Genomic DNA, 57,671 nt, shown 5'->3' on the forward strand with positions numbered 1-57,671 from the left:
TTACGTCAAGGTGCGCTATCGCGGTTTGGCGAAGAACACCGCACAGGTGCTGACGCTGTTTGCACTGTCGAATCTGTGGCTGACGCGCAAAGCGTTAATGCCTGCTGCGGGGAAGCTGTGCCTGTAACCCAGGCAACACCCCGCAAACGGCCGAAACCGGCAAAAAATCGGCGATTTGAGCGCCCTCAGCGCGGCGGATGCGGTTGCTTCGTTTTCCGGTCGCGTTGATCAGACCATCCTTTCACCTGCACGGCATCCTCACCCTCACACCCTGCAGGTAGACGCGGCACCAACACGTGCACACCGCGTTCCTCGCCGCGCACCTCCAGCCATGGCGTGGCCTCATCGCAGGCGATGGGTTCTTCCCAAAACAGCACGTTGGCGTCGCGCGCAAAGCGCGACATCAGGTGTTGCGGGCGTTGATAGACAAAACTCCAGCGCAGATGCGACAGACACAACAGCGTGGGCCGTGCCGGATCGAACTGTGGCGTGCTGTCGGATGGAACGGCGCGGCGGGTCTTGCCGATCGCGTATTGGAACTCACCAGCCCAACTCATGGAATATCCTTGCAATAAAAGACGGGCCGCGCATCACGCGCGGGAGAGACTGTCGGCAACCACGAGCGTGCGTGCCGGTTCGCTGCGACGGCGTGTATCCGGGCTCGGCAACAGCCGGCGCGCCGGTGCGAGCAGTTCGCGCGCAATCTCGCGCTCGGGTGCGGCTGCCGGGGTGCGCTGGCGTGGCAAACGCGAGTCGGCATAGCCTTCCGGATGCATCGACTGCCAGCGCCAGGTATCGCGGCACATGCGGTCCAGGTCGTATTCGGCCTTCCAGCCCAGCACCCGGTTGGCCAGCGCGGTGCTGGCGAAATACACCGCCACATCGCCATCGCGGCGCGGCGCGATGCTCAGTGGGATGCGTCGGCCGCTGGCGCGTGCAAATGCGGCCGCCACCTCGCGCACGCTGTAGCCGCGCCCGGTGCCCAGATTGACCACCAAGCCCTTGCGTTCGCGCTGCAGGTAATCGATGGCGTCCACATGCGCACGCGCCAGATCCATCACATGCAGATAGTCGCGCACCCCGGTACCGTCGTCGGTGGGGTAGTCGTCGCCGAAGACTTGCAGCGCATCGCGGCGCCCCACTGCAACCTGTGCAATGTACGGCATCAGGTTGTTCGGCACGCCACGCGGATCTTCGCCCAGATACCCACTGGGGTGCGCGCCCACCGGGTTGAAGTAGCGCAGCAATGCGGCGTTGAATTCTGGCCATGCGGCGCTGAGGTCGCCGATCATTTCTTCCATCATCAACTTGGTGCGCCCGTACGGATTAATCGCCTTCAACGGCGCGTTCTCTTCGATCGGGCTGCGGTTGGCGTCGCCATACACAGTGGCCGACGAACTGAACACCAGCTTGCAGACTTTGGCGGTACGCATCGCGCGCAGCAACGCCAGCGTGCCGGTGACATTGTTGTTGAAGTACAGCAGCGGCTCGCGGACCGATTCGCCCACTGCTTTGAGCGCGGCAAAATGCAGTACTGCGTCGATACGCTTGGTGATCATTAAGTCGGCAAGCTCAGGCGCACGGACATCCATGCAATGAAACTCCGGGCGGTACCCCATCAGGTGCTGCAGATGGTCGAGCACGCGCTCGGACGAATTGCTCAAATTATCGACAATGCACATCTCATGCCCACGCCGCGCCAGTTCCACGCAGGTGTGTGAGCCGATATAGCCGGTACCGCCGGTGACCAAAATTCTCATGGTTTTTCTGTCTTATAGAGGCGCTGCTGCGCTGGCCTGCCAATGGCGCGGATGCACCACTTCGCATGCGTCGATGCGTGTCGGGTGATGTCGTCGTGCCAGCAGTGCGTTCGCAGCCGCGCCACGGATGCGTGGTGAGCAGCACTGTTGCGAAGAGGGTCGTGCATCACGCTCCAACGCCACCTACGGTAGGTGGCGGACCGTGAGAGCAACCGCAGGAGTAGGTGTGTGCCACGCGAGCACAACGTTGACCGGAAACTCACCTGCGCTATGCGTTTTTGCGCCGCGTTTCAGCGCGCCCGCGTCGCCGCACAGACAAGCGAACGCGGCGCGCGTTGCGCTTGTGATCGCGGAGATCGCGCAGATGCGCAAAGAGATTGACGCAATAAAAAAGCCCGCGTCGCTCAACAAGCGACGCGGGCCTGGGTGACAGCGCGAGGGCGTTACAGCGTGACCGCACCACCAGAGATCGTCAGCAAGGTGCCCGAGGTGTAACTGGCCGTATCAGCCGCCAGCATGACGTAAGCCGATGCCAGCTCGACCGGCTGACCGGGCCGCCCCATCGGCGTCTGCGCACCGAAGTTTTCCACCGATTCTTCGTCCATGCCAGAGGGAATAAATGGTGTCCAGATCGGCCCCGGTAGCACGGCATTGACGCGGATGTTCTTCTCTGCCAACACACCAGCCAGTCCGATGGTGAGGTTGGCCAGTGCGCCCTTGGTCGCTGCATAGGGCAGGATGTTCGGCGTGGGTTTCTTCGACTGTACCGAGGCGGTGTTGATGATGGCGCCGCCGTCGGTCATCAACGGCACCGACAGGCGCACCAGGTTGAAGACCGCATGCACGTTGGTGTCGAAGGTCTTGCGCCACTCGTCCAGGGTTATGTCGTCGAAGCTTTCGAAGTATTTCTGGTAGCCGGCGTTATTGACCAAAATATCCAGCCCGCCCAAAGTGCTGTTGACCTTGTCGATCAACGCCGCTGCCTGGCTGGGGTCGCTGATGTCGCACCCAACCAGCAGCGCCTTGACGCCGGCCTTTTCGATCAATGCGCCAATGCGTGCCGCGTCTTCCTGCTCGTCGGGAAGAAAGGCAATCGCGACATCGGCGCCTTCGCGTGCATAGGCAATGGCTACCGCAGCGCCAATGCCGCTGTCGCCGCCGGTGATCAACGCGCGCTTGCCTTTCAGTTGGCCGTGGCCCACGTAGCTGTCTTCGCCATGGTCCGGGCGCGGATCCATCTTTTCGGTGCGGCCGGGAAAGCTCTGCTGCTGCTGCTTGAACGGCGGGCGCGGATAATTGGGTACAGGCATGGTCGTCTCCTGACGGTAGGGATCGTTGGTTGACTGCAAGTCTGGTCACTCAGGCGTAAACATCCGGGCTAAGTGATGTCGGCGTTGTGTGTGTTGCCTAGCGCGCCATACCCACTGCATTCACCTCATCGACGATGTCGTCGCACATAGAACAGGTCGGCTACACGCAAACTTCATGCGCTTTTGCCGAGGACGCTCGATACTGCGCGCTTGGTCAGGAGGTCATCCATGTTCTTGCGTCGTAATGGGCTGTCGTTGTGTCTGCTTGCGTTGACCGTGTTGTTTATTGGGTGTCAGATTTATGCCGGATTGCACGCGTACAACGACGAGTTGCGCGAGCAGGGGCAACCGACGCTGCTGCTGTCTGCGTATCTGCACAGCCCGCATTTCATCTCTGCCCTGTTCGAGAATTGGGAGAGCGAATTCCTGCAGATGGGCATGTACGTGTTGCTCACCGTGAAGTTGCGTCAGGTGGGCTCAGCCGAATCGCGTCCGCTTGATCCCGCTGAAGAGACGACTGAGATCAAGCCGGGAATCACCCCTTGGCCGGTGCGCGCGGGTGGAATATGGCGGCGTCTGTACGACCACTCGCTGGCGATCGCGTTCGGGGCGTTGTTCCTGATGAGCTTCGTGCTGCACCTGGTTGGGAGCTGGCGGCTGGAACTGCTGGAACGTGCGCAGAAAGGTTTGCCACCTATCACGATTTTCGAGCATTTTACCAGCGCATCGTTCTGGTTCGAATCGATGCAAAACTGGCAGAGCGAATTCCTGGCGGTGTTCTCGTTGGTGGTGTTGACCATCTGGTTGCGGCAAAAGGATTCGCCGCAGTCCAAGCCGGTAGAAGCGCCGCATTCGCAAACGGGCGGGTAGAGGGGCGATCAAGCCAACTGCGCAGCCGCGAAGCGGATGCGGCCGGGCATCCGCTCTTCAACGTAGGCCGACCATCAACACCTATGTTCACGCCATCACCCGGCTTCGTTCACCATGTTGCAATGCAGGCCTGACTAGCGTTGTGTCACCACGAATATGCAGGAGACGAGCATGGGCAACGAACCGAAAAAGCCCTGGGGCCCTGAAGACGACCAGAAGAAGCCGTTTACCCCGCAGGAGCGTCGCAATGAGGATGTCGAATGGAAGGTGCACGACATGCCTGACGAAGACCGTGACGTGAACAAGGCCGATCCCGAGCACGATTATGAGCGGCCGGATGGCTCGGAAAAACGCTGAAGCCCATGAGCAGCATTACTAGAGCGCCCGCAGATGCGGGCGCTGTCCGTTTGCATCACTGTATCTACAGGCGCATCGTATCGCGCACGCGTTTTGATATGGGCACCATCGCTTAGTGGTGATGGTGATAACCGACGTCGGCCGCGATCTTGCCGCGGAACACACGGTACGACCACACCGTATAGCCGAGCACCAGCGGCAGCAGCACCACCAGACCGACCATCGGGAAGATTTGCGACGACGGCGGCGATGCGGCCTGCCAGATGGTGTAGCTCGGCGGCACCAAATATGGCCACATGCCCAGCACCAAGCCGATAAAGCCCAGCACGAAGATCGCCAGGGTCAGCAGGAACGGCGAGGCGTCGCTGCGCGAGCTGTCGCTGCTACGCCACAGCGCGAGCGCGACGACCGCGGTGATCAGCGGAATCGGCGACAGCCACCAGAAATTGCCGTGCTCGAACCAGCGCGCCATTACATGCGAACTCAAGAACGGCAGCCACGCGCTTACCAGCACCACGAAGGTCACCACCACACCCACCAGCGGCTTGGTCAGTTGCCGCGCCAACGTGTGGGTGCGGCCTTCGGTTTTGAGAATGAGCCAGGTGCTGCCGAGCAACGCATAGCCGAACACCAGCGCAGCACCGGTAAGCATGGTGAACGGACTGAACCAGCCGAACACACCGCCGATGTAGCGCCCGTTTTCCAGTGGCATGCCTTCCACCAGCGCGCCCAGGATGATGCCTTGTGCGAAAGCGGTCAGGATGGAGCCGGCAATAAACGACAATGTCCATAGCCGACGCGAGCGCTGCGCCTTGAAGCGGAATTCGAAGGCCACGCCGCGGAACACCAGCGCCATCACCATCAACAGCACCGGTAGATACAGGCCAGACAGAATCACCGCATATGCCGTCGGAAAGGCAGCGAACAGACCAGCGCCGCCAAGCACCAGCCAGGTCTCGTTGCCGTCCCAGATGGGCGCAGCGGTATTCATCATCAAATCCACCTCCTGCTCGTCGCGCGCAAACGGTGCCAGCATGCCCAGCCCGAGCACGAAGCCGTCCAGCACCACGTACATCAGTACGCCGAAGCCGATCACGCCGAACCACACCACCGGCAACCAGTAACTCAGTTCCATGGCGTGTTCTCCTGTTCCAGTGATGTATCTGCCGCAGACAGGGGACGTGCCGGCGTGTGTTCGCCACCTGCCACATCCGGACCATCGCGGCTGGCTTGCGGCCCGGCGCGTACCAGCTTGGTCAGATAAAAGATGCCGAAGCCGAACACGAAGGCATAGCCCAAGACGTACATCAGCAGCGACACCGCCACCGTCACCGGCGACTGCGGGCCAACCGCATCGGCGGTGCGCAGCAGCCCGTACACCACCCATGGCTGGCGCCCGATCTCGGTGACGAACCAACCGGCCACCAATGCGATGAATCCGGCGGGCAGCATGACGTTCCAGGCCAGGATCAGCGGTTTGGCGTGCAGGCGCCCACGCCACCAGGCAATGGCCGAGATCCAGGCCAGTAACAGCATCGCCATGCCCAGGCCCACCATGATGCGGAAGGCGAAGAACACCGGCGCCACCGGCGGCCGTTGATCGCGCGGTACCGAGGTCAGCGGTGTGATGTCGCCATCGGCGCTATGGGTCAGGATCAGGCTGCCCAGGCGCGGGATGGCCACCTCGTAGTCGTTGCGCTCGGCCTCGGCGTTGGGCAATGCAAACACCACCAACGGCACGCCGGCGCCCTTGCTCTCGCTATGCCAGTGCGCCTCCATCGCAGCGACCTTGAGCGGCTGATGTTCCAGCGTGTTAAGCCCGTGCTGGTCGCCCACCAATATCTGGATCGGCAGCACGATGGCGGCAAATGCCACCGACAAGCGCAACATGCGTGCGCCGGCATCCCGGTGAAGCCCTTTGCGTAGGTAATACGCGCCGACGCCGCCAACTACGAAGCAGGTGGTGATGAACGAGCCCAGCGCCATGTGCACCAGACGATACGGAAACGACGGGTTGAAGATGATCTGCATCCAGCTGACCGGCTGCACGATGCCGTTGAAGATCGCGTAGCCGCGCGGGGTGTGCAGCCAGCTGTTGGACGAGAGGATCCAGAACGTGGACACCAGCGTACCGATTGCCACCATGCAGGTCGCGAAAAAATGTAAGCGCTCCGACACGCGGCCCCAGCCAAACAGCATCACGCCCAAGAAGCTGGCTTCCAGAAAGAACGCAGTGAGCACCTCATAGCTCAGCAGCGGGCCGATCACGCTGCCGGCGATGCGGCTCAGCTCGGGCCAGTTGGCACCGAACTGAAACGCCATCACGATGCCGCTGACCACGCCCATGCCGAACGACACCGCAAAGATCCGCAACCAGAAAAAGTACAGCCGCTTCCAGGCTTGGTCGTGGGTGCGCAGCCAGCGCCATTCCAAAAAGCCCAGCAGATTCGCCAGACCAATGGTGAAGGCCGGAAACAGCACATGGAAGGAAATGACGAAGGCGAACTGGATACGGGATAGCAGCAGCGCTTCCACAGGTCTCTCCTAACGCCTGGCGGTGTGCGGCCGTGCCAGCACAGCGTCTGCGGCATGGGCGCCAGCCGGGCGACGACAAGCGCAACTGGCGACAGTAGCGTGTGCGAGCAGGCGCAATTGGCAGCGAATGCTGTTCATCGCCTTGTGGCGCACACAGCAGGTGGCGACAAGCATCACGCGCGGAAAAGAGTGATCGAGCGCACCGTGCGCACCAGGCACATCCGGCAGTCGACGTAAGCGTGCACTGCGCTGATCAAGCGAACACAACCGCGGTTGGCATCACGCTCCGCGTAAATGGCGCAGGCAGCGCGGCGCCAGCCAATCTGCGAGCACGGCATTCATCGAACCCGGCGTGAGGCATAAAGCGTCGCGCACTGCCTTGATCGCTTCTGCGTCGCTCAAGTGGGGACGTGCGTTATACGCCGCGCAAACCGCGCGGATCGTGCCTTCCGGAATACCGTCGAAGGCGTGATAGCCAAGCTGACCACGGCGGTGCTCGCCGCGCCAGTAGTCCAGCTCCGTTTGCGCATCGGCCTGCACGGGCGCGGAGACTGCGTGCATAAGACACCTCGTTTCGCTGTAAGCGGCGAGTGTTGGTGGCAACGCCGGAGAAGTGCGTGAGCGTGCTTTGCACGCTCTCTCCACAATCAGTGCGTAGGCTGTGGGTAACCCAGCGGACCCGACGCGGTTTTCTGACGGGTTCATGCGGCGCCACGGCGGAGTCGGCTTACGTCAGCTCCGGCTGATATCCTGGCACCGATGCACACCCGCAAGCGAGCTGAACCAGCGCTTGACCAACACAGCACCTGCCCTCGGACTGGTGTGAGTGCCGCTGCAAACCTTGCACTCTTTGGCGTTTCGGCATTCTCGAGACGGCGACCGACCGCGACCATGACGCTTGGCACTAGCGCAATCGAGCGCTTCCATGCGTACTTCGCCCCCAGCCGTCACGGCGGGCTCGACTTGGGGAAAGGGCGCCACACCATCCACAGACCGTGACAGCAGCATGCAAATCCGACGTGGTGTGTCAGCGCATTTCGCGCAGCCGTCACAATTCTCAACTGAACATGTACCAGTCATTGCGGACAGAAGCGCTCATGGACCGTCTTTCCTGCGCCATCATCGACGACGACGTGGAGTTCTGCGATCAGGTGGTTGAACTCGCCACCGATAGCGGCTTCCGCGCCAAGGGCATCCACACCCTTGGCGAAGCCAGCCGCTGGCTGGACAGCAACTTTCCAGACCTGTTGGTGGTGGATGTTGGCCTGCCAGACGGCAGCGGTTTCGATCTGATCGAACGGCTCGACCCGGATCACACCCCCCAGATCGTCGTGGTATCGGGCGATTACGCGCGCGAAACCCAGGGCCGTGCGCAGCAGTTCGGCGTCAGCGAATTCCTGACCAAGCCGTTCGCGCCGGAACGTCTGGAGCGTGTGCTCGGCGGGCTGCGCGAAGCGCAACAAGGCAACCTGGGCATCGTCGGCAATAGCGACAGCATCGTGATGCTGCGTAAGGAAATCGTGCGTGTGGCGCCGACCGATTTGAATGTGCTGGTGACCGGCGAAACCGGCACCGGCAAGGATCTGGTCGCGCGCGCCATCCACCGCGTGTCCGGCCGCAGCGGCCGCTTCGTGCCCGTCAACTGCGGCGCCATCCCGGAAGAGTTACTGGCCAGCCAGTTGTTCGGCCATGAACGCGGCAGCTTCACCGGCGCCGACCGTCGGCACGCCGGGTTTCTGGAGCAGGCCGCAGGCGGCACGCTATTCCTGGACGAAATTGGCGAAATGCCCAAGCGGCTGCAGGTCTATCTGCTGCGGGCGATCGAATCGCGCAGTTTCATGCGCGTGGGCGGCAACGAAGAAATCGCGCTGGACGCGCGCGTGGTGGCAGCCACCCATCAGCACGTGCAGCGCGAGCAGGCGGTGCTGCGCGAAGACCTGTTCTACCGTCTCAATGAATACCCGATCCAGGTGCCGCCACTGCGCGAGCGCCGCGGCGACGCGCGCCTGCTGGGGCTGCGCGTGATCGACGAGCTCAACGTCAAGTACGGCAAACGCAAATTGCCGACCAAGTCGCTGCTGCGCTATCTGGCGTACCACACCTGGCCGGGCAACGTGCGCGAGCTGCGCTCGTTTATCCATTATCTGTATCTGCGTTCCGATGGCGATCTGGTGAGCGCCCCGGATGTGGAGCAGGCGGTACCGCAGGCCGACGAAGACGGCTTGCTGATTCCTGCCGGCTGGACCATGCGTCAGGCCGAAGACGCCATGATCGAATCCGCACTGGCGCGCACGCGCTTCAACAAGAAGGCCGCGGCGCGCGAACTGGGCATTAGCGTGCGTACCTTGCACAACCGGCTCAGCGACAAGGATGCGTAGTGACTGACGCACCGCGTGGGCAGCGGCGCGAGCTGCTGCACCAGTTGCGCAACCGTCTCAACGTAATGGGCTTTGCGTTGTACGCCTTGCGCACCGAAACATCCAAGCCATTGGAAACGCTGCGCACCGCGCATCAGTCTGCAGTCGAGCTGCTCAATCAGCTTGGCGAAGAAGAGCGCTCCCTGCAGCAGGCCAGCGAGCGTCCCGGTGATACTGCGCCTGGCGCAAACACCGATCAGTGATTGGCCGGCTAGGTCTGGTGATTGAGCAAGGTGGTGATCGTGCGCGGGTTATAGGGTTTCATGCAGTACGACAGATGTGCAAAGCGCGGCGGCAAGGTATACCGGTCGTAGCCGGAGCAGAACGAAAAGGGCACGCCGCGCTCCATCAACGCATCGGCGACCGGAAACACCGCCTGGCCGCGCAAATTGACGTCCAGTAACGCGCCATCGATGGCCTGACCGGATGCCACTAGCGAGAGCGCATCGGGCACATTGCCCACCGGGCCGACGACGCTGACGCCGGCTTCCAGCAGCAAGTCGTTGAGCGATTCGGCCAGCAGGTAATCGTCCTCGACCACAAGAATGCGGCGGCCGGTGAGTGCAGTGTCGTGCATGACAGGCTCCAGAGCGGTGGCGCATCCGACGACGCGCGTGCGCATGGTGCGCGCAACGCAAGTTAACGCGGCGCGTAAGCAGACGCTTCCAAGACCGGTCTCTGCAATTCTGCCGGCATTGCGCAGCTGCTGCATGACAGTGCGCAGTGCTTTGCGCGATCATCACCGATTGCGCTTGAACCCAGCGCTGCGACGATAGTCCCGCCATGACCGACGACGAAACTTCCACCAACGACATCGCCACGGATGCGAACACGCAGCCGCCCTTATTCGTGCTTGGCGTGGGCGCCGCCGGCATGGACGCGGATCGCCTTGCAGAATTGCTCGATGCGGTTGCCGGCGCTTCGAATCTGGCCATCATGCTGCTGCTGCGCGACCGACAATTATTGGACCAGGCGCGTTTGCGCGAACTGCTTGGCAGGCAGGCCACCCTGCTCTCGGTGCCCAATGATGGTGACCGGCTGCAACCGGGGCGCTTCTATCTGCCGCCGGCCGATACGGTCGTTACGTTGGAAGAAGGGCGCATCCGTCTGCGCGCCTTGCCGGGGGGCGAGAGCGACCACGGGCTGATCGACAGCTTCTTCGTCTCGATGGCACACGACCAGGACGGCAATGTGATCGGCCTGATCATGGGCCGCTTCGATGGCGACGGCACGCTGGGGACCGCGGCGATCCGCGAGTGCGGCGGTCTGGCGCTGGCCGTGGACGATGCCGCACTGCACGGGCTGGACCTGCGCAGCGCCAGCAACCCGGCCGCCATCACCGACGACATCCTGCCGCTGCCACAAGTGGCTGCGCGTATCGCCGCGCACATGCAACGCCATCATGGCTTCGGTCATCCGGAGCCAAAGGGGGTGCGCAATGGCAACGAGAGCGACAAGCTCAGCCAGATCGCCGCCATCCTGCGCAACGCCACCGGCCACGATTTTCATGGCTACAAGCGCGCCACCTTTCTGCGCCGCGTGCAACGGCGCATGCAGGTGGCGCAAGTGGGAATGCTGGAGCAGTATCTGGAAGTATTGCGCAATCGTTTCGACGAGCCGTTGCAGCTGTTCAACGACCTGCTGATCGGCGTGACCAAGTTCTTTCGCGACCGCCGCGAGTTCGAATTCCTCGAGCAACAGGTGATTCCGCGGCTGTTCCAGGGCAAACACACCGGCGACAGCCTGCGCATCTGGGTGCTGGGCTGCTCCACGGGCGAAGAGGCCTATTCGCTGGCGATGCTGCTGCGCGAACACGCCGAAACCCTGGACACCGCGCCACGCATCCAGATCTTCGCCAGCGATATCGACGGGCGCGCACTGGCCACTGCGCGGGTGGGGCGCTATGCATCCAGCATCGTCGGTGAAGTTGCGCCAGAGCGCTTGCGGCGCTGGTTCGTCAAGGAAGGCGACACCTATGTGGTGAGCAAGGAGCTGCGCGAGCTGTGCGTGTTTACCCAGCACAGCATCGTCAAGGACCCGCCGTTTTCGCGGCTGGATCTGGTGTCGTGCCGCAATCTGCTGATTTATCTGGATGCCGAATTGCAGAATCGGGTGATCCCGATCTTTCATTTCGCCATCCGTCCGGGCGGTTATCTGTTCCTGGGCAATGCAGAAAACGTCTCGCGGCACGCGCAATTGTTCACCCCGGTTGAGCGAAGCTTTCGGGTCTTCCAACGCATTGATGCCGACAGCAACGTGCACGCGACCTTTCCGACCATGCAACTTGTGGTTGCTGGCAGGGCGACTGCCTCACCGATACGCCAGCGTAGCCCCAGCAGCGCATTGGTGCGCGTTGGCGAGCGCATCGCCGACCGTTACGCGCCAGCGTATGCGGTGCTGGACGAGCAATTCGAGGTGCTGCATTTCTCGTCGCATGCGGGGCGCTTCATCCGCCCTGGCGGCGGTACCCCCAGCCTCAACCTGCTCAACCTGATCCATCGCGATTTGCGCCTGGACTTGCGCAGCGCGCTCAGCCGCGCCGAACGCGACCGCTCACCGGTGCACGTCAAGGGCATCCAGGTGCACGAAGATGCGGCGACCTGGGCGGTGAACCTGTTCGTCGAGCCGACCGCCGACTCTGAGGTGCCGCGCGGCTACGTAGTGCTGTTCCAGGAAGTGGAAGCGCGCGAACCGGTGGAGCTGCCCGCGCCACACGACAGCGTGCACGACGATGGTCATGTGCAAGTGCTGGAAAACGAACTGCGCATCACCCGCGATCGCCTGCAATCGATGATCGAAGAGTTGGAAAGCACCAACGAAGAGCTCAAGTCCTCCAACGAAGAATACCAGTCGCTCAACGAAGAACTGCAGAGCGCCAATGAAGAGCTGGAAACCTCCAAGGAAGAGCTGCAATCGGTCAACGAGGAAGTGACCACCGTCAACGGCGAACTGGCCCATCGCGTGCAGGAGTTGGCGCATGCCAATAGCGATTTGAAAAACCTGCTGGAAAGCACCCAGATCGCCACCATCTTCCTCGACAACGAATTGCGCGTCACCAACTTCACCCCGGCCGTTACCGACATCCTGCCGCTGGTGGAAAGCGACATCCAGCGCCCGATCAGCCATATCAAGCTGCATGTGGATTACGACGAACTGCAAGACGATGCGCGCCGGGTGATTCGCACCCTGGCCGTGCTCAATCGCGAGGTCGAAAACCCCACCACGCATGCGCGCTACATGGTGCGCGTACTGCCGTATCGCACCGTGGACAATTTCATCGGTGGTGCGGTGCTGACCTTCATGGACGTCACCCCGCTCACGCGCGCCGAGCGTGCGCTACGCAGCAGCGAGCAACGCCTGCGCACCTTGATGGAAGGTATCCCGCAGTTGGTGTGGCGCTCGCTCGATGGCGGCCGCTGGACCTGGTCCAGCCCGCAATGGTCCAGCTACACCGGCCAAAGCGATGCTGAGAGTCTGGAACTGGGCTGGTTGCAGGCGGTGCATCCGGACGATCGCGCATTGACCATGAACGCATGGCTGGAGAGTGGTTCCAGTGCCGGTTTGGATATCGAACATCGCCTGTTCAATACGGCTGAACATGGCTACCGCTGGTTTCATACACGCAGCGCAGCGGTGCACGATGAACGCGGCCAGGTGCTGGAGTGGTTGGGCACCTCCACCGAATCGGACAACCTGCGCCGCCTGCAGGAAGAACAGGGCGTGCTGGTGGCTGAGCTGCAGCACCGCACGCGCAATCTGATCACCGTGGTGCAATCGGTGGCCAAGCAGACCGTGCAGACCAGCCAGAACATGTCCGAGTTCGCGGTCAAGTTCGACGACAGGCTCGCGGCGTTGTCGCGCGTGCAAGGGCTGCTGTCGCAATCGGACAACATGCCCACCACCATCGGTGCATTGCTGCGCATGGAACTGGACGCGCTGGGAGCAGAGCCGGACCAAGAACGTATTGTGGTGGAAGGCCCGAACGTGGCGCTGCGCAAGTCTACTGTGCAGACGTTGGCATTGGCGCTGCATGAACTGGCCACCAATGCACTCAAGCATGGCGCATTGGCGGTGGACACCGGCACCTTGTCGATCCGTTGGGAGGTAGTGTCCGGCAGCGACACACCGGCGCGGCTGGTGTTGTTGTGGATCGAAGAAGGTGCCAGCCAGCAGCTGCGCAACGACCGCGACGAAGCCAGCGGCTTCGGCCGTCGCCTGATCGAAAAAGCCTTGCCATACAGCCACGGCGCGCAGACGCGTTACGAGCTCAGCGACACGCGGCTGGAATGCGAGATCCAGCTGCCGCTCAATCCGGTAAACGGTTGAATCAGCGCGCATGACGTTGAGTGAGCGGCGTGCGCGCGATGTGCTGAAGCAACGGCGCGGATGCATGAGTGCGTTGCGGCACTGTTGCGATGCACATCATCGATAGGATGCAAACCGCTTTGCGCGATAAAGGCGTACGCGACTATCAAAGTAAAACATCGAGCAGCGTAGCGCCGCCTGAAACACGTGAACGATGCAGCGTTTGCGTATTGCAGCAGCCTCTGCTGCATGTGCATAGGCTGCACGTCACTGCACACGCGCAGCTCACGGAAAATACTGCGCGACGGTGCAGATCCTGCGACCTAATCGGCGCTCCCAATGCCTGCGCCACAACCGACGCCGCGTGAAACGCTTGCAGCGCCAACCTTTACAAAAGTCAAAAACTTGGCGCGTATTGTGCGTAACCATTGGAGTCATTGAGATGCACACAGTGGAGTAATCATGATTACGCGCATTCTTCAGTTGTCCGCCCGCGTGGCGAGCAATGCATGGGTCGAGGTCGGCGTAGGTGCCGATGCCGATATTTTCGTCGCCGACCGTGGTGGCAAACGCGAGGAGCGCGCCACGTTCGGTCGGCGCGCACCGGGGCAGCAGCGCTCGATCCATCTGCAGGAACCGAGTTGGCTAGGTGGCGTGGACTTGGCCATCTGGGAAACCCAGCGCTGCGCGATTCCGCTGTGCGGCTTTGTCTGTACTGCATCAGCGGACGGCACCACTGCTGCCACATGGTTGAGCCAAGACGGCAGCGCAGTGTATGCAGCTGGGCTGCGCAACGTAATGGATATCGGCGGACGCTTGCAGATGGGGTTTTCACTGCTGGTCGCCTCGTCGGCGAGCATGCCCACACATCGGCCGCTGTGTATTGATGCCGATCTGAGCAAGTGGCTACACATGGGCGGCGCCGAAGCGATGCGCCATCTCACGCCTTGGCGACTGGAGCGCTGCGCTGCGGCTGCAGGCGTACGACCGGAGTGGGCAAACGAAGCGCCCTCAGCGCGGGTCGCGCGCGCCTGAGCACGCTTGCTATGCAACAAGGAGAAGGGGCCCATAGGCCCCTTTGTCGTTTCAGCGATGTCGCTTGATTTTGATTGCTAGGTGATGGCCAGCAGCATCACGCACAAGCAAGCTTAGCTCGCAGACACAAGGCACGTGATCGTGCCCGTGCCTAGTGATTTTCTGTTTCATCAGTGTTGTCATCCAGAGCGCGTTGCTGCGCTTCGATGTGCTGCTGCTTGCCGTACGTACCACTCTGGCCAAAGTTGGGCTGCGTGCTGCCATCGCGCTCCGGGTGGCCGTCGGGCTCGCCTTCGCCCAAGCTACCGCCATGGCCATGACCGCGTTGATTAAACGCTTCCGGCGTGCCGTCGCGCGGTGGCTGTGCGTCGCCGGTCTGTACAGCCGATGGGTCGTTGCGGCCTTGGCCATCGACGGACGCGTCGCTGCCGTTGCCGCGATAAGCGGATTGACGTTCGTCGTGCGTGTCGAGTCTGGATTTGTCGTTCATACCAACTCCTGTGCAAAGCAATAAAAAAGCCCGGAGCGTGCTCGCCCCGGGCTGGGGATGGGTGCGAGAACACCCATCGGGTTCAGGACGGCTAACAAAACGACGCGCAGCTGCGCAGTAGTGTTATTGGCTACTCCTAGCGCTGGATATCGCCGGTGGTAGAGCCAGCACCCGGGCCTGCACCCAGGTCTGCGCCGGTGACGCGATCCAGCTCGGGATTGGAGAGCAGGCGCTCGGACATGGCATCCAGTGCCGCAGTCTGGGTGGCATCCAGTGCCACCGTGGCCGAACCATCGCCCCCATCCACAGCGGCCTGTAATTCACGGTCTGCTACCACTTCCCACTGCTCGCCGGCATTCCACGGGCCGACCATGTCGCCTTCGCCCTGCGAGGTGTTGTAGTACTTGTCAGTGAAGCGCGGGTCGCCTGGCAGCTTGCCCGGCGGGAAGTTTGGCTCGATCGAATACAAGGCCTTTTCGAACGACTTCTGATGCGCCACTTCGCGCGTCATCAGGAAGCGCAATGCATCCACGATGCCCGGATCATCGGTGACGTTGATCAAGCGCTCATAGACCAGCTTGGCACGCGCTTCGGCAGCGATGTTGGAGCGCATGTCGGCGGTCGGGCAGCCGATGCTGTCGACATACGCAGCCGTCCACGGCACGCCGCTGGAATTCACCAGCGCCGGACCACCGCCATACAGAATCTGCTGGGTGTGGCTGGTGCTGTTCTGGGTCATGTTGCGCATCTCCATGGCTTCTTCCATGCCCTCGGAGAGCACTGCCTTGGGCCCCTTGTTGAGCATGGCGATGATCGAGCCGATGATTTCCAGATGGCTGATCTCTTCGGTGGCAACGTCGAACAGCAGATCCTTACGGCCCGGATCGTCTTCACCTAATGCTTGAGTGAAATAACGCATTGCAGCGGCAAGTTCGCCCTGGGGTCCGCCGAACTGTTCCAGCATCAACGTGGCCAGGTCCGGATTGGGCTGGGCAACGCGGACGGTGTACATCAAACGCTTGTTATGCATGAACATGGGTGGTGCTCCATGGCTGGCGCCCGGCAACTACGACCACTCAGGGAGCGGGCAGAAACGTGGGGCATTGGCTTTTGGGGGATTGCCCGCAGAGATTTGCAAGCAACGCAGGGCGGCGGGCCGCCCTGCGCGGTAACTCAGGCCGCCTTGCTGGCCTTGGATGCTTTTTCGTTGCCGCCTTGCTCGGCGAGCAGGGTCAGCTTTTCGTCGGTCGCTTTTTCTTCTTCCAGCGTGGCCAGCAGCAGCGGTAATGCATCGGCATAACCGAGTTGTTTGGCCATCGCAGCGATGGTGCCGTACGAGGCAATTTCGTAATGCTCCACCTTCTGTGCACCACCGATCAGCGCGGCATCGCGCACCGGGCCGGCTTCGATTTCGTCGATGACCTCGCGGCTTTCCTCCACCAGGCCTTCCATCGCCGCGCACTTGATGCGCTTGAGCTTGATGCCCAGCACGTCGACAACCTGGTCGATCCGTTCGATCTGGCCCTGGGTTTCTTCCAGGTGAGTTTCGAAGGCCTGCTTCAGTTTCGGCTCGGTGGCCGCACGCGCGAGACGTGGCAGTGACTTGGTCAGCTGCTTCTCGGCGCTGTAGATGTCCGACAGTTCGTGGATGAAGAGTTCTTCGACAGTCTTAATCGCCATGTGTGGCTCCTTTGGGGTGGTCAGAGGTGGGTTGCTGCGGTCCGCCATGTTGATGGCGAGGCCTTGATGCGTTCGCGTGACACAAGCGTGCCGTTACACACCGACGATGACTTCGCAAACGCCAAGACGCGTATCACTCCGCTGCAGAGCAGTAGTGCAAGCACATCACCTGGCCTTGTCCGAAATGCACCGCCGTCGTCGCTTGAATCTCCAGGCAGTACCGCGTGGTCGCTACGCTAGCCCTGCGAGTGTTAGCAGGATTGGTGGAAACGGTGATCCCAATGCGATGGCGACCTGTGCCGTAGCGCAGGCAGCACTCGCTGCGTTTGCATTGAAGGCAAGGCGGCGCGTTCGCCGACAACAGCGATCGCGGCTGTATGACTGCGGTGTTGTTGCTTGCGCATCGCTGCACGTCCTGCACCGGTCCCCGCCGATGGGTTACAACAGTGATCGAACTTTCTGGGAGACTCGTGCGATGACGCCGCTGGAAAAACCGTTACGTCGCGAACTGCAGATCGGCGAGCAGGCATACACCTTGATCATCGATCCGCAAGGTTTGAAGTTGGTCGAGAAGGGCAAGCGCAAAGGCGTGACCTTGCGCTGGGACGCACTGGTCAGCGGCGATGCCGCACTAGCCAGTGCATTGCAGGCGTCGCTGGAAGATCATTAGCGTGGCGATGCAGCGCGCCATTTAGAGCGCTAACAGAACGAATGCACGCACCGCCGGGCGGGTGCGGCTGGTGCGCAGTGCAGCATGTACTCCGCGCGCACTGCGGTTCGCTTGCGCCGTGCACAGGTGTTATAGCTGCGCTTAGGTGTATCGATGTTCCGACGATCAGCGCAGGCGCAGTGGTCGGCCCGGCCTGAGCATCTGAAGAGGTCGCGTCTGGCAGACGCCACTGCACATCACGGCAAGCAATCACAGCCTTCTGCAATCCGCACCCAGGCCATCAACGCGTGCACACCGCTCAACTTGTGGCGAACAGCTTCGCCAGCTCGCGCACCGCCGCTTCCGATGCTGCGCGATCCGGCGTGCCGTCGGCATTATTGAAGTCGTGTGCGCCTTGCGCTTGCACCAGCAGGCCGTCGCGCCGCGGCACCACGTTGAGATTGTGGCCGCGCCAGACCAGCCCATAGGTGACTTCTGGTTGCGGAATCAAGCGCGCTGTCTGTCCGCGCACCGGAATCACACTCTCATCGCCCAGCAAGGCGCGCGCACCGTAACCGGTGGCGTTGATCAGAATCTTCTCGCGCAGGTCGCCGAATTGGCGCGGGTGCGCGAACTCGCGCGTGTAGAGCTCGCCGCCTGCCTGCAGAAAGTCCTCCATCAACAGCCGCGCATACGCGCTGAGGTTGAAAGTGAGCTGGCTGTAGCGGCGCACGAACGGCACCGGAAACGGATGACTACCGGCCGCCATCGGTTGCGAGGCCGGCCCAAGATCATCGATCAGTTCGCGCTCCAGTGGCGGATAGTCCGGCTCATGCGCTTCGGCCGCAGCGACAGGTTGATCGAACGGCACATCCGAAAGCACGTAGCCATCGCGCCATTCGATCGGCTCGCCGGGCAGGCCCAGCAAGGTTTGATAACGGCGAAACGATGTGCGCGCCATCTCTTCCCAGCGCGTCCTGAAATCGGCAGTGGCGTATTCGCTGGTGCACACGCGCGAATCCGGCGACCACACGCCGGTGGCGTAGAACGAGCGCACATCCGGCAGACGTTCGCGCGCGTAGATACGCACACGCAAGCCGGCGCGCTGCGCCGCCAGGGCGGTGGTCAGGCCGATCGCACCACAGCCGATCACCGCCAACTCGCGCGCAGCGGGGTCGGCCGCACGCACCAGCCGCAGCGCTTGTTCGGCTGCGCCCCAGGATAGCGACCACCCGCTGCCGCCATGCCCGTAGTTGTGCACCACGGTCTTGCGGCCGATGCGCTCGGCTTCGATGCGCGGCCCCTGCGCACGGAACGGGCGCGTGCACCCGTTGATGGCGATGATGCGATCGACCGAAGCGCGCATCGGCGCCAATGGCGGCATCGCCGCGAACGGTGCAGGCGATGCACCCGGCGGCGTCACCGGCAGCGCGGTGCGCGGAATGGCGAGCGCTTTGTCGGTTGCTGCCCAGCTCGCGGTGGAAGCGGCCGCTAGCGCAACACCGGCGCTGCGTAGAAAATGACGACGGTGCATGCAACTCCCTTAGCTGCTGTGATGGGTGAGGTGTGCTCGCCACGTTGCGGCGAGCCATGCCTGGGTGACCGCACGCTATTGCCTTCGCGCCACGTACGATCCACCGCGGCCGGCCCCCGCACGCTGTGTGCGCAGTACCGGCAAGCGCCAGCATAGCGCGCGCATCTTCCGCTGCCTGCGCCGCAGCGCCACGGTTTCGTACCGCGATCCTGGCGCTTGATGCCACGTTGGCGGCCATTCGTCCCCCGGGGCTTCCGTCGTGGCGCGCGCCGGCTATGCTCGCCGCGTCCCATCTCAACGAGCTGCCATCCGTGTCCGCCAGCGTCTTCCTGATCGTGCGTATCGTGTTCGCCTGGGCCGCCGCGTTGGTGGTGGCAGGGATCATGTGGGCGCAGTTGTTCGGCTCCATCGGCCCGATCTTCGCTTTGGCCTGCATGGTCTTGCTGACGCTGGCATTGATGAGTTCGATCACCCATGTGCGGCGGGTTCGCCTGATCGCCGATCGGCTGGATCACACCACCTTGTCCACCCGTCAGCGCCGTCAGATCGAAGTGCCATTGGATGTGCAGGCGAGCTTTGCGGTGATGGATGAGGCGGTGCGTGCGCTGCCGCGTGTGCAGGACATCGAATGCGCGCCGGGCAGCCTGCTGATCCGCGCCAAGGTGCGCCGCATCGACCCGTATGAGGGACGCCAGCCGTCGCGCTGGAATGTGTTCGCGCGCTTTGCCATCACCCACAACCAGATCCTGGCGACGATCGCGCCGGGGCAGGGCACCAGCAGCGTCACTGTGTTGTGCGAGCCCGACGCTGGCGCCTGGGTGGATCTGTTTGCGGTAGACGAAGGCAGCAATTACGAAAACGCTGAAGCGATCAATCGTGCGGTAGTGCGCCGGGTCGGCGAGCAGCGTCGCGACGAGCAAGCCGCCGCCGAGCAATCGGTGATGGAAAAGGAACTGGCCGTGGCGCGGCTGAATCTGCTGCATGCGCAGGTCGAGCCGCACTTTCTCTACAACACGCTGGCCAGCGCACAGGTGCTGGCGCGCACCGACCCGCCGCGCGCCGACATCATGATCGGCCATTTGATCCAGTACCTGCGCAGCTCGCTGCCCAGCGCCGACGGTGCCATCGCCACCCTGGGCGAAGAACTCGAACGCACCCAGGCCTACCTGGAGATCCTGCGCATCCGCATGGGCACGCGGCTCGCCTTGCAGGTGGAAGTGCCCTACGAACTGCGTTCGCTGCCGCTGCCGTCGATGATGTTGCAGACGCTGGTGGAAAACGCGATCAAGCACGGGCTGGAAGCCAAGCCCGGCGGCGGCAGCGTATGGATTCTGGCGCGTCGCCATGACGACCACGCCACGCTCACTGTTGCCGACGATGGCCAGGGCTTCAACACGCACAGCCGGGGCACCGGCATCGGCCTGAAGAACCTGCGCGAGCGGTTGAAGTTGATCTATGCCGACAAGGCGAGCTTTGCCATCGTGTCCAACTTCCCCAGCGGCGTGGCGGCCACGATCAGTCTGCCGCTGCCGGCGCAGTTGGTTGCTGCACCCTCACCGCCGCCGGTACCCACCGCGGCCGCGCACGCCCCACAGGTGCAGGCATGAGCGCGCTGCGCGCCGTGGTTGCCGAAGACGAGGCATTGCTGCGGCAGTCGCTGCTGACGTTGCTGGCCGAGGTGTGCCCGCAGCTGCAGATCGTGGGCGACTGCGAAGACGGTGCCAGTGCGCTGGAGACCATCGCCGCGCAGCAGCCGGACGTGGTGTTCCTGGATATCCGCATGCCCGGCCTCACCGGCATCGAGGTGGCACGTGCGATGCGCGAAGTCAGCCCGCGCAGCCAGGTGGTGTTCGTCACTGCCTACGACCAATACGCCATCGACGCGTTCGAACACGGCGCAGTTGACTACCTGCTCAAACCCATCAGCCGCGAGCGCCTGCAGGCCGCCTGGCGGCGCGTGCAACAACGCACCGCTGTCGGTCAGCCGGATGGCGCGCTGTTGGAGGCTTTGCTGCAGCAGTTGTCTGCACGCCCGGCTGCTACCAGCGCTGCACCGCCGCTGGCCTGGCTCACCGCCAGCAGCGGCCGCGAGACGCGCTTGATTGCGCTGGAAGAGGTCGCGTATTTCCAGGCCGATCAAAAATACACCACGGTGATGACCGCCGCCGGCGAAGCGGTATTGCGCACGCCGTTGCGCGAACTGCTGGATGTGCTGGACCCGCACGTGTTCAAACAGATCCACCGCTCGACCATCGTCAACATGAAAGCAGTGGCCTCGGTCGTACGCGACGACACCGGCAGGGGCCGGCTGGCGCTGCGCGGCCGCAGCGAAATGCTCACGGTCAGCCAGCCGTTCATGAGCCTGTTTCGCGGCATGTAGTGCGGTGAGCACGACGTTGCGGGCGGTCGTCAGGCAAGTGCGGACGGCACGCGCAACCCCGAAGTGCAAGCGTGAGTGGCCCATCCATTTCCGCGCAGCGCCCGCATCCATCTGGGGTCTGCGCAGTTGCGGTGCCTGCCGCTCTGATTCCCCCGTTCGCATCAATGAAAGGATTGCCCATGCGCCTGATCGCCTCCCTGCTGTATTGCCTGCTCGCGCTGGCCGGCTGCCACGAACGCAATTGCACCACCTCGATCACCCGCGCCACCCGCGATGGCCACGATGTGATCTTCAGCAAGACGCTGACCACTGCCACCACGACCAACGTGCATTGCCTGGCCAGCAATTCCGGCCATTGCTACTACCTGATCTACCAGGAGCAGTGCGCGACCCGCAACCCCGGCGACACCGCCAGCGCACCCGCCTGCGCCCGCAAGACCTTGGACAGTTTGCACTGACGCCAGGGCAGGTACGCGAATTGCGCGGCGTCTCCGGCCAAGCGCATACCTGCGTGGATACCGCGGCACCACGGGCCGATTGCCACGGCTAAGCAACATCGGGGCGACGTGTACGGGTGGGCCGGGCGGCGCAGGGCGAGCCGACAGAAACTCTAGTAAGCCTGAATAGGCACTGACGACAAGCGGTCGCTTCTGCGATCATTACCGGATTGTTGCCGGTTCACGGCGCCTCACTGCCAGGCTTCTCATGTCCGAACACTCGCTACGCCGCGACGTTGGCCCCTTCGCCCTCATGCTTACCGGCCTTGGCTCGATCATTGGCTCCGGTTGGTTGTTCGGCGCCTGGCGCGCGGCCGGGCTGGCCGGTCCCGGTGCCGTCTGGGCCTGGGTACTGGGCGCGGCGATCATCACCACCATCGCGCTGTCCTACGCCGAACTGGGTGCCATGTTCCCCGAATCCGGCGGCATGGTGCGCTACAGCCATTACTCGCATGGCTCGTTGGTCGGCTTCATTGCCGGCTGGGCCAACTGGATCGCCATCGTCTCGGTGATTCCGGTCGAGGCCGAGGCCTCGGTGCAATACATGGCCTCCTGGCCGTGGGCCTGGGCGCAAGGCTTGTATGTGCAGGCGCCTGGTGGGGCAGGCGAGTTGTCGGTGCCGGGCCTGCTGATTTCGGCATTGCTGGTGCTGGTGTATTTCTTCCTGAATTTCTGGAGCGTCAAGCTGTTCGCGCGCTCCAATACCTTGATCACGGTGTTCAAGCTGGTGGTGCCGGCCGCGACCGGCGTGGCGCTGATCGCCAGCGGCTTCCACACCGAAAACTTCAGCGTCGGCATCCACGGCGATGCGCACGTGCTCGACCTGGCCGCGGTGCTCACGGCGGTGGCCACTGCCGGCATCGTCTTCAGCTTCAATGGCTTCCAGAGCCCGGTGAATCTGGCCGGCGAAGCGCGCAACCCCGGCCGCAGCATTCCGTTCGCAGTGCTGGGTTCGATCGCGCTGGCCACGGTGGTGTACGTGATTCTGCAGGTGGCCTATATCGGCGCTGTGCCGCCGGATCTGCTCGCCAAGGCCGGCTGGCACGGCATCGATTTCCGCTCGCCGTTCGCCGAGTTGGCCATCATCGTCAACCTGCATTGGCTGGCGATGCTGCTGTACATCGATGCGTTCGTGAGCCCCAGCGGCACCGGTATCACCTATACCGCCACCACCGCGCGCATGGTCTACGGCATGGAAAAGAACGGCACCATGCCGGCCGCGCTGGGCAAGCTGCACCCGGTCTGGGGCGTGCCGCGCATGGCCATGTTCTTCAACCTGGCGGTGTCGTTCGTGTTCCTGTTCTTCTTCCGCGGCTGGGGCACGCTGGCGGCGGTGATCTCAGTGGCCACCATCATTTCCTACCTCACCGGCCCGATCAGCGCGATGGCGCTGCGCCGCCATGCGCCGGAACTTCACCGCCCGCTGCGCATCGCCGCGCTGCCGGTGTTGGCCGGCGTGGCCTTCGTGATGGCCACCGAACTGCTGTACTGGGCGCGCTGGCCGCTGACCGGCGAGATCATCCTGCTGATGGTCGTGGCGTTGCCGGTGTACTGCTACTACCAAGCCAAACAAGGCTGGCCGGACCTGCGCCGCAACCTCAAGGGCGCTGCCTGGATGATCTGCTACCTGCCGATGATCGCGCTGCTGTCCTGGGCTGGCAGCAGCGATTTCGGCGGCCACGGCTATCTAAGCTACGGCACCGATCTGGCCGTGGTCGCCGCAGTGGGCGTGGTGTTCTACATCTGGGGCGTGCGCAGCGGCTGGCGCACCCCGTCAGTGGAAAAGGCGGTTGCGCAGGCGTGATTGCTTGCACGTTCGGGTGCGCTATTAGGCGGCGCTAGTTAGCGTAAACCGGCTGGCAGCAGCGGCTGGGAATAAAACAAAACGGCCGGTGCACTGTGCACCGGCCGTTTTTGGTTGCAGCGAAAAACTGCTGCAGGTGGAGTGTTGTTGCGTCAGCAGTTTCATTGCATCGGCATATCGGCGCTGGTTAGGAATTAACCACCAACCGTGGCGCCCCATCAAAGCGGTCGAGGTCGCGCAGCAGTTCGATATAGCGGCGTAGCCGGCCCATTTCGCGCATGTTGACGATGTCTTCGTGGCGCAGCTCGCGCTTGGAGCTTACCTCCTGCTTGTAGCGCAGCACTTCCGGGTAGCGGCGCGTCATGTCCAGCGCATCGGCAACGCACTCAACCGAATCGGCATCCGGCGTTACCCGCGCGCGGCTGTTGAAGGCGCGTAGCCAGCGTTCGAAACCGGCGCTGTGATCGAACAGGTCGGCGATGTACCACATCACGAACAGGATCGACACCCACGAGGTGAAGATGATCACCACGCGGCTGAAGGTCAGGTGGTAGTCGTTCTGCCAGAGCTGATGCGTGATCACCCCCAGCAACACCAGCGAGATCGCCTGCCAGCCGATGATCGAGGCGATCACCCACTGTTTCTTGGCCACCTTGAGCAACGTGAGCTCCTTGTCAAGCTGCTCGTCGGTCTTGTCGCGCCAATGCGCGACCTGCTCGTCGAAGGGGAGCCGATGGAGTGCGTTGTCCTGCAATAGCAGGCCTAAACCCTGAAACAAAGCGATCATGACAAGCTCCTGACGGATGGCTGGTACGAACGACTTGCTGCACTGGCCGCGGCCGGTGCCCTGGAGCACCCGAAACGCGCTGGCGATGCAGCGCGTTGTCGGACGGTCTTAGTTCTAGCACTTTCGCTGTACATGGCAATGCCCAAGGCCAAGTTGTGGCCGCGCAAATTTGGGCATGCGCGCACAAATCGCTGAATTCAGCTGGATTTACTGCGCGGCCGCTGAAGCCTGCCTGCGCTCCATCCCCGATCTTGCTGCACTGCACACCTGATGCTGCGGCAATCGCCACGTGCGAGGAGGGGGTACGCCATCTTGGCTGGCATGGTGAAAGGGATGAGGCAGGCCGTTTATGCAATGCCGAGCCCGCTCGGAGAGCAATGGGGATTTGTGCGTGACTGGTTGATCGATGCGCCGTACAGATGCCAGGCCACCGCCCCGCAACCCCGCGGCCTCACCACGACCGTCAGTCGATGCAGTCGCCATCTCGCACGTACGAGCAGATGCCTGGTTGGCGCTGCGCTGATCTGGCGTTGCAGATGACCTGGGTATGATTGCGGCATGTCAGCCGTCCTGCGTACCCTCACTGCCCCCGCCGCCAAACAGATCCACCGCTGGGTGCTCAACGCGTTTCCGCGTGGGCAGAGCACGATCGAATACGATCAGCCGCTGGGCGATCCCGGCATCTTTGGGCCAGACAGCATCACCTGGCGCATCCACTCCGAATTTCCGGGCATGCTGTCCGGCGGCTTGTGCGCATTGATGTTGCAGTTGTTGCATCCGCGTGCGCTGGCCGGGGTCTACGATCATTCCAACTTCCGCACCGATTTGATCGGGCGGCTGCGGCGCACCACCAACTTCGTCGCCGGCACCACCTACGCTCCGCGTGCGGAGGCCGAGCAGCTGATTGCCCGCGTGCGCAGCATCCACTCGCATATCCGCGGCCACACTGCTGACGGCGTGCCCTATGACGCCAACGACCCGCAGTTGCTCACCTGGGTGCATGTCACCGAAGCCTATGGGTTTTTGCAGGGATGCCGGCGTTATTGCCGTGATGTGCCTGCTGCCATCGCCGACCGCTATTACGACGAAGCGCGACGCGTTGCCGAGGCGCTAGGCGCAACCGACGTGCCCGCCAGCGAGGCGCAGGTGGATGCGTATTTCGCATCGGTCCTCGGAGAGTTACGCATGGACGCGCGCTCGCGCGAAGTGCTCGACATCCTCACCAGCATCCAGCTACCGGTGCCCGCGGCAGGCTTGTCGCGCGGCGTGTTTCTCGGTGCTGGCACCGCCTTGTTGCCGAGTTGGGCTAGCGACATGCTCGGCCGGAGCACCACGCAACGCGCACAGGCGCGCGCATCGGCACGTCTGCTACGCAGCATGTCGCCGCTGTTTCGCACGGCCTTGCGCGACGGACTGTCTGCGCGCGCGTGCAGACGCATGGCGTTGCCGCCGGCGATGTTGCTGGAGTGGCCTGACAGCGCGTGATGGGTGGCGGGGCCGGGTTCCAGGGCAGTCCGAAAGTGGCGAGCGGCATGAGAAGAGACCTTCCCGGTAGCTTCATCATTTATGGGCTGACAGCTGTCGCACCAGATGTACTGGCGTCAACGCCAGATCGACCATGACGTCGAAGAACTGCGCTGCAGCCAGAGGCACACCAACACCTACCAAATCTTGACCCGCTGCTCCGGCGGCAGATACAGCTGCTGGCCCTGCTTCACATCGAAGGCGGGATACCACGCATCCAGATTACGCACGGTTTGCGCGCGGAAGCGGCCCGGCGCGTGCACGTCGGTGAGTACCACATTGCGCAGTGCCGCATCGCGGTACTTGCCACGCCATGCCTGTGCGAAGCCGAGGAAAAAGCGCTGATCCGGGCTGAAACCGTCGATGGTTCGCGGTTGCTTGCCCTGCAGCGACAACTGGTAGGCATCGTATGCCGTGGCCAGGCCCGCAACGTCGGCGATGTTTTCGCCTAGCGTCAGCTTGCCGTTGAGCGACAAGTCATCGAACGGTTTGTAGGCACTGAACTGCGCGGCCAACGCACTGCCGGCGCTCTGGAACTTCTTCAGGTCTTGCGGCGTCCACCAGTTGTGCAGCTCGCCGTGTTCGTCGAATAGCGCGCCCATGTTGTCGAAGCTATGACTGATCTCGTGCCCGATCACCGCACCGATCGCGCCATAGTTCACCGCATCGTCGGCGGCTGGGTCGAAGAACGGCGGTTGCAGGATTGCCGCCGGGAAGATCAGGCGGTTTTCCAGCGGCACGTTCAGCGCGTTGACTTCCTGCGGCAGCATGTACCACTCGCGGTGATCCACTGCCTTGCCCAGCTTGGCCAGGTTGCGGCGGTACTCGAACAGTTGGGCGCGTTCCACATTGCCCAGCGCATCGTCGCGACGCACGTCCAGCCCGCTGTAATCGCGCCAGGTGTCCGGGTAGCCGACTGCCACCGTCAAACCGGCGATCTTGGCCTTGGCGTGCTGCTTAGTCTCGGCAGTCATCCACTCCAGTGCATCGATGCGCTTGCCGAACGCGGTGATGATGTTCTTGACCATCTCTTCGGCACGCGTCTTGGTCTGCGCGCTGACGTACTTCTGCACATAGCGCTTGCCAACCGCTTCGCCCAATGCGGCGTTGGTCGCGTCGATGCCGCGTTTCCAGCGCTGGCGCTGCTGCGGGGTGCCCTCCAACGTGGTGCCGTAGAACGCGAAGCGCTCGTCGGCGAAGGCCTTGGACAAATACGGCGAAGCACGATCCAGGGCGCGGAAGCTCAGATAATCCTTCCAGGTCTGCAGTGGCTCGGACTGCACCAGCGCCGACAATCCGCTCAGTGCGCGCGGCTGCCACACGATGAAATCCTGCTGTGCGTTGAGCCCGGCTGCCTCGAAGAACAGCGCCCAGTCCAGGCCGGGAGCATTGCGCGCGAAATCGGCTTGTTTCCAGGCATTTGCGCCTGCCTGCACGTTGTTGGTCTGCTCCGGGGTGGCGTGCACGCGTGCCATGGCAATTTCCAATGCCAGGATGCGCTCGGCCTTCGCGGGCGCATCGCTGATGCCGGCCAGTTCCAGCAGCGTGACGATGTGCGCGCGGTAGGCCTCGCGCAGCTGCGCCATGCGCCCGCCATCCAGGTAGAAACTGCGCTCGGGCATGCCCAGGCCGCCTTGCACCAGATAGGGCGCGTAGCGGCCTGGATGATGCAGGTCCTGCGACACCCACAGGCCGAACAGGCGGTCGGTGTAGAAATTGGTGGAATTGAGCAGATCCACATCGGCGCGCAGCTGGCCGCCCAACGTGCGTGCCAAGGCCTGCTTGTCGTCGAGCTTGGCGATCGCATCCAGTTCCGGCTGTACCGGGCGCACGCCCTTGGCCTCGATGCTGGCTTCGTCCATGTAGGCGGCGTAGTAGTCGCCGATCTGCTTGTCTTCGCCGGTGACGCGGTCGTTGGCGGCAGCGCCTTCGATGATGTCACGGCTATGCCGCTCGGTCTCGATGGCGATCGAGGTGAAGCTGTTGAAGCTGGAGCGGTCTTGCGGAATCTGCGTGGTCTTGACCCAGTTGCCGCTGGCGTAACCGAAGAAGTCGTCGCCCGGCGCCACGCTGCGGTCCATACCCGCCATATCGAAGCCGAAATCGCCGAGCTTGGGTTTGCTGGGGGGCGGCGTTGGCTGCGTGCTCGCGGCCGGTGTCGCGCCATCGCGGTGGCACGCAACGGTGGTCAGCAGCGCGGCAGACATGGCAGCGATCAGGACGGGGCGATGCAAAGAAGCCATGCGGCGCAACTCGGATAACCGGAACGGACAGCACAGTGTAAGTGGCATGCGGTGCCAGATGCTGCTTGGAGGGCAGGCTCCATAGCGGATCGTGGTGTTGCGGACACGCTCGGTTCAGCGCCGGCGCTGATACCAGAAGCCGAGTGCATCGCGGGTCTGCAGCATGCGTCGCCCGCGCCACAGAAACCGCAGCAGCAGGGCCAGGTGTTCGCGCTTGGAAAAGCTGCGCAGCTTGCGGTCGGAGGTGTGCACGGTCTGGCGCAAGATCACAAAGCGGCCGCAGCGTGCCAGCGCCCGGCTGAGGGCCACATCCTCGCCGGCGTAGTAACGCGTATCGAAGCCGCCGGCGCTGACGAATGCCACCCTTGTGCAAAACAAAAAGCATCCGGGCGCAATGCCGGAAACACGAAAAAACCAACCAAACAACGCCTGCGCCATGCGCTCGGACCACACGCGCGTGCCCTGCAGATGCACTCGCGCACCGCCGCCTACCGCGCCGGCATCGAGCGCAGCCAATGCGGCGCCAACGACCTGCGGGTTGATCAAGGTGTCGGCATCCAGAAACAGCAAGCGTTCGCCCTGCGCGGCCTGCGCACCGGCGTTACGCGTGGCGGCGATGTGGCGCAGCTGCACCTCCAGCACCTGTGCGCCATGGCTGCGTGCGATGTCCGCAGTGGCGTCTTCGCAGGCATCGGCTACCACAATCACTTCATAGTCCAGCTGCATGGCTTGCGCGCAGGCATGCAGGCACTGCAGCGTGTCGCCGATCAGGGCAGCCTCGTCATGTGCTGGAATCACGAAGGACAGCATGGGGCGTGGTTCATGTGAGCTGCAGCCAGTGTGCAAGGTGCAGCGCCGCGAGGATGTGAGCAGGGCGATCAGCACCAATGCCCGCGCTCAAACAAGCGCTGCGACCCGACGCTTACCTATTTATCGCGCGCGTGATGTTTTGAATGGCGGCACTGGTGCGCAGCAAGCTCCACCGGCATTAACGCAGTGCCGCAGCGATCACTGCGGCACTGCGAAGACGACGATCAGGCGACGCGGCTCAGCGGTTGACCGCACCCATCATCGCTTCCGGATAGCGCGTGCCGGCCGCAGCCTGCGCCGGGAAGATCGCATCGATACGGGCCAGCTCGTCCGGCATCAGTGCCACATCCAGCGCTGCGATGTTTTCTTCCAGATACGCCAGCCGCTTGGTGCCGGGAATCGGAACCAAGTCCTGGCCCTGCGCCAACACCCAGGCCAACGCCAATTGCCCGGGCGTGATGCCCTTGTCGGCAGCGATTGCCTTGACCTGCTCCACCAGCTGCAGGTTGCGGGTGAAGTTATCGCCCTGAAAACGCGGCGAATGGCGGCGGTAATCGTCGGCATCGAAATCCTCCGGCGACGAGAACGCCCCGGTCAAAAACCCGCGCCCCAGCGGCGAGTACGGCACGAACCCGATGCCGAGTTCGCGCACCGTGGCGAACACGCCGTTATCTTCCGGCTCGCGCGACCACAGCGAATATTCGGTCTGCACCGCGGTGATGGGGTGCACCGCATGCGCACGGCGAATGGTGGCTGCGGCCGCTTCCGACAAACCGAGAAAGCGCACCTTGCCCTGTTCGACCAGGCGCGCCATCGCACCGACGGTGTCTTCGATCGGCACGGTGGGGTCCACGCGGTGTTGGTAATACAGGTCGATATGTTCAACGCCCAGCCGACGCAGGCTGGCTTCGCAGGCGGACTGTACATAGGCCGGGCTGCCATCAATACCACGTACCGATGGGTCGTTGGGGTCGAGCTTGATGCCGAATTTGGTGGCCAAAAACACTTCGTGCCGGCGTGCGGCAATCGCCTTGCCGACCAGCACTTCATTGGTGTGCGGGCCGTACATGTCGGCGGTGTCGAGCAGACTGATGCCACGGTCGAGCGCGCGGTGGATCACCGCGATCGAAGCGGCCTCGTCGCTGCGGTCGCCATAGAACGCGCTCATGCCCATGCAGCCAAGGCCGAGGGCCGAAACGGTGGGGCCGGAACGGCCAAGCGTGCGGGTTTGCATGGTGGGGGACTCCGTGCAGCAAAAGGTGCGGGAACAATGGCGGGCTGTGCGTTAGCGCGATGTGGCCCACGCGCTAACGCACAGCCCGCGCAACTCGGCAGGCAACGCTGCCGAACTGCGCGGGCTGTTGTGAGCTGCGATCAGCCCTTGAGCTTGGCGGCGAATTCGGCAACGCGCTTGCCGAGCAGCTTGGCCGTTTCCAGATCGCCGCTGCGCGGCGCTTCATCGGGCGAGGCGTCCGACGGCGAAATCGCCAGCGCACCTGCCGACCCGGCAGTCCAGTTGATGTCCTGTGGGCCATGTGCCTTGGTGTTGGCCGGCAGCAGCCCGGTACCGATCCAGACCTGGCTGTGCTGCTGCGACAACGTCCAGAAGTATTGGATGGTGGCGTACTTGTCGCCGTTCACCGACGCCGAGTTGGTGAAGCCGGCGGCGATCTTGTCCTTCCACGCCTGCGCAAACCATGGCTTGGAGCTGGCATCGGCAAATTTCTTGAACTGCCACGCCGGCCCGCCCATGTAGGTGGGGCTGCCGTAGATGATGGCGTCGGCGGCACTGATGGCTTCCCAGGCGTCATCGGGCAGATTGCCGTCCTGGTCGATGCGGTACAGCGTGGCTTCGCCAACGCTGGCTGCGCCCGCTTGCACCGCTTCGGCCTGCTTGACGGTGTGGCCGTAGCCGCTGAAATACACAATGGCGATCTTGCTCATGGACACTCCGGGTGAACGAGGGAAGCGGATTGTGCGCACACCGGTCACGACAGCAGAATGACCACGCACGGGACGAACTGTTGCCGCGATCATTTGCTGGGGCGTGTGAATCGTGATGCGCGTGCGGTGGTGTTGCGTGCAATCGGGGGCGCTTATCAGCCTGCGTCAGTCACGCCGGAGCGATGATGATCTGTGCGTATCTGTCAATCGGCATCGGCCTGCGTAGCCTGCCTGCTGACGTGCGGTTGCGATTGCATGCACGTGCCAGATGCGCGAGGTGTTTTTTGGCATTCCTACAGCGCTCAACCGGGTGCTGGCTTGGCCATGCACTCGATCAGGTAATCAATGAAGCTGCGCACCTTCGGCGCCAGGTGGCTGCGGCTGGTGTAGACCGCGAAGATGCCAATTTCAGCAAGCGTGTATTCGGGAAGAATGCGCACCAGGCGCCCGGCGGCGAGATGCGGTTCGGCCAGGAAATCCGGCTGCATCACGATACCTTGCCCGGCCAGCGCGGCAGCGTTCAGCACATGCCCGTTGTTTGCACGCAGGCCGCCATGCAGGCGCACGTCGATATCGCCCTGCGAGCCCTGAAAGCGCACCTCATCGCCGCTGGGCGAGTAGTGGTAGAGCAGGCATTCGTGGCCGGCCAGGTCCGATGGGTGTTGCGGCGTGCCCGCACGCGCCAAATAGGCCGGCGATGCACACGGCAGCATCCGTACCTTGCCCAACTGGCGTGCAATCAGCATCGGCGCCGGCTGGCGGGTGATACGGATGGCGACATCGAAGCCTTCTTCGACCATATCGACCAGGCGGTCGGACAATGACAGGTCCAGCTCCACCTGCGGATAGCGCGCGCGGAAGCCGGGCAGCAATGCGCCAAGTCGCTCGATGCCGTAACTCACCGGTGCGTTCACCCGCAGCACGCCAGCCGGCTCAAGCGCCTGCGCGCCGATGGTGGCCTCCAGGTCGTCCAGGTCGGCGAGCAGCTGCAGGCAGCGCTGGTAGTACGCACTGCCGGCACTGGTCAGGCTGACCCTGCGGGTGGTGCGGTTGAGCAGGCGCGTGCCGAGCCGCTGTTCGAGCGCGGCCACCTGGCGGGTGACGCTGGCGGTGGAGCGGTCCAATGCCTCGGCGGCGGCGCTGAAACCACTGCGCTCGGCCACGGCCGTGAACACACGCATCGCATCCAGGGTATCCATGGCAGCTCCGATTGTTACCTTTAGTGAAATAAATTATCTGAAGTAGACGTATTTATCAGATTTTTGTAAGGAATAGGCTGTGCTGGTCCTCACCGGAGTTCGTCCCATGACAACTGCCCTCGCATCTCCACGTACCGCCGCCTATGGCACTGCCTTGCTGCGCATCAGCCTGGGCGTACTGTTTCTGGTGCATGGTCTGACCAAATTGTGGTCTTCACCCCAGCCGGTACCGTGGCGTATTTCCACTCGCTCGGCCTGCCCGCTGCATTGGCGTACATCAGCATGACGCTGGAACTCGGCCTTGGCGTGTCCTTGTTGCTGGGCATCCATGCGCGCTGGGTCGCGCTGCTGGGCGTGCCGCTTTTGCTGGGCACGATTGTCAGCGTGCATGGTGCCAACGGTTTTGGTTTTTCCAATCCGGGTGGCGGCTGGGAATACCCGGCGTTATGGACGGTGTTGCTGATCGTGCAGGCGTTGCTCGGCGACGGCGCATTCGCGTTGAAGCCATCGCGCTGAGCCTGTTTTCATCCATCAAGGAGCGTCCATGACCCGCTTGCCCTCCCTGTACATCTCGCACGGTTCGCCGATGACTGCGCTGCAGCCGGGGCAGGTCGGCGAGCGGTTGGCCGACTTGCGGCAGGCCTTGCCGCGGCCGCGCGCCATTGTGGTGGCGAGCGCGCATTGGCTGGGCCGTCGCCCGCTCGTCAGCGGTGCGGTACGGCCGCCCACCATTCACGATTTCGGCGGCTTCCCGGCACCGTTGTACGAGCTGGAGTACCCGGCGCCCGGCGAGCCGGCATTGGCGCATCAGATCATGCGCCGTCTGGAGCAGGCCGGCCTGCAGCCGCACCTGGACCCGCAGCGCGGTTTCGATCACGGCGTCTGGGTGCCGCTGCGCCTGTTGTATCCGGACGCCGACATCCCGGTGGTGTCGCTATCGATCCAGCCCGAGCTTGGTCCGGCGCACCAGTTCGCAGTGGGCCGCGCGCTGGCGCCGTTGCGCGATGACGGCGTGCTGGTGATCGGCTCGGGCAGCATCACCCACAACCTGCACGACTTCCGCCACGGCTACAGCGCCGAGCGCGAAGCGCCGTATGTGCGGCCCTTCATCGAGTGGATCGAGCGCAAACTGCTGGATAACGACGTCCCCGCGCTGTTGGACTACCGCCGCCAGGCACCGCATGCCGAACGCGCGCATCCCAGCGACGAACACTTCCTGCCGTTGTACGTGGCGATGGGCGCGGCCGGCGACGACCGGCTGGGCGCGCAGCGCATCGACGCCGGTATCGATGCGGGGTTTCTGGCGATGGATCTCTATCGCTTCGATGGGCATGCAGCAGTGGCCGACCCGGTGGCGGCGTAGCGCTGGAAGCCAGGGCGGGCGCGTCGGAACTTTGAACCAAGCGCAGCTGAGAGACGACTGCGCATGCACCATGCGGGCGCGGTCGGTGCTCTGTGCGGCAGGTGCCAGTTGTACGCTGCGGTTCCTGCGCGCCGTCCGCACCATCCGACGACTGCTTGCTACGTTTTGGTAGCTGCTCAATGTGCCGCGGCGCTGATCAGTGCTGGTGTCGTCGGGTGATTGGAATGGATGTCGTCGGTGTCATGCCGTCCTGCGCGAGCGCGAGGGGCACCACGCCAAGCCCACAGCGCTCTGAAGCATTCACGAACAGGTGCAGGCCAATCTCATAGGCTGAGACGCCGCCGTTGCATGCTGCCCGCGTGAAAATCCTCGACAAGCTCGCCGTCCTCGCCGACGCCGCCAAATACGACGCCTCCTGTGCCTCCAGCGGCGCCAACAAGCGCAATTCGTTGGGCACCGGTGGCATCGGCAGCACCGAGGGCATGGGCATCTGTCACTCCTACACGCCCGACGGCCGTTGCGTGTCGCTGTTGAAGATCCTGCTGACCAATTTTTGCATCTTCGATTGCGCGTATTGCGTCAATCGCGTGTCCAGCAATGTGCGCCGCGCGCGCTTCACGCCGGAAGAAGTAGTCACGCTCACGCTGGACTTCTACAAGCGCAATTACATCGAAGGCCTGTTCCTGTCCAGCGGCATCATCCGCAACTCCGACTACACCATGGAGCAGCTGGTGGAAGTGGCGCGGCAGCTGCGCGAGGTGCACCATTTCGCCGGCTACATCCATCTCAAGACCATTCCCGATGCAACGCCGGAGTTGCTGGCCGCTGCCGGGCGTTACGCCGATCGCCTGAGCATCAACGTAGAGTTGCCCACCGAGCAGGGCCTGACGCTGCTGGCGCCGGAAAAAAGCGTGGGCGGCATCCGCTCGGCCATGGGCGAGCTGCGCTGGCGCATCGAAGAAAATCAGCTCGAACGCAAAGCCGAGAAAGTGCGCCGGGCCAAGCCGCCACGCTTCGCACCGGCCGGGCAGAGCACACAGATGATCGTCGGCGCCGACGATGCCAATGACCGCAGCATTCTGGACACCAGCCACAATCTGTACGGTAACTACCGCATGCGCCGGGTGTACTACTCGGCCTTCAGCCCGATCCCGGATGCTTCGTCCAAATTGCCACTGCAGGCACCGCCGCTACAGCGCGAGCACCGGTTGTATCAGGCCGACTGGTTATTGCGCTTCTACGAGTTCAGCGTGGAAGAAATTGCACCGGCGCAATCCAGTGGCATGCTTGATCTGGACGTGGATCCCAAGCTGGCCTGGGCATTGCGCAACCCGGAGCGGTTTCCGGTGGATTTGAATGCCGCGCCGCGCGAGATGCTGCTGCGTGTGCCGGGCCTGGGCACGCGCAACGTGGAGCGTTTGTTGTTGTCGCGCCGGCATGCGCGCTTGCGCGTCGGCGACCTGGCGCGGCTGCGCGTGCCGATGAAAAAGCTGCTGCCGTTCGTCAGTGTGCTCGATCATCATCCGCGGCAACGGCTGGACGATCCGGTCAGGTTGCGTGCGCAGTTGGCGCCTGCGCCTAGGCAGGCAAGTCTGTTCGACTGACTCGCTATGTTCAGCGCTGAGGTGGAACCACCGTGGAGTTTTGAAGCGTGGCGTGCATTGGCACGGGCGGGCTGGTGCGCGCAGGTAGGGCCGGATGATGTGGCCTGGGATGGTGGTGCGCAGGGCGGGCTGTTGATGGGGCGGGGGCTGCTGGAGTTGACGGCCGCAGTGCCGCCACCGCGTGTCTCTGCAGACTTCATGCAGCTGGCCGCATCGGTACTGTGTCATCGCGACCCGCAGCGGCACGCCGTGCTGTATCGATTGCTGTGGCGGATCGCTTCTGGCGAAAAAGCATTGCTGGAGCGCGCCACCGATGTGGATGTGCACCGGCTACGGCAATGGCAGAAGGCGGTGCAGCGCGATACGCACAAGATGAAGGCCTTCGTGCGCTTTCGCCGGCTGCCCGGGGAAGAAGAAGACTTCGTTGCCTGGTTCGAGCCCGAGCACTGGATCGTGGACCGGGTGGCGCCGTTTTTTGCGCGGCGTTTTGCCGGCATGCGTTGGGCGATCTTGACCCCGTACCGCAGCGTGCGTTGGGATGGCGAGGCACTGAACTTCGGCGAAGGTGCGGTGCGCACGCAGGTGCCGGCCGACGATGCACAGGAAGCACTGTGGCGCACCTATTACGCACATATCTTCAATCCGGCGCGGCTCAACCCGACCATGATGCGGCAGGAGATGCCGCAGAAATATTGGAAGAACCTGCCCGAAGCCGCGTTGCTGCCGGAGCTCATTCGCGAAGCCGGCGTGCGCGTGCGCGAAATGGCCGAACGCGCGCCTGAGCCAGTACGGCGACGGGTACCGGTGGCGCCGGCGCCCATGCCGGACGTGGCAACCCAAAACCTGGCGCAGTTGCGCAGCGCTGCACGCGATTGCCGGCGTTGCGAACTCTGGCAACCGGCAACGCAGACGGTGTTCGGCGAAGGGCCCGACGATGCATCGGTGATGGTGATCGGCGAGCAGCCGGGCGATGAAGAGGACTTGAGCGGGCGGCCGTTTGTCGGGCCCGCAGGGCGCCTGTTCAACATGGCGTTGGGCGAGCTGGGTGTTGATCGCGAAAGGTTCTACGTCACCAATGCGGTCAAGCATTTCCGTTTCGAACAACGCGGCAAACGGCGGCTGCACCGCAACCCGGAGCGTACGCACGTGCAGGCATGCAGTGGGTGGTTGCAGGCCGAGCGCGCGCAATTGCGTCCTGCACAGATCATCTGCCTCGGTGCGACTGCGGCGCAAGCGGTGTTGGGGAGTAGCTTTCGATTGATGCAGGAACGCGGGCAGTGGCAGCGCCTGGAAGATGGCACACCGGTCTTGACGACGGTGCATCCGTCCTGGATATTGCGGCAGCCATCGACGGATGCACGCGAAGAAGGCTATCGCGGATTTGTCGAAGATCTGCGTCGGTTGCTGGACCCGCCGCAGCCGCAGGAACGTTCGCTCGAGAGAAAAAGGTGACGCGCGAGACAGGTAAAAAAATACGCGTGCAACGGCGCGCGCACGGTGTCGGAGAATCGGGACGCCAAGCGGGGCCACCGGCACGCAGGTGACTCCATCGCCGCCGCTTCGCGGTTGGGTGATGATGGCTGGAGGCTGGCGCCAGCAACGCGCAGCAGGGTTGAGCTACATCTTGAGTGCACCGATGTGCTCGCGGATGCACTGCGTATCCATTGCACGCATGTGCCGAGCAACAGTGGCGAACGGGACATGCCGGGCAATCATCAGGTGTTGCGTCATAGGTGCCCGACATCGACATGGCTAAGACGTCTTCCATGTCGATGTCGAAGGCCTTCTACGGTTGCACGGCGGCTGCGCCATGGATTGCCAACCGCTTCAACTAGCGCCTCTGATGCGATTACGCTCCTGCATAACGCCGCTGCGCCATCGGCGGGAAAAACCGCATTCCGCCGATGGCACCGTGCATGCGTCAGTAAGCACGCGTTGCAGTGCGACTGCAGGCAGTTACGGCATCAACACCTTGTCCACCACGTGGATCACGCCATTGCTCTGCATGACATCGGCAATGGTGACGTTGGCGGTATTGCCCTTGACGTCGGTAATGGTGACCTTCTTGCCATTGAGCTTTGCGGTCAGCGGCTCGCCCTGCACGGTGGTCAGCGTGGCGCTACCGCCGCCGGCCTTGATCTTGGCGATCAGCGAGGCGGCATCCACCTTGCCGGCAACCACGTGATAGGTCAGCACCTTGGTCAGCGTCGCCTTGGATTCGGGCTTCAGCAAGGTATCGACGGTGCCGGCCGGCAGTGCCGAGAAGGCCGCGTTGGTCGGTGCGAACACGGTGAACGGGCCCGGGCCCTTCAGCGTGTCGACCAGGCCGGCGGCTTTGACGGCAGCCACCAGCGTGGTGTGGTCTTTGGAGTTGACCGCGTTATCGACAATGTCCTTGGTCACCAGCATCGGCGCACCGCCCACCTTCGGATTGGACGCAGCGTAGGCGGGGGCCATGGCGCTGGTCAGGGCAATGGCGGTGGCAATGGCAAGCGACTGCAATGAAGTCTTCATGAGGCATCGATCCTTTGGGTTGGCGATCGCCTGGATGGCAACCGTAGCGTCAATACGCGTCCCCGAAACGGCCGGATGCATCACGTCGTTTTGACATTTATTACTGCGTTTGGGGTGGTGAGGGCGGCATCGCGTGGCCAGCCGGTTAATGCAGGCTTGGACCAACAGCGTGACCGACCCCGACCCCGAACCTCGCGTCTCGTATGCGATCGTGCAGCCCACGTGGCCCTAGCGCGATGCATCCATCGGAGCTTTCGAGGAAACACGACGGCGATGCGCAGCGTTCTGCGGATCCGCTCGGCTCGATCGCATCGAGAGGTCACGGTCTCTCTAGCCGTTAAAAACTTGCCCGTGCCGACGATGCCGCCCGCCGTTGCGAAAAAGCTCCAGCCGCGTCGTAGCCGGGCGTTGCCGCTCCAGCTGCAGTAGCGGCCATCGCGCAGGTCCGCCATCGGTTTGCTACAGCCTGCACGCTTCGGCAGCGTTGGTGCGCCTGTCTCCATCGGCCAGCGTATCGGCGCAAGCCGATTGAACCGAACCGCAACAGGCATGCCGGGTCGTCGATGTGTGGCGACCGGCCAAGCAGTGCGGTGGTTTCATCACCGTGTGCAACACGGTATGGTCCGGTAGGCGCGTTGTTGTGCGTCGCAATATTTGATGCCGTACGTTCGGCCGTTCTTTCATTCCGGGTTTTTATGCATTCGATCGATGTCGTCCTCGCCATGTTGCTGGCGGTCGCGGCCAGCGGTTATCTCATCCGCATCCTGCCTTTTTCGCTGCCGTTGCCGTTGGTCCAGATCGCGCTAGGCGCGGTGGTCTCCGGGGTGTTCGATGCGGGGCACCAACTGGAACCGGAGCTGTTCTTCCTGTTGTTCCTGCCGCCGCTGCTGTTTCTGGATGGCTGGCGCATTCCCAAACAAGGCCTGTTCCGCGACAAGGCGGCGATCCTGGAACTGGCGCTTGGGCTGGTGATCTTCACCGTCGTTGGCGCCGGCTTCTTCATTCATTGGCTGATCCCGGCGATGCCGTTGCCAGTGGCATTCGCGCTGGCGGCAATCATCTCGCCCACCGACCCGGTGGCGGTATCGTCGATCGCCTCCAAGGTGCCGATTCCCAAGCGCCTGATGCATATCCTGGAAGGCGAGTCGCTGCTCAACGATGCTTCCGGCCTGGTGTGTTTCCAGTTCGCGGTGGCCGCGGTGCTCACCGGCACCTTCTCCATCGCTACCGCCTCGCTGACCTTTTTGTGGGTGGCGTTGGCTGGGCTGGCGCTGGGCGTGGCCACCACCTTCGGGCTGAGCCGCATCCAGGCCTGGATCTGGCGGCACTTCGGCGAGGAACCCGGTTCGGCGATCCTGGTCAACCTGCTCACCCCGTTCGCTGCGTATCTGCTGGCTGAGGCCTTCCATGCGTCGGGCATCCTGGCCGCGGTGGCCGCCGGCATCACCATGAGTTACGTGGAAATGGCGGGCAACGCGCCGGGGAACATGCGCCTGCAGCGTTCGGCGGTATGGGACACGGTGCAGTTCACCTTCAACGGCATCATCTTCGTGCTGCTGGGCGAGCAGTTGCCGGGCATTCTGGACGGCGCGGTGCGCAGCGTGCAGGAGGCCGGGCACCTCAATCCGTGGTGGCTGGCGGTGTACGTGGCCACCATCAGCGCCAGCTTGATGGCGTTGCGCTTCATGTGGGTGTTCCTGTCGCTGCGCTGGAACATCTTCAAGGCGCAACGGCGTGGCGAAGCGCATGTCAGCCCGCCGTGGCGGATCGTGGTGGCGGTGTCGCTGGCCGGCGTGCGCGGTGCAATCACCCTGGCCGGCGTGCTCACATTGCCATTGATGCTGGAGGATGGCTCGCCGTTCCCGGCCCGCCAGTTGGCAATCTTTCTGGCCGCATCGGTGATCCTGGTGTCGTTGCTGGTGGCCAGCATCGCGTTGCCGCGCCTGTTGCGCGGGCTGGAATTGCCGGAAGAAGAAGACGAGCAACTCAAGGAAGACCTGGCGGTGAAAGCCGCTTCGCAGGCAGCGCTGGATGCAGTGGAAAAACTGCGGCAGCGGCTGGTGGACGGCAGTAAACATGCCGAGCGCTACAACGCGGCGGCCAACCAGGTGAGTCAGCGCTATCAGCGCAAGCTCGGCGCGGTGGACATGGCCGAGACCGATCCGGAAGAGGCGGTTGCCTACGAAAAGGCACTGCGTCAGTTCCGGCATGCGGCGTTGGTGGCCGAGCGCAATGAGCTGTTCAAGCTGGCTCGACGGCGCGAGATTTCCGACGACTTGTCGCGACGGCTGGTGCGCAATCTGGATCTGATCGAGTCGCGTAAGCGTGCTTGAGCGCGCTGACGCGCGGGAATTGGGATTCGGGAATGGGGAATCGTAAAAGCCCGGGGCCGTCGTTGTGCAGGAGCGCGCCTGCGCGCGATGGCGCTTTCGTATTGACGCCTATCTTGCATGGCGCGCTCCGCGCTCCGGCTGACCTGCGTGTTGGCCTACGTGCGATGCACGTCGGGAGACAGCATCCCATCTAACCCACTCCCATCGTCACGGCGCACCGCCTACCCTGTGGCGCTTATCGTCCCAGTGCCAGACCCATGACTTCGATCGTTTCCATCCAGGGCTTGAGCAAGACCTACGCCGGCGGTTTCCAGGCGCTCAAACAGGTGGATCTTGAAATCCAGCGCGGCGAGATCTTTGCGCTGCTCGGCCCCAACGGCGCCGGCAAGACCACCTTGATCAGCATCATCTGCGGGTTGATCAACCCCAGCACCGGCACCGTGCTGGCCGACGGGCACGACATCGTGCGCGACTACCGCGCCGCGCGTGCCAGCATTGGCCTGGTGCCGCAGGAACTGGCCACCGACGCGTTCGAAACGGTGTGGGCCACGGTGCGTTTCAGCCGCGGCCTGTTCGGTAAGCCGGCCAACCCGCAGTATCTGGAAACCATCCTGCGCGAGTTGTCGCTGTGGGAGAAGCGCAACAACAAGATTTCCACGCTGTCCGGCGGCATGAAGCGGCGGGTGCTGATCGCCAAGGCGCTCGCCCACGAGCCGCGCATTCTGTTTCTGGACGAGCCCACTGCCGGTGTGGACGTGGAGCTGCGGCACGACATGTGGCAGATGGTGCGGCGGCTGCGCGAACAGGGAACCACCATTATTTTGACCACGCACTACATCGAAGAGGCCGAAGACATGGCCGACCGCGTCGGCGTCATCAACCGCGGCGAACTGGTGCTGGTGGAAGACAAGCACACGCTGATGCGCAAGCTGGGCAAGAAGCAACTCACACTGAGCCTGCAAGCGCCGCTGCAGGCGCTACCCGCCGCGCTGGCCGATCTGCCGCTGGAGTTGGCTGCCGATGGCAATAGTGTGATCTACACCTTCGACACCCAGGCCGAGCAGACCGGCATCGGTGCGTTGCTGCGCCGGCTCAATGAGCAGGGCATCGACTTCAAGGACCTGCATTCCAGCGAGAGTTCGCTGGAAGAGATCTTCGTCAACCTGGTGCATGGCGCACGTCAACAGGAGGCGCGCGCATGAACGTACATGCGATTGCGGCGATCTACCGTTTCGAAATGGCGCGCGCGTTCCGCACGCTCACGCAGTCGATTGCCTCGCCGGTGTTGTCGACCTCGCTGTACTTCGTGGTGTTCGGCGCGGCGATCGGTTCGCGCATGGGCGATGTCGACGGTATCAGCTACGGCGCCTTCATCATTCCTGGCCTGGTGATGCTGTCCTTGCTTAATGAGAGCATTTCCAACGCGTCGTTCGGCATCTATATGCCGCGCTGGGCCGGCACCATCTACGAGGTGTTGTCCGCGCCGGTGGCGTGGTGGGAGATCGTGATTGGTTACGTAGGCGCGGCGGCAACCAAGTCGGTGATGCTGGGGCTGTTGATCCTGCTCACTGCGCGGCTATTCGTGCCGTACGAGATCGCGCACCCGGTGTGGATGCTGGGCTTTCTGGTGCTCACCGCGCTGACCTTCAGCCTGTTCGGTTTCATCATCGGCATCTGGGCCGACGGCTTCGAAAAATTGCAGGTGATTCCGCTGATGGTGGTGACGCCGCTGACCTTCCTGGGCGGCAGTTTTTATTCGATCAACATGCTGCCGCCGCTGTGGCAGAAGGTCACGTTGTTCAACCCGGTGGTGTATCTGATCAGCGGTTTCCGCTGGAGTTTCTACGGCAAGGCCGACGTGCATATCGCGGTGAGTACCGGCATGACGTTCCTGTTCCTGTTGGTGTGCCTGGGCGTGGTGGCAGCGATCTTCCGCAGCGGGTATCGGCTCAAGGCCTGACTGGTGAGTGCTCTGGTTTTGTCGGCTGCATCCTGGTGGATGCCGTCGCAATCCCAGGTCAAACGTGAGTGGGTCGCGTGCGCTGCCCTCACCGCTTGCGAGACACGCCGTTAACCCGTCCCTGGGGCTCGCTGGCGGCATCCATGCCGCCATCGGTCCCGCAAGCGGCGAGGGCACCGCGCTACACAGGTGGCCGGCTGCTTTATTGAAAGCAATGCGCCGACCATCTTCGATGGGCGGGCGGGCGAGGGCACTGCAGGCAGGGCACAGATCAGCCGGCCTGCAGCAGCCTGGCGCGAAGTCGTTTTATCAGCCGCTTTTACTCGGCAGCCGGCTTAGCACCGTTCTTGGTGTCCAGGTAATAGGCCGCCACTTCGCCCTTGATCTTCATCGTCATCGGGTTGCCGCGGCGGTCGCGCGCCTTGCCGACCTGCACCTTGATCCAGCCTTCGCTGACCGAGTATTCCTCCACGTTGTCGCGTTCGACACCGTTGAAGCGCACGCCGACGCCGCGGCTGAGGGCATCGGCATTATGGAACGGGCTGCGCGCGTCGATGGCCAGGTGATCGGGAGGGGTATCGCTCATGGGAAAGGCGTCATGGCGGCCGGGAGAGCCGTCTTCGGCCGCACAGGATACGGGCCTGCGCCGTGAAGACCAGCCCCCGGCGACGCAGTTGCGCGCGTCAATCGGTTTGCTTGCGCGCCATCAGGCCTCACACTTCGGCATTGCAATCTGTGGAAGTGAGACCGTGATGCCCGACAACAGCGCCGACTACGATGAGCCGGATGACCTGAGCGCCGACAACGACGACGATCCGGACACCCATCAGGGATTGGTCTGGAACCTGTTGCTGCTGATCAATCCGGGCGACGAAGAAACCGCGCTGCGCCAGTTCGATGCCTATCGCGAGAGCGCCGGCGAGACCGACGGCGATGAATGGTTGTGGGCACTGAAGGATGCGATCGATTGGAGCTCGGGGTTCTATGTCGATGGCAGCGACAGCGAAACGCTGATCAGTGCGATCGACGAACTGGCCGCGCGCTGGAATTTGCGCATCGACTGGGGCGGCGACATCGACGATGACGACTTCCTGGTCGCCAACGACACCGCCGCGCTGCTGACCGTGGCCTACGACCGCTTGCGCGAATACGGCTACACGCTGTGGTGTTGGGATACCGGCAGCGATGACCGTGCCGGCTGGATGGCGCTCAGCCGCAACGACGAAGACATGCAGCGGCTGGCAGCGATCCTGGGCGCGGATCTGCGCCCAGGCAGCGATCCGTTCTAAGAGCAACTCACAAAACTGCTGCGCAGCCGCCAGGCAGGCGTGGCCAGTGCTCGGAATCGGCATGTACCAGTCGTACTGCGTTCCTCCGCGCCGTCCACGCCTACCTGACGGCCGCTCGCTACGTTTTGTCAGCCGCTTCAAACCCTTGGGTACGACTGCCGTCCGGGCCGTGGCCAGGGCGGCGTTTGCGGCGCAGGTCAGCTCTTGGCGGTCTTGACGATCGCCGTCGAGCTCACGGTGGCTCCACCCTTGTTCAATGCGACTACATAGATCGTGTAGAACGTATTCGGCTTGAGCCCGCCGAGTGTGTAGCGCGTGCTGCGCGAGACCGCATAGGAGGTGTATGCACCGGTGGCGTTGTCCTGGGCGACGATCGCATAGCCGGTTGCCGTGTTGGTGGCGGTCCATTGCACCGTGCTGGTCGTGGCGGTGGTGCTGGCGTGCACACCGCGTGCCTGGTTCGGTGGGGGCGTGCTGCCGTCATGAACGTTCAGTAAGGAATCGATCAGCAGCGAAGACGGCAGCATCGACCCCAGGCCGGTGACATTGTCGTAGCCCTGGCCGGCGTTGAAACCCGCCACGCCGTTATACAGGTTGGCATTGCCGTTGCTGCCATCAAGCACGTCATTGGTGTCCAGGGACACCGTGGCCTCAAGATCCTCATACAGGAACGGGTTGGCGAAGCCGATGCGGCCCAGGCCGGCGGCCTGGTGCGCCTGATCGGCGATGGACATGAAGCTGGCCCAGATCGGCGCCGAGACGCTGGTGCCGCCCACGTTGATCCAGCCGCCCTCCAGCTCCGAATAGACCGCCACCGGCGTCGTGGGGCTGGCCACGGCAGCCACGTCGGGCACATTGCGGCGCGCGGACGAGCCCTGGTTCGCTGCAGCGATCGACACCGGCTTGCCATCGGTGCCGGTGATCAGCTGATAGTCTGGCAGTGGCCAGTAGCTGCTGATGCCGCCACCGGTGGCGCCGAGGTTTGCGCCCAGCAGGTTCCAGGCCTCTTCGCCGCCGTAGCCGCCGGTGCGCCCGGTAAACAACGTCGTGCCGCCGACCGAGGTCACCAGTGGTTGGCTACCGGGATCCGTGACATGCAGGCCGCTGCCGCTGCGCCCATAGGCGCCCTGATCGCCCGAACTGACATAGACCCCCTGGCCCTGCGCCACCATCTGCGTCAGTACCTGTCCTTCTGCGGCCAGCGCAGCGTCGCCCATGGATTCCTCGTCGATCCCATAGGAGATGCTGACCGTCTGCGCGGTGTTGTCGTCGGCCATGGCGCCCAAGGACGCCAGCAGTGCGACCGGGAACGGATCGTCGCCTTCTTCGTAAACCTGGATCTGGCGCAACTGTGGATTCACGGCGATTGCCATGTCGATGTCCAGCGCCGCTTCCCCGGCAATGCCGGCATCGTTGACCGCACCGGCATAGCCATTGACGTTGCGCACCTTCACCGGCACGTTCGGCAACCCGAACTGCTTGATGTAGGTGGCGATGTCGCCGGGCAGGAAGCCGCCTCCCTCAAACAGCGCCAGGGTCTCCAGCTTGCCTGCGGCCAGCTGCTCGGGAATGGCATAGGCACGACGCAAGTCTTGCGGGCTCAGCCCGCCATTGGGGCCGTGGCCGATGGCCTGGGTGGCGTCCGGCCGGCCGCGGCGGGCGCCTTGTTCGGCAATCGCGGCGCGTGCCGTCGGACGGGTGGGTGCGCGGATGGCCAGGGGTGCGAAGCGCACGGCGTCGTGCAGCCCGACGATGCCGCCGACATGGCCGACCAGTGCGCTGGGCAGCTGCGGTTGCCGATCGGCCGAAAAGAACGTCTTGCCGTCGCTGGCTTGGTAGCGATTGAAGGTCACGCCCAGATGCTGTGCGAACGTGGCCGTCGGTGCCTTTAAAGTGATCAACGAGCCCGCGCCGCCGACGCTGCTGACTTGCATCCCATGCGCCTGCGCGAAGGCCTTGACCGCGGCGACGTCGTCCTCGCGCGCACCAAAGCGGGCGGTGAATTCCGCCGGTGTCAGATAGTGGCCACAGAGCGCATCGCCGGGATGCGAGACGCGCATTGCATAGTCATAGGCGCCCGCGCCGTCCTTCAACGGCACGGTTATCACCAGGCTGATCGCGGTGCTGGGTGCCAGCGCACCGAGCTTGCGCGCGCTGCGCAGCTGCGCAGGCAGGTGGGCGAGTGGGGCGGCGGTTTGACGTGCGGCCGGCGTGGCCGACGGCGCGGCGATGGCCGGTGCGGCAATACCAGCGAGAACGGCAAGGCCGGCCAGATGCAACGGCACGCGATGAAATCCAGAACGTTTCTGCATAGCGAAATCCTCGGTTGCGGATGAGAACAAGGTTGCCGTACGGCAGGCATGACGCGTTCTGCGCCACGCCCGGCGTGCTGGAGAGATGCTCGCTAGATCACTGCCGGGCCATCAAGGACACATTGCTGAAACCACCGTCTCCGCTGACCAGCTTGATGAAGTAGGTGCCGGCCTGTGGCGAGGGTAGTCGCACGGTCTGCGCATTGCCGGCACGCACCGAACGCAGGTCGTAGCTGCTGGTGGTGGGCTCGGCGCCGAACTTCACGTACAGAGCGACATTGCCGCCGCCGCCGTAAGAGAGCACGTTCAACGGCGTCCCCGCGGTGGCGGTGAAGCTATACAAAAGCTCCTCGCCGACGCCGGCACGTTGCGCGGTGAGCGGCGTGCGGTTGCTCAGTGCGGTGGTCACCGGCTTGCAGGTGGTGCCGCTGCAATTGGTGCGGACATAGTCCATCGCCGCGGTCGCATCGACGATGCCGCTGCCAATTGGTGTCGCTGCCGGCGGCGGCACCGGAAACGCGCGCGCGGTCTGCTGCAAGACCGCCTGCAGCTGCGATGGGCTCAGCGGTGTCTTGCCGGCGCTCGCCAACGCGCTTTGCACCAATGCAGCCACGGCCGCGACATGCGGCGCAGCCATCGAGGTTCCGGCATAGCCGCGAAAGTTGTATTCGCCGGATGTCGGTGTGGTCGTGCCGCTGTAGGCGGTCGACAGCACCAGCCCGTCCCAACCGGTGTTACCGGTGTCTTCCTTCTCGCCGCCGCCCGGTCCCGCCAGGTCCACGACCGAGCCGAAGTTGGAGTAGTACGCAATGCCACCGGTGATGCGGGTCGCACCCACGGTGATCACGTTGCTGCAGTTGGCCGGAGTGGATTGCGCCGCATTGAGGGAATTGTTGCCGGCGGCCACTACCACCGTGGTGCCGTTGGCAACGGCTGTATTGATCGCCTGCTGCGTATTGCTGTCGCAACTGCCGGGGCCGCCCAGGCTCAGACTGATCACTTCGGCCGGATGGGTATTGTCCGGCACGCCATCGACGTGTCCGCCCGACGCCCACACGATTGCATCGGCGATATCCGAGTTCATGCCGCCGCATTGCCCGAGCACACGGATCGGCAGGATCTGCGCATCGTGCGCGGCGCCAACGCCGCCAATGCCGTTGTTGGTCAGTTCGCCGATCGTGCCGGCCGTGTGAGTGCCGTGCCAGGAGCTAACGCGCGCGCCTTGGAGGCAGGGGGCGTCATCGGTCATCCAATCGCCGTAGTCGAGCGCGCCAGGAACCCGGTCGTCGGTGGCACGACGAGACACGATTGCATTACTGATGAAGTCGTAGCCCTGCAGGATGTGGTCGTTGTTCTTCAGGTCCGGATGGTTGGGCAGGATGCCGGTATCGATCACCGCCACCACCACACCGCTGCCAGTGGAGGTCTCCCAGGCCTTAGGCGCGCGGATCCCGCCCGCGCTGTCTTGCATATGCCATTGATACTGGGCGTAGAGCTTGTCGTTGGGCACTGCCGGATTGGTGTCCTGCGCCGTTGCACGCGCCGTTACCGGCAGTGCGGCAGATCCAACCAGGTCGAGCACCGGTTGCAGCATGCGATCGAATTGCGCGTATTCCACTGCCGGATCGGCACGCAATTCGGTCAGCAGCTTGGTTTGCTCGGCAGCGCTCATGGCGCGGGTGAGGCGCAGCACGCTGGCGCCGGTGCCGGTGGTGCGCAGGACACGCGCGGCCATCGGCGCGCCACGGCCGGCGTTGCTGCTGACAGGCAACACATTGGCGCGGCGCGCGGCCGACGACAGGATGGACTCGCGCAGCGCGTTGGAGCCGATGTTGGATTTGTACTTGACGATGAGGCGGCCGGCGGCGGGTGAACCGGCGGGCTCCGGGTTATCGACCAGGCCTCGCTGTTCCAGCAGATCGTTGGCCGCATGCAGTTGGAAGGGGGAGGTGGCGAGCAGGGCGCTTAGTAACAGCGTCCGGAGCGGCGGAGAGGCGGTATTCATGGGCGAAATTCCAAGAAGAAGGGGATGGCGATGCGTGCGGGCAGGCTCACAGATCCACGCCGAAGCCCAGGCCGGCGGAGGAGTCGCTGCCGCTGAAGGCGCCACCCAGACTGAAGGAGCCGCGCTCGCCGATCTTGCGGGCGTAACCGATCGACAGTGCATGCTCGCTGCTCTGGAAGCCGGCGCCGACCGAGATGCGTCCACGTTCGCTTTGCGTACCGGCCGCATTAATGGCCATGTTGAGCATCGCCGCGCTCATCGCGCCGAGGCGGTCGATGCGCCGATCCATGTTCTGGAAGCGGCGTACGCTGTCGTCGTGCAGTTGGCTGAAACTGTCGCTCAGGGCCGAGACGCGGCTGTCGGTATAGCTATTGGCCGAGCTCAACGTCCGTGCGTCGCCCGTAGAGACCTGGGCGACGTTGGCCGCGTCGGTATCGGAACGGCCGGCGGCCACGTTGATGATCTGCCGCTCGGCGCCGGCGCTACCTACCGAGACCGCGTTGGCGCGATCGGCCACTGCGCCTTGGCCCAGTGCGACAGCGCCTTGCGCGGTGGCGCGCGCGCCCTGCCCGATGGCCGTGGCTGATGCCGCGCTGACCTGTGCGCCTTCGCCCATCGCCACCGCATTGGTCGCCACCGCAGCAATCTGCGTGTTGGCGCCGACCGCGGTGCTGCCATCCGCATTGACCCGCGCATTGCTGCCGATCGCGGTGTCGTTGGGGCCGTGCGCGTACGCGCTGCCACCGACCGCCGTGCCGGTGACATCGTTGGCCACTGCCGCGGTCCCCAACGCCGTGGACATGGCGGCCACCGTGCTGGTGCTGGTGCTGGCGCCCGCCGCAGTCGGCGTTCCCTGCAGCCCGCTATCGCTACCCTCGGTGGAGGTTGCAGGCGCCAGTACTGCCGACACGCCGGCACTGCGCAACGCGGACGTCCGCAACGACGTCGTGCCCGCCATGCGTCCATCCAGCGCGCTGACCTTGCTGTCCAGCGCGGTCAGTGCGGCGCCGACATTGGTGTAGCTGGCGCCCTGGATCACGTAGCTGGGCGCCACGAACACGCCTTGTGCGCCGATGGCGGCGCCACCGCCGAGGAAACTGGCGGCGTTGCTCAGCGACTGGAACAACTGTCCGCCGGTGACCGCCTCGCTGCTGCCGTCTGCAATCGCGCCGGCGCCTAGATTGACGATGCGCCGCGTTGCCGGACCACCGCGACCGTTGCCGCTGCCCACCGAGACCGTGTCGGCCTCGTAGGTCCGCGAACCCGAGCCCAGTGCCACCGAATCGGCTCCGCTGGCACCGGCATTGGCACCCAAGGCCACGCCGTTGACGCCGCTCTGGCGCACGAAGCTGTTGTAGCCCATTGCCGTGCTGTTCACGCCGATGGCGTTGCTGTTCACGCCCAGCGCGCTGGCGCCGGCGCCGCTGGCACGACTGCCCGCCGCCACGGCCACGCTGCGCGCGCCGCTGGCCGAGGCCCCGGCCCCGGCCGCCGTGCTGCGCTCGCCGGTGGCGCTGGCAGTGCCCTCGCCGTTGGCTTGCACCACGCCGCTGGTGGCCTGCACATCGGCAGCCAACGCATCGAGCTGGCCCTTGTTGACCGCATCGGTGGCTTCGGTGCCGGCCGCCACGCTGGTGATCTGTCGCGTCAATCCGGATGCCACATCGCCCACCGCCACGCTGTAGCTGCGGGTAGCGTGCGAATAGGCACCCAGCGCCACTGCGCTGACCGGAGCGCGATTCCAGGCATCGTCCACCCAGTTGCCGACCTTGGCGCCATAGCCGATCGAGGTGGCATCGACGCCGTCGGTGCGGGTGGCCGCACCCAGCGCGGTGCTGTTGGGGTTGAACCAGGAGCTGACGGCGCCCGAGCCCAGGACCACGCTGCTGGCGGTGAAGGCCGAGCTGTTGTGACCCACGGCGATCCCGTCCTGCTCCGTTGCCAGGGCATGGGCGCCCAACGAGACCGTGTTGGGGGCGAACGAGCCGGCGCTGTGGCCGATCGCCACGGAATCGGTGTTGCCCGGCAGATTGGGGAACACGTTGGAGTTGTAGCCGATGGCGATCGCGTAATCGGATTGCGTCACCGCACCGGCACCCAGCGCGACGCTGCCGACACCGGTGGCCGCTGTGAGGCTGCTGCTGTTGCCGGCCGCCGCCGCGGCAGTGCTGACGCCGCCAATGGCCACGCTGTCGATCCCGCTGGCCAGGGCGGTGTTGCCGATCGCCACGCTACTGGTGCCGGTGGCGCGGGCGAAGTAGCCGTTGGCGGTCGACAGATAGCCCGAAGCCACCGACAAGCCGCCCACCGCGGTCGCTCCGTCTTCGAACGCGCGGGCACGGTAGCCCAGCGCTGTGCTTTGCACATTACGCGCTTCGCTGCCGCTCCCCACCGCAGTAGTCAGCGCCGCGGTGGCCTTGGCGCCGCCGCCCAGCGCCACCGCGCCGAACCCGCTGGCCTCGGTGGAATCCTGGTGACTGCCGATGATTTCGCCAGCCTCGCTGTAGTCGAACACCTCGGTCGTGCCGCCGATGGCGACGGCCGATTCGCCGCTCGCTGACGCTGCGTAGCCGGTGGCGATGGCGTTCTTGGCCGTCACCGTGGCACCGGCACCCAATGCGATGCCGCCTTCGCCGAGCGCATTGCTGGCCTCGCCGATGGCCACCGCATAAGGTTCGCCAGCGAACGCGCCGACGTCTTCTGACGGGTCGCTGCCACCGACGATCTGCAATTGCTTGCCGATATCGTCGGCCGCGTCTGCTGGCGCCGTGGCGTCGTCCTGCGGCGTGTTGGCGGCAGTGCTTGCCTGGCTGGTCGGGCTTGCGGCCGCTCGCGCGGGTGTGGCGGCGTGTGCAGCAGACAGACCACCCGCCACGACCAGAACCGTGAGGATGGCGCGTGTGCGCGACCGCCGCGGTGGCGGTGCGATGCAGGCAGTGCTGCCAGTGGGGCGGAAAACGCAGACGTAGGCGCGGTGCGGGCCCAATGCATGGTCAGGCAGGAAGCTCATCGATATCCCCGGGGAGTGGTGGGAGGAGCAACTGGCGCGGCCCGAACCCAAGACATCCCCCTGTCGATGCGGAGTTCTGTCGGCATGCGCGAAGTGCGTCAAAAATTTGTCACGCCACCTGGGGGCTGTCACCAAACGACGATTGCATCCACTCACCACCGATGTGAGCATCCGGAGTTGTCGAGGTCGTCTATCACTAATCTTGTGAAACTCATCACTGTTTTGCGCTGGTTACAGCCGCCGGTGGCCACCAGTGCCAGCGACCAGCGGCATGCGCCTTTCTTGCAAGTGCTGCTGGCGGCGATCGTGCTCTACACCGCTGGCGATATCGGCCTGTTTCTCTACGTGGCTGGCGCGGCGCGCTTGCTGAGCCACACGGACCTGCTATTGGCCCTGGTCGGTAGCGTGCTCGCTGCGGCAGGCGCGGCGTGTGGTGTATGGCACGTGCGGCGCGGCGACAATGCAGCTGCGGTGCGTACGTATGTGACGGCGACGCTGATCGGCGTGCTGATCACCTATGTGCGGGTGGACATTTACGACCTGCTGACCAACCCCATGCCCTTGCTGGCGCTGGTGCTCGCCGGCATGGTGCTGGGGCGGCAGGCGCTGTGGCGGGTGTTCCTGTTGCTGGCTGCCGCTGCACTGCTGGGCGTGCTTGCACAGGTGATCTGGCCGGTGCCCTGGCGCTCGGTGCGCGGCAACATCAGCTTGGGCCTGGTGACCGTCGGTGCCTATCTGTTGATCACCCTGATCCTGGATCGCACCATCGCTGCATTGCGCGACAGCCTGCTCGAATCAGAGCAACGCCGATGCGAATTGGAGCAGCTCAATCGCCGTCTGCTGCAGGAAATGGCCGAGCGCGAACGCGTGCAGGAGCAACTGATCCACACCCAGAAGATGGAGGCGCTGGGGCGTCTGGCAGCTGGCGTGGCGCACGATTTCGACAACCTGATCAACGTGATCATCGGCTATGCGCAACGGCGCGATGCGCTGGAGGGTTACGGCGAAGCGCCACTGCTCAAAACGCTGGAAAACATCGAGACCGCCTCGCGACGTGCGTTGACTGTCAGCCGACGCATCCTCAACTTCGGCCGCGCCGAACCCGGCCTGCCGACCTTGTTCGATGCCCGCGTCGCACTGCGCGATGCCGAACCCACCTTGCGTCAGTTATTCGGGCACGAGATCCGGCTGGAGTGCATCGCCGCCGGGCCACCGCTGTGGGTCCTGATGGATCGCGATGACCTTGAATTGGTGTTGCTCAACATCGCCGCCAACGCGCGCGATGCGATGGAGGGGCGGGGCGTGTTCCACATTGAGGGCGAGCTGCGCGAGGCCACGGTGTGCCTGCGCTTCTGCGATACCGGTCCGGGCATTGCCCCGCATCTGCTGGCGCGGATTCTCGAGCCGTTCTACACGACCAAGCCGGTCGGCAAGGGCACCGGGCTGGGCTTGTCGGTGGTGCAAGGCATCGTCGCCGCGGCCGGTGGCCAAGTGACGGCGAGCAACCGCCCGCAGGGCGGGGCCTGTCTGTGCCTGCAATTGCCGCTGGCAGCGGCACCGCCTCAGTCGGCCAGCAGATAGCCCATGCCGCGCGAGGACAGCAGCGGCAGTGCCGGCGTCTGATCGCTGGCGATGCGCGCGGCTTTGCGGCGCAGACGATGGATCAGCATTTCCAACCGGTGCAGATCGAAGTCGCCGGTGGTGGCTTCCAGTGCCGATACCAGGGTTTCGCGCTCGATCGCCTGGCCGCGCTGCGCATCCAGGCAGCGCATCAAGCAACGCTCCATGGACGTCAGCACCATCACCGTGCCGTCCGGCGCCGACAGGCACCAGCCATCTGATTGCAGCCGCCAGGCTTGCCTGGGCGCCGTGTTGGCGATGTTGGCCGTGCGCAGGCGCTGCGCCAGGTTGCGCAAGGTCAGCGCGAGGATTTCCGGGTCGGCCGGTTTGCGCAGGAAAGCGTCGGCACCTCCGTGCAAGGCGCGGACGTGGTCGCTGCGACCGCGATTGCCGGTCAACACGACGATGCCCAGCCCGGCGAACAATGAGCGCAGGTGCGTCACCACACTCAGCCCGCTCTCGTCGGGGAGGCCGAGATCGAGCACCACCAGATCGAAGCTCTGCTGCAGCATCAGCCGATACAGTTCGCCGGCGGTGCCGGCGCCGCTGACGCGAAAGCCGAAGTCGCGCAGCCCGGGAACCAGAATGTCCTCGCGCAACAGCGCGTCGTCTTCCAACACGGCGACGGACAACAGGCAGTCTGCATCGGGTGTGGAAGCACGGATGGACAAGACAACTCTCCCAGCCACGTTGCAATGTGGCGAGCCGACGGTGTCGTACAACACCACACGCACGCGCGGCACGCAATGTATGTCTGTCATTGCGACGCGAGAGTGTGATTGGCGGGTCGGCAGGTGTACCGACGCGTGTGACGGCGCGCAGCTTGCGTGCGTTTCAGGCGCCGCTTATGCGTGCTCGCCGCGTGCCTGCGCTCGCGCATTGGCGATCAATGCCTTGAGCAAGGCGCGGTCGGTATGGCGGGAAATGGCAATGGCGCCGAGGGCAATCGCCTCAAGGCGGAGCGGTGCGGGCACGTCGTAGTGCGCGCCGCTGAGTTTGTTCTGGAAGGCGCGGCGGGGAATGCCCAGCCGCGCCGCCATGGCATGTAGCTCGTCCAGCGTATCGCCGAGCAGGTGCGCCCAGCGCTGATCGCGCCACAGGTGCACCGCATCGTCGACGTAGACAGCCATCGGCCGGGTCAGGCCTTCTTGGACTTCTTCGGCTTCTTGCCGGCGCTGTCGCCCTCGGCGTCGTCGCTCGCTTCTGCGTCGGCTGCACTGTCATCGGCGCTGGCACTGGCGTCTTCAGTAGTAGTGTCTTCCGCAACGGCGTCGGTGCCGGCATCGTCAGCAGCGTCTTCTGCATCGCCGTCGTCGTCGCCGTCTTCATCCGCATCGGCGTTCTGGAACTCGGACACCAGCTTGGTCAGATATTCCTCGGCGGTCTGGCCTTCGTCGGCGGCCAGGTCGTCGATCATCTGCTGCAGCTGGGTCGAATATTCCAGCGAGATGGTCTTGCCTTCGGCCTCCTGCAGATTGGCCAGGTGCTTGAGCATGGCCAGCATCGGGACCGGGTTGTCGGCGCTGCCCATGGTCTGGCCGCCGATCGACAACATCCACTCGCTGCCACCCTGCAGACCGATCGCCGCCACGACGCGGCCATCGGCGTCCTGCAGCACGGCATGGTTGGTGACCTGGGGCGCCTGGCCCAGACGGGCGAATGGGCGCTTGGGCTGCTGCTTCTTGCGCTTGTCGCGCTTGGCCTTGGAATTGCGGGACACGGTGTTCTCGACGCTAGGAATGGGCGGCCATTCTAGAGCGTGCGCCGCACGATGCGATGCGTGGCGGGCATTGGCACCTGGATATGACCGGCCGCCGGGAGTGCAGCGTCTTCACGGGCCCGACCCAAGCGCCGCCACCGGCGGGCCTAGCCGGACAGCGGCAGGCATGTTCCAGCGGCGATTTCCTGGCGAATCCCGAATCTCGAAGCGCGGCCTGCACCTCCACGCTTGCCCGCGCCGGATTACTGCTTCTCCACCGCTGCTTCGGCAGCTTTGGCGAGCGCGGCGGCAGAGGCCACCTGCGCGCTGGAAGACACGCGCGGTGCTGCCGGCCGTGCCGCGGCGGTACCGGTGGATGCCGGAGCCGCAGAAGGAACAGCAGCCGCGACGGCAGCCACAGGCGAGGCCGCTGTTGGCGCCGCTTGCTTGACCGGCGTCCCTACGGTGGCCGTGCCGGTGGCTGCAGCGCCGCTCAGATCCGGCACCTGGGTGTCGGCATCGTGCACCGATTTGCCCAGCGCCACGCCTTGGTCCGCGCCGGCCAGGGCCGCGTTTTCGGCGTCCTGGGTCATCACTACAATGCTGATGCGGCGGTTGATCGGATTCTGCGGGTCGATCTTGTCGAACAGCACCGACGACGACAGCCCCACCACGCGTGTCACCTTGGCGTCGGACATGCCGCCGCCCACCAGCGCGCGGCGCGCGGCATTGGCGCGGTCGGCACTGAGTTCCCAGTTGGTATAGCCGGCATCGCTGCTGTAAGCGGTGGTGTCGGTGTGGCCGGTGATGCTGATGTGGTTGGGCACCTGATTGATGAAGCTGGACAGCTCGCGCAGGATCGCCACCGTGTACGGCTTGAGCTGGTCGCGGCCGATGTCGAACATCGGGCGGTTCTGCTTGTCCACGATCTGGATGCGCAGGCCGTCCGGCGTGAGATCCAGCAGCAACTGGTCCTTGAACGGCTCCAGCGCCTGGCTCTTGTCGATGGCCTCTTTCAGGTCCTGCATCAGCGCTTCCAGGCGCTTTTTGTCCTTGCTGCGGCTGTCTTCGGTGGTGTCCGCGGCGTTGTCGCGCTTGCGGCCCATTTCGTCCTTCTGCCCCTTGGCCATGTCGGCGGTGCCGCCGAGCTTGATCATCGAGGTACTGGCGCCGCCGGGGCCGTTCATGCCGGGCGAGGGCGCCGGCGATTTGCCCGACAGCGGGCTGGGATTGCGGAAGTATTCGGAGATCGCCGCGCGCTGTTCCTTGGTGGTGGCCGCCATCAGCCACAGCACCAGGAAGAAGGCCATCATCGCGGTCACAAAGTCGGCGAACGCCACCTTCCAGGCGCCGCCATGATGGCCGCCGCCCTGCACCTTCTTGACCCGTCGGATGATGACGGTGGATTTGGCCTCGGCCATGACCGCGGCCCTACTTGATCGTCTTCAGGTGCGTTTCGAAATCGCCGAAGCTCGGACGCACATTGGACGGCAGGGTCTTGCGCGCGAATTCCAGCGCAATCTTCGGGTTGTAGCCACGCAGGCAGGCCAGCAGCGCGGTCTTGACCGCTTCATAGATGCGCCCGTCCTGCTCGGCACGCGCTTCCATGGCCGCTGACAACGGCGATACAAAGCCATAGGCCAGCAGGATGCCGAGGAAGGTGCCGACCAGCGCGGCGCCGACGTGGTGGCCGATCTCTTCGATCGGCCCGCCAATGGCGCCCATGGTGATCACGATGCCAAGCACCGCGGCCACGATGCCGAAGCCCGGCAGACCGTCGGAAACCTTGCTCAGCGCATGCGACGGCGCCAGGGCTTCGTGATGGTGTTTTTCCAGTTCCAGTTCGAGCAGCGGTTCCAGTTCATGCGGCTCGATGTTGCTGCCGATCATCAGGCGCAGGCAGTCGGTGATGAAATCCAGCAAGTGATGGTCGGCCACCACCTTGGGGTAGTTGCCGAAGATAGTGCTGTCCTGCGGCTTTTCGACATGGTCTTCCAGCGCCATGAAGCCGTCGCGGCGGGCCTTGTTCAACAGTTCGTAGATCAGGCTCAGGGTGTCTTTGTAGTCGTCGGATTTGTACTGCGGGCCCTTGAACACGCCCATGATGCCGCTGAAGGTTTCTTTGACGATCTTGCCCGGCGTGCTGACCAGGAACGCGCCCAACGCCGCGCCACCGATGATCATCAGTTCGTATGGCTGCCACAACGCGCCCAGCTTTCCGTGCGACAGCACGTAGCCGCCGAGGACGCTGACGATGACGACGATGAAGCCAACGATGATGAGCATGGCGCAGCCGGAAGCAAACTGGGGTTGCTAATGGTTTCGGCTTGCGCGGCCGATTCTTGAAGCGCGCGGCGTGAAGACGTGCGCTGTAACTGAACATTTAGCCGATTGTTGTGGCGGTCTCATGCACGCATTTGATCGCCTCGCCGCCGGCCAGCGCCAGGGTCGCTTCGCCGACGTGTTCCCAAAACTGGTTGCCTTGGGCATCGGCAAAACGCGCCCCGGATGCCGCCTGGGCACTGAGCAGGAGCAGCCTGCGGTCTTCCAGCGTCAGCTCTAAGGCATCGGCGGCCGCGTCGAACCGTGTGGTGATCAGGCGCTGACCGCAGCGCCAGGCCACCGCCTGCGCGGGAAGTGCCGGGCCGGTACCAGGCGCGGTTGGAGCGGGCGTTTTGCCGGGACGCGGCAGCGGGCCGGTGACGCTGGCGTCGGTGCCAGCGAGAGGCGGGCGAACATCGGGGCGGTCGGTTATGGCCGGCTGGGCGCCTGCGGGCTTGGCCGCCCCCGTTGCCGGCGGCGGGGTGCCTGCGTTGCAGCCGGCGAGGGCGGCAGCCAGCAGGCCGGCGAGCATCAGGGATGAGGACGAATGCATCTGCGTACTCCTGCCTGGATCGGGTCGCCGCCGTGTTGGCGACGGTTGGAATAGCGAGGGCTGGGGCTCGGCGCTGCCCATGCACGCTAGGAGCGCCGGACCCGGCTGGGCTGCGTGGGCGCCACTGAACAACCTACAGCGTTGCGGTGGGCCTGAAACCTGGGCTGAGTGTGGCCGCACTTCTGGAAATCAAGCAACTGCGCGTGCTCGAAGCCACCTTACGCGTCGATCAAGAACGCATGGAGACGTGGTTCAACGCCTCCCATGCGCCGCCATGGCCGTAGCCTGGGGCCACTACCCGGTGCGATCAGGCCGGCTGCGCCTCCGCGCCTTCGCGGTGCAGCGGGTTGGGCAAGGCCTGGCCGTTTTCGGTGAAGCCCAGCGAGACCGAGTTGAGGCAGTGGCGCTCGCCGGTGGGCGGCGGGCCGTCCGGGAACACGTGGCCCAGATGGCTGTCGCAGCGTGCACAGACGATTTCGGTGCGGATCATGCCGTAGCTGGTATCGCGGATCTCGCGCACGTGGGCAGTGTCATAGGGCGCAAAGAAGCTCGGCCACCCGGTTCCGGACTCGAACTTGGCGCTGGACCGGAACAGCGGCAGGCCGCACAACCGGCAGGTGTAGACACCGTCCAGCTTGTTGTCCAAAAACACCCCGCAGAACGGCGCCTCGGTGCCATGGTGCAGCAGCACGCGCTGTTCCTCATCGCTGAGCCCGGCGATCAAGGCATCGCGTTGGGCGGGGGAGGGAGGGGTCAGATCGAACTGGCTCATGAGGCTCTCGCATGCGCTCGCCAGCGGGGTGCCGGCGCCTGTCCCAGTGATGTGGGCATTGTCGCGGTGGTTCAACCGGTGAGCGCGATCAACTGGTGCTGCGGCGGTGTTATCGCTGCATGCAAAAACGCGCTGGCGTGCGCCACTGCGCTGCGTAGTGACATTCTTCGCGCCGCAACGACCTG

The 57,671-nt window shown here is 64.1% G+C and carries 48 protein-coding genes, 2 other RNA genes and 5 pseudogenes; 26 read left to right on the top strand and 29 right to left on the bottom strand.

All coding sequences use genetic code 11. The features are described 5' to 3' along the window. Positions 1–127 (top strand): annotated as a pseudogene (locus tag NX05_RS23895) (IS5/IS1182 family transposase); the annotation flags it as partial. A 112-nt stretch (positions 128–239) separates the two neighbouring features. On the opposite strand, the pseudogene NX05_RS16300 reads toward NX05_RS23895, so the two are convergent. From NX05_RS16300 to NX05_RS16310, 3 genes and pseudogenes are all read right to left on the bottom strand, one after another. Continuing rightward, positions 240–557: pseudogene (locus NX05_RS16300) on the bottom strand (glycosyltransferase family 1 protein); the annotation flags it as partial. 33 nt (positions 558–590) lie between these two features. After that, positions 591–1,760 (bottom strand): UDP-glucose 4-epimerase GalE, encoded by a 1,170-nt coding sequence (gene galE / locus NX05_RS16305; RefSeq protein WP_039431286.1) that lies wholly within the window; start codon positions 1,758–1,760, stop codon positions 591–593. A gap of 443 nt (positions 1,761–2,203) precedes the next feature. After that, positions 2,204–3,070, bottom strand: coding sequence for an SDR family oxidoreductase (locus NX05_RS16310; protein WP_010365381.1), 867 nt, complete (start codon positions 3,068–3,070; stop codon positions 2,204–2,206). Positions 3,071–3,298: 228 nt separating this feature from the next. Here NX05_RS16310 and NX05_RS16315 point away from each other — a divergent pair, with 228 nt between their 5' ends. Then, a complete protein-coding gene (locus tag NX05_RS16315; RefSeq protein ID WP_010365382.1) occupies positions 3,299–3,940 on the top strand; it encodes a DUF6766 family protein in 642 nt (213 codons plus the stop codon). A gap of 171 nt (positions 3,941–4,111) precedes the next feature. Next, on the top strand, positions 4,112–4,297 hold the full coding sequence (locus tag NX05_RS16320) for a hypothetical protein (RefSeq protein WP_010365383.1): 186 nt from the start codon (positions 4,112–4,114) through the stop codon (positions 4,295–4,297). A 112-nt stretch (positions 4,298–4,409) separates the two neighbouring features. Here NX05_RS16320 and cydB read toward each other — a convergent pair whose 3' ends face one another. The 3 genes from cydB to NX05_RS16335 all read right to left on the bottom strand — a co-directional run bounded on the left by cydB (position 4,410) and on the right by NX05_RS16335 (position 7,393). Continuing rightward, positions 4,410–5,432, bottom strand: a complete 1,023-nt coding sequence (cydB, locus tag NX05_RS16325; RefSeq protein ID WP_010365384.1) for a cytochrome d ubiquinol oxidase subunit II — start codon at positions 5,430–5,432, stop codon at positions 4,410–4,412. Further along, the gene (locus NX05_RS16330; RefSeq protein ID WP_039431284.1) at positions 5,423–6,832 is read right to left on the bottom strand and encodes a cytochrome ubiquinol oxidase subunit I; all 1,410 of its coding nucleotides are present in this window, start codon (positions 6,830–6,832) and stop codon (positions 5,423–5,425) included. The genes cydB and NX05_RS16330 overlap by 10 nt, the downstream gene beginning before the upstream one ends. Before the next feature lie 279 nt (positions 6,833–7,111). Continuing rightward, entirely contained in the window at positions 7,112–7,393 is a 282-nt protein-coding gene (locus NX05_RS16335; RefSeq protein ID WP_010365390.1) for a hypothetical protein, read from the bottom strand. A gap of 536 nt (positions 7,394–7,929) precedes the next feature. On the opposite strand from NX05_RS16335, the gene NX05_RS16340 reads away from it, so the two are divergent. Both NX05_RS16340 and NX05_RS16345 read left to right on the top strand, forming a co-directional pair. Continuing rightward, a complete protein-coding gene (locus NX05_RS16340) occupies positions 7,930–9,210 on the top strand; it encodes a sigma-54-dependent transcriptional regulator (RefSeq protein ID WP_017117241.1) in 1,281 nt (426 codons plus the stop codon). Further along, entirely contained in the window at positions 9,210–9,452 is a 243-nt protein-coding gene (locus NX05_RS16345; RefSeq protein ID WP_010365394.1) for a hypothetical protein, read from the top strand. The genes NX05_RS16340 and NX05_RS16345 overlap by 1 nt, the downstream gene beginning before the upstream one ends. Before the next feature lie 8 nt (positions 9,453–9,460). Here NX05_RS16345 and NX05_RS16350 read toward each other — a convergent pair whose 3' ends face one another. Then, complete coding sequence (locus NX05_RS16350) at positions 9,461–9,826, bottom strand: response regulator (RefSeq protein WP_039431279.1); 366 nt, start codon at positions 9,824–9,826, stop codon at positions 9,461–9,463. A gap of 206 nt (positions 9,827–10,032) precedes the next feature. Here NX05_RS16350 and NX05_RS16355 point away from each other — a divergent pair, with 206 nt between their 5' ends. From NX05_RS16355 to NX05_RS16360, 3 genes and pseudogenes are all read left to right on the top strand, one after another. Continuing rightward, positions 10,033–13,575, top strand: a complete 3,543-nt coding sequence (locus tag NX05_RS16355; RefSeq protein WP_039431276.1) for a CheR family methyltransferase — start codon at positions 10,033–10,035, stop codon at positions 13,573–13,575. 228 nt (positions 13,576–13,803) lie between these two features. Beyond that, a pseudogene (locus NX05_RS25280) lies at positions 13,804–13,995 on the top strand (hypothetical protein). Between the two features lie 21 nt (positions 13,996–14,016). Beyond that, positions 14,017–14,589: a hypothetical protein gene (locus NX05_RS16360; protein ID WP_010365400.1), complete on the top strand. Its 573-nt coding sequence runs from the start codon at positions 14,017–14,019 to the stop codon at positions 14,587–14,589. Between the two features lie 151 nt (positions 14,590–14,740). Here the strand turns inward: NX05_RS16360 and NX05_RS16365 are convergent, their stop codons facing one another. From NX05_RS16365 to NX05_RS16375, 3 genes are all read right to left on the bottom strand, one after another. After that, a complete protein-coding gene (locus NX05_RS16365; RefSeq protein WP_010365402.1) occupies positions 14,741–15,079 on the bottom strand; it encodes a hypothetical protein in 339 nt (112 codons plus the stop codon). Between the two features lie 136 nt (positions 15,080–15,215). Beyond that, the gene (locus NX05_RS16370) at positions 15,216–16,115 is read right to left on the bottom strand and encodes a manganese catalase family protein (RefSeq protein ID WP_010365405.1); all 900 of its coding nucleotides are present in this window, start codon (positions 16,113–16,115) and stop codon (positions 15,216–15,218) included. 137 nt (positions 16,116–16,252) lie between these two features. After that, complete coding sequence (locus tag NX05_RS16375; RefSeq protein WP_010365408.1) at positions 16,253–16,759, bottom strand: YciE/YciF ferroxidase family protein; 507 nt, start codon at positions 16,757–16,759, stop codon at positions 16,253–16,255. A 475-nt stretch (positions 16,760–17,234) separates the two neighbouring features. Between NX05_RS16375 and NX05_RS16380 the strand changes: the two genes are divergently transcribed. Beyond that, a complete protein-coding gene (locus NX05_RS16380; RefSeq protein ID WP_039431272.1) occupies positions 17,235–17,429 on the top strand; it encodes a hypothetical protein in 195 nt (64 codons plus the stop codon). A gap of 298 nt (positions 17,430–17,727) precedes the next feature. On the opposite strand, the gene NX05_RS16385 is transcribed toward NX05_RS16380, so the two are convergent. Continuing rightward, positions 17,728–18,942, bottom strand: a complete 1,215-nt coding sequence (locus tag NX05_RS16385; protein WP_039431269.1) for an FAD-dependent oxidoreductase — start codon at positions 18,940–18,942, stop codon at positions 17,728–17,730. Between the two features lie 311 nt (positions 18,943–19,253). Between NX05_RS16385 and NX05_RS16390 the strand changes: the two genes are divergently transcribed. The 4 genes and pseudogenes from NX05_RS16390 (at position 19,254) to NX05_RS16405 (ending at position 23,623) form a co-directional block, all read left to right on the top strand. Next, complete coding sequence (locus NX05_RS16390; protein WP_039431319.1) at positions 19,254–20,549, top strand: sensor histidine kinase; 1,296 nt, start codon at positions 19,254–19,256, stop codon at positions 20,547–20,549. After that, positions 20,546–21,322: a LytR/AlgR family response regulator transcription factor gene (locus tag NX05_RS16395; protein ID WP_039431266.1), complete on the top strand. Its 777-nt coding sequence runs from the start codon at positions 20,546–20,548 to the stop codon at positions 21,320–21,322. Before NX05_RS16390 ends, NX05_RS16395 begins: the two co-directional genes overlap by 4 nt. A 179-nt stretch (positions 21,323–21,501) precedes the next feature. Next, positions 21,502–21,872: pseudogene (locus tag NX05_RS16400) on the top strand (hypothetical protein). Between the two features lie 155 nt (positions 21,873–22,027). Further along, complete coding sequence (locus tag NX05_RS16405) at positions 22,028–23,623, top strand: APC family permease (RefSeq protein ID WP_039431264.1); 1,596 nt, start codon at positions 22,028–22,030, stop codon at positions 23,621–23,623. A gap of 187 nt (positions 23,624–23,810) precedes the next feature. On the opposite strand, the gene NX05_RS16410 is transcribed toward NX05_RS16405, so the two are convergent. Beyond that, positions 23,811–24,479, bottom strand: coding sequence for a hypothetical protein (locus NX05_RS16410; RefSeq protein WP_080764487.1), 669 nt, complete (start codon positions 24,477–24,479; stop codon positions 23,811–23,813). A 489-nt stretch (positions 24,480–24,968) separates the two neighbouring features. Between NX05_RS16410 and NX05_RS16415 the strand changes: the two genes are divergently transcribed. Continuing rightward, a complete protein-coding gene (locus tag NX05_RS16415) occupies positions 24,969–25,895 on the top strand; it encodes an oxygenase MpaB family protein (RefSeq protein ID WP_039431259.1) in 927 nt (308 codons plus the stop codon). Between the two features lie 176 nt (positions 25,896–26,071). Here the strand turns inward: NX05_RS16415 and NX05_RS16420 are convergent, their stop codons facing one another. From NX05_RS16420 to NX05_RS16440, 5 genes are all read right to left on the bottom strand, one after another. Beyond that, positions 26,072–28,141, bottom strand: coding sequence for a M13 family metallopeptidase (locus NX05_RS16420; RefSeq protein ID WP_039431313.1), 2,070 nt, complete (start codon positions 28,139–28,141; stop codon positions 26,072–26,074). A 150-nt stretch (positions 28,142–28,291) separates the two neighbouring features. Continuing rightward, a complete protein-coding gene (locus tag NX05_RS16425; RefSeq protein WP_010365433.1) occupies positions 28,292–28,987 on the bottom strand; it encodes a glycosyltransferase in 696 nt (231 codons plus the stop codon). 238 nt (positions 28,988–29,225) lie between these two features. Beyond that, a complete protein-coding gene (locus NX05_RS16430) occupies positions 29,226–30,221 on the bottom strand; it encodes an aldo/keto reductase (RefSeq protein ID WP_010365435.1) in 996 nt (331 codons plus the stop codon). Positions 30,222–30,361: 140 nt separating this feature from the next. Then, positions 30,362–30,931 (bottom strand): flavodoxin family protein, encoded by a 570-nt coding sequence (locus NX05_RS16435; protein ID WP_010379753.1) that lies wholly within the window; start codon positions 30,929–30,931, stop codon positions 30,362–30,364. A 302-nt stretch (positions 30,932–31,233) separates the two neighbouring features. Further along, positions 31,234–32,130: a LysR family transcriptional regulator gene (locus NX05_RS16440; protein ID WP_010365440.1), complete on the bottom strand. Its 897-nt coding sequence runs from the start codon at positions 32,128–32,130 to the stop codon at positions 31,234–31,236. Between the two features lie 106 nt (positions 32,131–32,236). On the opposite strand from NX05_RS16440, the pseudogene NX05_RS16445 reads away from it, so the two are divergent. The 5 genes and pseudogenes from NX05_RS16445 (at position 32,237) to NX05_RS16460 (ending at position 36,549) form a co-directional block, all read left to right on the top strand. Next, a pseudogene (locus tag NX05_RS16445) lies at positions 32,237–32,646 on the top strand (DoxX family protein). Between the two features lie 28 nt (positions 32,647–32,674). Continuing rightward, positions 32,675–33,493 (top strand): DODA-type extradiol aromatic ring-opening family dioxygenase, encoded by an 819-nt coding sequence (locus NX05_RS16450; protein WP_039431253.1) that lies wholly within the window; start codon positions 32,675–32,677, stop codon positions 33,491–33,493. A 99-nt stretch (positions 33,494–33,592) separates the two neighbouring features. Beyond that, positions 33,593–33,667, top strand: a non-coding RNA gene (locus NX05_RS22910) — sX9 sRNA. 185 nt (positions 33,668–33,852) lie between these two features. Further along, a complete protein-coding gene (locus tag NX05_RS16455; protein WP_017112838.1) occupies positions 33,853–35,097 on the top strand; it encodes a putative DNA modification/repair radical SAM protein in 1,245 nt (414 codons plus the stop codon). A 6-nt stretch (positions 35,098–35,103) separates the two neighbouring features. Then, positions 35,104–36,549, top strand: a complete 1,446-nt coding sequence (locus tag NX05_RS16460; RefSeq protein WP_039431249.1) for a UdgX family uracil-DNA binding protein — start codon at positions 35,104–35,106, stop codon at positions 36,547–36,549. A 504-nt stretch (positions 36,550–37,053) separates the two neighbouring features. Here the strand turns inward: NX05_RS16460 and NX05_RS16465 are convergent. After that, the gene (locus NX05_RS16465) at positions 37,054–37,611 is read right to left on the bottom strand and encodes a fasciclin domain-containing protein (RefSeq protein ID WP_010365456.1); all 558 of its coding nucleotides are present in this window, start codon (positions 37,609–37,611) and stop codon (positions 37,054–37,056) included. Positions 37,612–38,306: 695 nt separating this feature from the next. On the opposite strand from NX05_RS16465, the gene NX05_RS16470 reads away from it, so the two are divergent. From NX05_RS16470 to NX05_RS16480, 3 genes are all read left to right on the top strand, one after another. Then, a complete protein-coding gene (locus NX05_RS16470) occupies positions 38,307–39,944 on the top strand; it encodes a Na+/H+ antiporter (protein ID WP_010367234.1) in 1,638 nt (545 codons plus the stop codon). A gap of 257 nt (positions 39,945–40,201) precedes the next feature. Then, positions 40,202–41,146 (top strand): ABC transporter ATP-binding protein, encoded by a 945-nt coding sequence (locus tag NX05_RS16475; RefSeq protein ID WP_039431243.1) that lies wholly within the window; start codon positions 40,202–40,204, stop codon positions 41,144–41,146. Beyond that, the gene (locus tag NX05_RS16480; protein ID WP_010367232.1) at positions 41,143–41,904 is read left to right on the top strand and encodes an ABC transporter permease; all 762 of its coding nucleotides are present in this window, start codon (positions 41,143–41,145) and stop codon (positions 41,902–41,904) included. Before NX05_RS16475 ends, NX05_RS16480 begins: the two co-directional genes overlap by 4 nt. A 319-nt stretch (positions 41,905–42,223) precedes the next feature. Here NX05_RS16480 and NX05_RS16485 read toward each other — a convergent pair whose 3' ends face one another. Then, entirely contained in the window at positions 42,224–42,490 is a 267-nt protein-coding gene (locus NX05_RS16485) for a DUF3297 family protein (RefSeq protein ID WP_039431238.1), read from the bottom strand. Between the two features lie 166 nt (positions 42,491–42,656). Here NX05_RS16485 and NX05_RS16490 point away from each other — a divergent pair, with 166 nt between their 5' ends. Both NX05_RS16490 and NX05_RS22920 read left to right on the top strand, forming a co-directional pair. After that, complete coding sequence (locus NX05_RS16490) at positions 42,657–43,193, top strand: DUF6630 family protein (protein WP_039431237.1); 537 nt, start codon at positions 42,657–42,659, stop codon at positions 43,191–43,193. Positions 43,194–43,254: 61 nt separating this feature from the next. Next, positions 43,255–43,327, top strand: a non-coding RNA gene (locus tag NX05_RS22920) — sX9 sRNA. Positions 43,328–43,390: 63 nt separating this feature from the next. Here NX05_RS22920 and NX05_RS16495 read toward each other — a convergent pair. The 3 genes from NX05_RS16495 to NX05_RS16505 form a co-directional block, all read right to left on the bottom strand. Next, positions 43,391–45,505 carry a protease pro-enzyme activation domain-containing protein gene (locus NX05_RS16495; protein WP_039431234.1) on the bottom strand — a complete coding sequence of 705 codons (2,115 nt, stop codon included), beginning with the start codon at positions 45,503–45,505 and terminating at the stop codon, positions 43,391–43,393. Positions 45,506–45,602: 97 nt separating this feature from the next. After that, positions 45,603–47,510, bottom strand: coding sequence for a S8 family serine peptidase (locus NX05_RS16500; RefSeq protein WP_039431228.1), 1,908 nt, complete (start codon positions 47,508–47,510; stop codon positions 45,603–45,605). 46 nt (positions 47,511–47,556) lie between these two features. Continuing rightward, the gene (locus tag NX05_RS16505; protein WP_039431225.1) at positions 47,557–50,520 is read right to left on the bottom strand and encodes an adhesin; all 2,964 of its coding nucleotides are present in this window, start codon (positions 50,518–50,520) and stop codon (positions 47,557–47,559) included. A gap of 204 nt (positions 50,521–50,724) precedes the next feature. On the opposite strand from NX05_RS16505, the gene NX05_RS16510 reads away from it, so the two are divergent. Further along, on the top strand, positions 50,725–52,101 hold the full coding sequence (locus NX05_RS16510; RefSeq protein WP_017117894.1) for a sensor histidine kinase: 1,377 nt from the start codon (positions 50,725–50,727) through the stop codon (positions 52,099–52,101). Here the strand turns inward: NX05_RS16510 and NX05_RS16515 are convergent. The 6 genes from NX05_RS16515 to NX05_RS16540 all read right to left on the bottom strand — a co-directional run bounded on the left by NX05_RS16515 (position 52,083) and on the right by NX05_RS16540 (position 56,714). Beyond that, positions 52,083–52,772 carry a response regulator transcription factor gene (locus NX05_RS16515; protein ID WP_017112818.1) on the bottom strand — a complete coding sequence of 230 codons (690 nt, stop codon included), beginning with the start codon at positions 52,770–52,772 and terminating at the stop codon, positions 52,083–52,085. The genes NX05_RS16510 and NX05_RS16515 overlap by 19 nt on opposite strands. A 213-nt stretch (positions 52,773–52,985) precedes the next feature. Beyond that, positions 52,986–53,270: a DUF4031 domain-containing protein gene (locus tag NX05_RS16520; RefSeq protein WP_010372155.1), complete on the bottom strand. Its 285-nt coding sequence runs from the start codon at positions 53,268–53,270 to the stop codon at positions 52,986–52,988. An 8-nt stretch (positions 53,271–53,278) separates the two neighbouring features. Continuing rightward, positions 53,279–53,860, bottom strand: coding sequence for a hypothetical protein (locus NX05_RS16525; protein WP_010372152.1), 582 nt, complete (start codon positions 53,858–53,860; stop codon positions 53,279–53,281). A gap of 242 nt (positions 53,861–54,102) precedes the next feature. Next, complete coding sequence (motB, locus tag NX05_RS16530; RefSeq protein ID WP_010372148.1) at positions 54,103–55,260, bottom strand: flagellar motor protein MotB; 1,158 nt, start codon at positions 55,258–55,260, stop codon at positions 54,103–54,105. Positions 55,261–55,270: 10 nt separating this feature from the next. Then, positions 55,271–56,125: a flagellar motor stator protein MotA gene (gene motA / locus NX05_RS16535; RefSeq protein WP_010377633.1), complete on the bottom strand. Its 855-nt coding sequence runs from the start codon at positions 56,123–56,125 to the stop codon at positions 55,271–55,273. Positions 56,126–56,222: 97 nt separating this feature from the next. After that, complete coding sequence (locus tag NX05_RS16540; RefSeq protein ID WP_039431217.1) at positions 56,223–56,714, bottom strand: MliC family protein; 492 nt, start codon at positions 56,712–56,714, stop codon at positions 56,223–56,225. A gap of 146 nt (positions 56,715–56,860) precedes the next feature. On the opposite strand from NX05_RS16540, the gene NX05_RS24485 reads away from it, so the two are divergent. Then, complete coding sequence (locus NX05_RS24485; RefSeq protein WP_162860754.1) at positions 56,861–56,998, top strand: hypothetical protein; 138 nt, start codon at positions 56,861–56,863, stop codon at positions 56,996–56,998. 23 nt (positions 56,999–57,021) lie between these two features. Here NX05_RS24485 and msrB read toward each other — a convergent pair whose 3' ends face one another. Further along, on the bottom strand, positions 57,022–57,486 hold the full coding sequence (msrB, locus tag NX05_RS16545) for a peptide-methionine (R)-S-oxide reductase MsrB (protein WP_010372135.1): 465 nt from the start codon (positions 57,484–57,486) through the stop codon (positions 57,022–57,024). Positions 57,487–57,671: the final 185 nt, after the last annotated feature.

Origin of the sequence: Xanthomonas vasicola, from assembly GCF_000772705.2 — a bacterium.
Lineage (GTDB): Bacteria > Pseudomonadota > Gammaproteobacteria > Xanthomonadales > Xanthomonadaceae > Xanthomonas > Xanthomonas vasicola.

Coding starts and splice junctions, on each gene's coding strand:
- NX05_RS16450 (WP_039431253.1), top strand. CDS start 32,675: ATGACCCGCTTGCCCTCCCTGTACATCTCGCACGGTTCGCCGATGACT.
- NX05_RS16360 (WP_010365400.1), top strand. CDS start 14,017: ATGATTACGCGCATTCTTCAGTTGTCCGCCCGCGTGGCGAGCAATGCA.
- NX05_RS16485 (WP_039431238.1), bottom strand. CDS start 42,490: ATGAGCGATACCCCTCCCGATCACCTGGCCATCGACGCGCGCAGCCCG.
- NX05_RS16340 (WP_017117241.1), top strand. CDS start 7,930: ATGGACCGTCTTTCCTGCGCCATCATCGACGACGACGTGGAGTTCTGC.
- NX05_RS16415 (WP_039431259.1), top strand. CDS start 24,969: ATGTCAGCCGTCCTGCGTACCCTCACTGCCCCCGCCGCCAAACAGATC.
- NX05_RS16490 (WP_039431237.1), top strand. CDS start 42,657: ATGCCCGACAACAGCGCCGACTACGATGAGCCGGATGACCTGAGCGCC.
- NX05_RS16505 (WP_039431225.1), bottom strand. CDS start 50,520: ATGAGCTTCCTGCCTGACCATGCATTGGGCCCGCACCGCGCCTACGTC.
- NX05_RS16315 (WP_010365382.1), top strand. CDS start 3,299: ATGTTCTTGCGTCGTAATGGGCTGTCGTTGTGTCTGCTTGCGTTGACC.
- NX05_RS16475 (WP_039431243.1), top strand. CDS start 40,202: ATGACTTCGATCGTTTCCATCCAGGGCTTGAGCAAGACCTACGCCGGC.
- NX05_RS16335 (WP_010365390.1), bottom strand. CDS start 7,393: ATGCACGCAGTCTCCGCGCCCGTGCAGGCCGATGCGCAAACGGAGCTG.
- NX05_RS16495 (WP_039431234.1), bottom strand. CDS start 45,505: ATGCAGAAACGTTCTGGATTTCATCGCGTGCCGTTGCATCTGGCCGGC.
- NX05_RS16440 (WP_010365440.1), bottom strand. CDS start 32,130: ATGGATACCCTGGATGCGATGCGTGTGTTCACGGCCGTGGCCGAGCGC.
- NX05_RS16320 (WP_010365383.1), top strand. CDS start 4,112: ATGGGCAACGAACCGAAAAAGCCCTGGGGCCCTGAAGACGACCAGAAG.
- NX05_RS16430 (WP_010365435.1), bottom strand. CDS start 30,221: ATGCAAACCCGCACGCTTGGCCGTTCCGGCCCCACCGTTTCGGCCCTC.
- NX05_RS16420 (WP_039431313.1), bottom strand. CDS start 28,141: ATGTCTGCCGCGCTGCTGACCACCGTTGCGTGCCACCGCGATGGCGCG.
- NX05_RS16405 (WP_039431264.1), top strand. CDS start 22,028: ATGTCCGAACACTCGCTACGCCGCGACGTTGGCCCCTTCGCCCTCATG.
- NX05_RS16540 (WP_039431217.1), bottom strand. CDS start 56,714: ATGCATTCGTCCTCATCCCTGATGCTCGCCGGCCTGCTGGCTGCCGCC.
- NX05_RS16355 (WP_039431276.1), top strand. CDS start 10,033: ATGACCGACGACGAAACTTCCACCAACGACATCGCCACGGATGCGAAC.
- cydB (WP_010365384.1), bottom strand. CDS start 5,432: ATGGAACTGAGTTACTGGTTGCCGGTGGTGTGGTTCGGCGTGATCGGC.
- NX05_RS16500 (WP_039431228.1), bottom strand. CDS start 47,510: ATGAATACCGCCTCTCCGCCGCTCCGGACGCTGTTACTAAGCGCCCTG.
- NX05_RS16435 (WP_010379753.1), bottom strand. CDS start 30,931: ATGAGCAAGATCGCCATTGTGTATTTCAGCGGCTACGGCCACACCGTC.
- NX05_RS16310 (WP_010365381.1), bottom strand. CDS start 3,070: ATGCCTGTACCCAATTATCCGCGCCCGCCGTTCAAGCAGCAGCAGCAG.
- NX05_RS16350 (WP_039431279.1), bottom strand. CDS start 9,826: ATGCACGACACTGCACTCACCGGCCGCCGCATTCTTGTGGTCGAGGAC.
- galE (WP_039431286.1), bottom strand. CDS start 1,760: ATGAGAATTTTGGTCACCGGCGGTACCGGCTATATCGGCTCACACACC.
- msrB (WP_010372135.1), bottom strand. CDS start 57,486: ATGAGCCAGTTCGATCTGACCCCTCCCTCCCCCGCCCAACGCGATGCC.
- NX05_RS16395 (WP_039431266.1), top strand. CDS start 20,546: ATGAGCGCGCTGCGCGCCGTGGTTGCCGAAGACGAGGCATTGCTGCGG.
- NX05_RS16385 (WP_039431269.1), bottom strand. CDS start 18,942: ATGCACCGTCGTCATTTTCTACGCAGCGCCGGTGTTGCGCTAGCGGCC.
- NX05_RS16465 (WP_010365456.1), bottom strand. CDS start 37,611: ATGAAGACTTCATTGCAGTCGCTTGCCATTGCCACCGCCATTGCCCTG.
- motB (WP_010372148.1), bottom strand. CDS start 55,260: ATGGCCGAGGCCAAATCCACCGTCATCATCCGACGGGTCAAGAAGGTG.
- NX05_RS16370 (WP_010365405.1), bottom strand. CDS start 16,115: ATGTTCATGCATAACAAGCGTTTGATGTACACCGTCCGCGTTGCCCAG.
- NX05_RS16470 (WP_010367234.1), top strand. CDS start 38,307: ATGCATTCGATCGATGTCGTCCTCGCCATGTTGCTGGCGGTCGCGGCC.
- NX05_RS16375 (WP_010365408.1), bottom strand. CDS start 16,759: ATGGCGATTAAGACTGTCGAAGAACTCTTCATCCACGAACTGTCGGAC.
- NX05_RS16460 (WP_039431249.1), top strand. CDS start 35,104: ATGTTCAGCGCTGAGGTGGAACCACCGTGGAGTTTTGAAGCGTGGCGT.
- NX05_RS16365 (WP_010365402.1), bottom strand. CDS start 15,079: ATGAACGACAAATCCAGACTCGACACGCACGACGAACGTCAATCCGCT.
- NX05_RS16425 (WP_010365433.1), bottom strand. CDS start 28,987: ATGCTGTCCTTCGTGATTCCAGCACATGACGAGGCTGCCCTGATCGGC.
- NX05_RS16380 (WP_039431272.1), top strand. CDS start 17,235: ATGACGCCGCTGGAAAAACCGTTACGTCGCGAACTGCAGATCGGCGAG.
- NX05_RS16520 (WP_010372155.1), bottom strand. CDS start 53,270: ATGGCTGTCTACGTCGACGATGCGGTGCACCTGTGGCGCGATCAGCGC.
- motA (WP_010377633.1), bottom strand. CDS start 56,125: ATGCTCATCATCGTTGGCTTCATCGTCGTCATCGTCAGCGTCCTCGGC.
- NX05_RS16480 (WP_010367232.1), top strand. CDS start 41,143: ATGAACGTACATGCGATTGCGGCGATCTACCGTTTCGAAATGGCGCGC.